A 57,671-nucleotide genomic window follows, 5' to 3' on the forward strand; every position below is an offset into this window, starting at 1 on the left:
CTTTACGCACCGCCTTGCCGCGGGATGGAGCAGCCCGGTAGCTCGTCAGGCTCATAACCTGAAGGTCGCAGGTTCAAATCCTGCTCCCGCACCCAAGCATCACTGAACCCCCGTAGCCTCGCTCCGGGGGTTTCTGCTTTTACGGTCAGCGCATACTGGCCGCGCTTCGGCAGCGGCGTCACCACCACAGTCTCGATCAAACGGCGCACCAGGTCCCGCGCTTCTGCGGCCGCCTCGCTGTCGATGCGATGCAGCGCCTGAGCCAGGTCGATCAACTCCACCGGGATCGCCCTGGGGCTTGGGCGAGGGCGGAACGGCGGAACCGACCTCTCATCAACGCCGCCGCCGTCTATGCGACGGCGGCGGCCTAAGGCGTCAGTCGGGACGTCAGTTGTGTGCCCGTCCTCTCGGCGTCATTCGCGGTCGTTGCGATAGTTCAACTGCGGAGGACCGTCGCCGACCAGCGGGCGATAGACGAAGTCGGCGCCACGACGTTGGTGGAGCTCGGTCGTCGCTGCGGCGATGGTTTCAGGGCTGACGAATAGTTCGGCAGCCGTCAGGGCCATGGTCTTGGCGGCGACGACCGCGCCCTTGACCCCAATGCTGGAGCCTGCGGCAGCGGTGTTCTGCCAGCTATGCCCCGCTGAACCCGGCACGAACGTAGCGGTCGCCAGGCCGACGGTGGGGACGACCCAACTGACATCCGACACATCGGTCGATCCGCCCGCTCCATCGAAGCTCAGTTTAGCGGGTTGAATTTCACTCACGCTCGACAGCGGCGGAGTTGTGACCAGGGTTTTCTGGAGTTCGGTCGCGAACGCCGTTTCCTCCGGCGTCCAGGAGATGCCGCCGACGCGATGCAGGTTGCGGTCCATGACGGCCATCAGCGCGCCGTTCGGCATCATGCTGTAGACACCGCCGATCTGCTGGAATTCGTAGCGGGTTTCCGTCCCGAGGGCAGCGCCTTCTGCGGCCTTTTTCAGCCGTTCCATAACGGACAGAACGACCTCAGGATCGCCGTGGCGGACATAGTAGTAGGATTCCGCATAGTTGGGCACCACGTTGGGCGCTTCGCCGCCATCGGTGATGACATAATGGATGCGGGTCCCATCAGGGATGTGCTCGCGCATCATATTGGCCATGGCGTTCATCGCCTCTACGGCGTCGAGGGCCGAGCGCCCGCGATCCGGCGCGCCGGAGGCGTGGGATGACGTGCCGTAGAATCGGAACTTGCCGCTGATATTGGCCTTAGTCGTTCCTTGGCTGGCGCTGTTGACCGTCGCGGGGTGCCAATGGAGCGCGACATCGACGTCGCGAAACAGGCCGTCGCGGACCATGAAGGCCTTGGCCGAGCCGCCTTCTTCGGCCGGCGTGCCATAGACGCGCAATTCGCCCTTGATGTTGTTGTCGACCATCCACTGGCGGACGGCGATGGCGGCATAGGAGGAGGCTGCGCCGAACAGATTGTGGCCGCAGCCATGGCCGGCGATCGCATGCAGGGACTGTTCGACCGGCGACACCGCTTGGGACAGGCCCGGCAGGGCGTCGAATTCAGCCAGAAGGGCGACTACCGGGCCATCGCCGTTCTTGAAGCTGGCGAGGAAGGCGGTCGGCTGGCCAGCTATTCCCTCGGTGATTGTGAAGCCAGCGGCAGTCAAATCCTGTTGCAGGCGGGCTGAACTCTGGATCTCCTGATAGCCGACCTCGGCGAAACCCCAGATAGCCAGGGCGGTTGCTCCGAGTTGCTCACGATCGCGTTCGACGGTTCCGATGATGGCGGACTGCTGTATCTCCGGCAGTTCAGCCGTCCAGCCCGTTGTGCCGGCAAAACACGAGAGTGCGAGGGTGAGGGCCGTAAGACTGGTGAATTTCATGTTCTGAATTCCGCTGTTCATGCGCGTATTGATAGGGGCGAAAGACCAAAGGCCGAACCGGCCAAGATGATCGTTCCGAATAATCAGTTCCCGCCTTTCGGTGATGGAAACTGAAGCTTTCAATTTGGGATGGACACAGGGGACGGGATGTGCGCAGGCGCTCATCAAAGCGGGCGCCGAGGAAGGAAGAGGCTTGACGCTTTCCTTCCCCGGCGTCCCAGCCGTTTAGAAGCTCTTGGTTACGGCGATTGAATAGTAACGGCCGAGCGTATCGTAGTTCTGGCCGTCGAAGCTGCCGGCGAAATTGCCGACCTGGGGCGGCTCTTTGTTGAACAGGTTGGCGACGCCCACCCGCACGCTGAGGTCGTGCGGCAGCGTGAAGCGCCCGTTCAGATCGAAGACGTCATAGGAATCGACGCCCCGCGTCGTGCTGGCCGCGTTGCGCACCTGTTCCGCGCTGATCATCGCGGCGGTATGACGCCACCGCAGGCTGACGTTCATCCAGTCCCTCGAGTAGGAGAGGGTCGTGTTCGCCTTCCAGTCGGGGTGAGCCACACCAGCGCCGTCCTCGACGGCGGTGCCGCGGCTGCCGGCGTAGTTGTAGGACGGGCCGCCCGGCAGGTTCTGGATTTCGAACTTGTCGACGTAGCTGACCACGGTGCCCAGGGACAGGCTGCCGGCCGAGGCGGGCAGGCCGATGTCGGCCAAATCGAACGTCCAGTCGATCTGCAGGTCCACGCCGCTGACCTTGAAGGCGCCCAGGTTCAGTGCGGGCTGCCCCGGCTCGAACAGGAAGCCCGTGGTCGGGTTACGCTTGCCCATGACCTGACAATAGTAGTTGTTCACATCATAGGTGGGGTTCGTGCCATTGAGATTGAAGCAATTCTCGATGGTCTGGATGATCGGCAGGTTGCCGACTGCGCCGGTGACTTCGATCGAATACCAGTCAATCGACGTCGAGATCCGTTCCAGAAGCGGCGTGGTGAACGGCGACTGTATGACGGCGCCGATCGAATAGGTGTCAGTGGTTTCTTCCTGCAGGTCGGGGTTGCCGCCGGTCAGGGCGAACACCTGGGTCGAGCCGAACTGATAGGTCGGAAGCACGCCCGCCGGCACGCCCATGGCCAGACACAGGGCCTCCACCTGGGCGGCGTTGGCGCCGCTCTGACCGAAGCCGCCACGATAGCCGGAACGGACATCGCAAGGGTCGCCGCCGAACGGCGTTGCTGCGCTGGGGCTGCCGATGCCGGTGCTGCCCGAGGATTCCGGAGCGTAGAGCTCGCCGACGCTGGGCGCGCGCACCGAGCGGTTGTAGCCCCCGCGCAGACGCAGAGCGTCGATGACGCTCCAGTCGACATCGACCTTATAGGCGCTGACGCCGCCGACGCTGCTGTAATCCGAATAACGATAGCCGAGGTTCATGTTGACCTCCTGAGCCATCGGCATGTCCTTCAGGATGGGAACCAGCGCTTCGAAGTAGATCTCGCTGACGCTGGTGTCGCCACCGGAAGGACGCAGTACGCTGTACCCCAGAATGTCGCTGCCGACGCCCGGGATGTTGTAAAGCTCGTCGGAGTTGTACTGGAAGGAATTGTAGCGATAGCCGAGGCCGGTCGCCACGCGGACCTCACCCGCCGGAAGGGTGAACAAGCCGCCCTGCAGGTTTATTTCGGCGACGCGCTGCTTCATCTCGTTGGTGTTCGACGTCCGGCGGCTCATGTAGTCCATACAGCTTTGAGAAAGCGCATGGTTGCCGAAGAAGTTGGCGCCGCCTTCGCAGAGCACAGGGTAGTCGACCATGCCCACGGAGGCGCCCGTCACAGGGTCGTACTCCATCCGAGAACCGCCCGCGCCGCCGAACGGATCGTACAGCAGGTTCATGACCGCGGATTTGCTGAGCGCGCCGTGCTGGACGTTGTTGGTCTTGGTCTGGCCCACGCTGGCGAAGGCGTCCCACGTCCAGTCGCGGTACGGCACGACGCCGTCGGCGCCTATGACGATCTGATAGACGTCATAGGTATTGGTCTGCAGTCGGTCGCCGGCGGCGGTGAAGGCCTTCTGGAAGGTGAAGTCCCCGTTGGGATCGGGGCGCGACGCCAGGACCAGCCGGGCGTCAGGCGTCAGGAACGGATTGGTCACCGGCGCGCTCAACGCATAGGCCGCGCCCGACGCTAGGGTCGGGTTGAAATAGGTCAGCGCGTCATAGCTCGTGAAGGTCGCCTGGGCGAAGACCGAGGTGTTGTCTGTGACGTCGTAATCAAGCTTGGAGAAGACCGTGATGCGTTCATTGGTGTTCACGACCTGACTGTTCGGCCAGCCGAAATTGAGCTGTTTGCGGCTGCCGGCGATGTATTGGGTGTCCGTCTCGGGGTCGCGGAAATTCTCGACAAAATAGTCGCCGACAGGCGTCACGTGGCTGAACAGGGTGCCGTCAAGGTTGAAGCCCAATTGGCCTGTGTAGGTCGCGGAGCCGGTGATGGGATTGGCGCCATAGACATTGGCGAACAGATTGTTGACCACGGCCGCGCTGGGCGCGTTTCCGGGGAAGAGCATGGCGCCGGAATCGAGCGTCGCCGTGCCGTTCTGGGGCGTGCGCATGATGTTGAACGACCGGTCACTCTGAAGCGCAGGCTCGCGCTGGGAGTAGTCGACCGAGATCATGGCGCGGCCGCGTCCATCGGCGAAACGCGAACCTGCTGTCGCGGTCGCACGGAACTGTTCGCCGTCGCCGTACTCGCTGACGCCGTATTGGCTGCTGAGGGTCAGGCCTTCGATGTTGCGCAGGCGGAAGTTGACCACGCCCGCCGTGGCGTCCGAACCATAGGCGGTGGAGGCGCCGCCGGTGATGACCTCGACATTGCCGATCAGGGCGTCAGGCAGGGTGTTCAGGTCGATCGAGCCGTCAGGAGACGATGGCTGCATCCGGCGCCCGTCCAGCAGGATCAGTGTCCGTTTGGGCCCCAGGCCTCTGAGGCTTGCGTTGGCCTGACCGGCGTTTAGGGTCGTGGAGCTGCTGCCCGTGCTGGCCTGACCGAAGGCGCCGGTGAACTGCGGCAGCTGCGTCAGGGCGCGTTCGACCGACACCTGGCCGGTGTCTTCGATGGCCTCGGTCGAGACCGATACGATCGGGCTATTGGCCACATAGTCCGGGCGCGCGACGCGCGAGCCGGTGACGATGATGTCGCTCACCTGGGTCGCGGACCCGGACTGATCTTCCTGAGCGTGGGCTGCGCCGGCCATCAGCGCGGCGTAGGCGCAAGCACTGGTTAGCAATACTCGTGAGGCGCTCGATTTGGATTGTGCGCGTCCTTGAGTGTTCATCACTTGGTCCCCGGATCTATTTGGTTCTTTTTTAGAGTAAGAATAAGCGAAGCGTTGTGTGAGCTGACTGCAAATCAAGGTATAATAATTTATGAGGTCTCCAATCTTGCTAAGCACCATTCTCTGAGAGGCGTGGGATGGAAGCCGGACCGTCGCAAGTATCGGCTTCCATCGTCGGCTGCCGGGTTCAGTCGGCAGCGACCGCCGGGCCGTAGAGCAGGCCGTTGAAGAACAGACGGAAAGTGCCGGCCGGCTGGGCGCGCTGCAGGACTTCGACGCCGTAGACGAAGAGCTTGCCCTTGCCGATGTCGACTTCGACCACGGCCGAGGTGTCCTTGAGCAACTCCTGATGGTGCGCCCAGCCGCTGCGCAGCGGGGCGTCGGTGTCGAACCAGGCCACGGACTTCGCGCCTTCGCCGGCGATGCGATAGGTCTGGCCGTTGGAGAAGAAGACGTCGGCTTGGGCCGGCATGCCGAAGGCCAACGGATCGGTGTTGTCCACCCTGGCGCTCAGGATTGAACCGGGCAGGAAGAACTCGGTCGTGGCCAGTGGCCGCTGCGTTCCGTTTTCTTCCTTGACCAGGGCCGGGGCGATGGGCGCGCCGAGCAGGTGCGCCAGGCGATTGGCGCCGCCGATCGTGATGACCGAACCACCGTTGCGGGCGAACTCGGCGATCTGGGGCACGGCGCCGTCGGCGGTCACTTCGCCCAGCCAGGCGCGATAGGCCTCGGGGATGTCCTCGGCTTGCGGTAGAGGCTGGTTGCGCTGAGGGCGATAGGCCGCGTGATTCAGCGCAGGCGTGGTTCCGTCGGTGAACACCAGGACGTCGAACCGTTCGTTCAGGTTCCCGGCTGTGAGGGTCTGGGGATAGACCACCTCGAACGGGAACTCGTACTGCTCCAGCAACCAGCGGGTCCAGCCCGCGCTCATGACCCCGCCATAACGGTCGACCAGGCCGACGCGAACGGGCTTCAAGGCGATGGCGCCGCCCGCCGGCTTGCGATCCACGGCATAGGCGTTGAAGCCCAGTTCGCCGACCGCCGCCCGCACTGCGGCGGTGCTTTCAGGCGAGGCCTGCACCCACAGGGCGCCCGGCTGCAACTGAGTGCGCCCGACCTTGGCTCCATTCTCCAGCCATTCGACGCTGGCCCCCGCCTTCAGCAGGCGGTTGGTCAAGATGAAGCTGTTGTTGACCTCATGCGGGATGACGAAGCCCGCGCGGCCCGAGCCTATGACGGCGCCCGGCGGCGTGGCCAGCAGGTTGTCCGCCCGGCTGAAGGGGCCGTCAAAGCCATCCAGCACGCGATCGAACGTGACCCCCATCTGATAGGCCAGGGTGTAGCCGGCCACGTCGTAAGGCAGCTTGGGCGGCCCGCCCGGATATTCGGTGTTGTGCGGATGGTCCTGCGGCTCGAACATGTCCAGCACGTGGGGTCGGAAGGCCTGGGCGGTCTTCACCACGTAGGAGCCCTGCGGATAGCGTTTGGCGCCAACGGTGAACGGGGCGCTGGCGACCTCGACGTCGACGCCGCTCTTCATCAGGGCGTTGAGGAAGGCCACCGTGGTGGGCAGGTCGCGCTGTTCTTCGGGGTTGATGATGAAGCCGCGCGGGTCGCGGTTCTCGGCCGTCTTCAGCACCGTATCAAACAGGCCCGCCTCAATGGCGCCGCGGTCGGCGGTGGCGGCCGCAGCCTTAAGCTCGTCGATCTTCTGCGGCGTGATGGTCCAACTGTCCTGGCTGCCGCGCTCGATGCTGTTGGCGCCCATCTGATAGATGCCCATCAGCAGGCGTTCGCGATTGCGCGAAGCGTAGTCGATGACGGCGCGGTTCATCGTCCACTGGTAGTCGATGCTGTCCTGGAGGCGCCACATTCGGGGGGCGATCGGCATGGGCTCGTCATTGCGCGCCAGCTGGGTTTCGGGGATCAGCGGAATGGCTTCCGGCGTCGGGCCGCCGATGATCTCGGTCAAGATGCCGACCATGTTGTGGAAATAGGGCGCCGACCGATACATGCCGTTGTGCCAGGTCGAGTAGGGGGCGACGCTGTTCATCCCTGATCCGGCCTTGCCTTCAGAGATCAGACGGCTGTGCATGATGGTGCCGACCTCGGTGGTCGTGGTCATCACCAGCGGGTCGAAGTTGTAGTTGAACGGGTCACGGAAGGGCGGAATGAACACCACCATGCCGCGCGGGCCGGTCTGATGTTGATTGAAAACGATCTGAGGGAACCACTCGCGATAGTGGACCCGGTTGATGTTTTCGGTCTCGGGCATCAGCGACATGTAGGAGTCGCGGTTGTTATCGTGGCCCACATACTTCTGATACAGGCGCGGGATCGAGTTAAACTCCCGCTTCAACGGGTCCTCGTTGCGCATATACCAGTCGGCCACCAGTTGCAGGCCGTCCGGGTTGGCGTGGCCGAACAGGATAATGACGTCGTCCAGGGTGCGCCGGGTTTCGGGATCGTTCTGGGTCAACAGCCGGTGGATGATCTGGATCTGGCCCTGGGTGGTGACGGTCTCGGTGGCGTGCAGGCCGGCGTCGATCCAGACGATGGCCTTGCCGTCACGGGCCAAGTCGGCCGCCTGTTCTGCCGTCAATCCCTCGGCCCGGGCCAGACGGCGAGAAATGTCGCGGTAGCGATCAAGTTGAGCCAGGTTTTCAGGCGAAGACACGATCGCCATCCACTGGGTGCGCCCTTCGGCCGAGGTTCCGAAGCTCTCCAGCTTCATCCGGTCCGATTCGCCGGCGACGCGCTTTAGGTAACGCTCATACTGATCGTAGTCGGCTAGGAAGTAGTCTGTGCCGGGCGCCTGGGGAAAGAAGCGTTCAGGCGCGGTCACTGTTGTCGAAGCCGGTGCGGCGACGGCTGGCGCCTGGGCCAAGGCTGCCGTAGCGGATCCCGCAGCGGTCAGCGCAGTGCTGGTCAAGAGCGCCGCGCAAAGCCGGCCGGCGAAGGTCGTCCGGAACATTGATTTTCCCCCGATGAACTCGCTCGAAAGCGCCTCGAGCGCAAAGGCAGGGTTGGTCAGAAAAATGCCTCGGGAAAGCCTTATTTTTAATTTCGGGACATTTTTTTGCTGAAATCCAAAAGAATGCAGAATTGTAAAATGATGAAATTGCGCAAAATCTGATATTCTTGCTAAAATCTTACGGCACGTATTTGTGGGCGTGCCGTTGCTTTGCGGCGAGCCCTCGATCTCCGAATTTCAAGCGTGGCGATTCCGTCGCCATGCGTTTCCGGCATTGTTCTGAGCACCGTACGGCGACAATCGTCAGGTCCCCGGCGAGCCGCCACTATGTACAGGCGCAAGTTAAAGGCGTCGGCGCAGGAGCTCTCATGTTCTCAACTGTCCGGTTCCCAACTGGTTCGCCTGCCGCTGGTTCGGCGGGGTTAAGCCGTGCAGCTTGCAGTGGTGTATGAAGTATCTTTGAGCCCAACTGAGCCGGAAAGACCGCTTCGCGAGGCGTTATTTATAATCGCGTCTTGGACAGCAAAGGCCCGCGGAGCGCCTCGGCGTGGCCCTTGCTGAGGTGACACAAGCTAGTCAGTCGTCGCGACGGGCGCTTGCGCCCCCCGAAACGTCGATGTCGGCGGAAGCGCCGCGGCGCCCGCCGGGGCGGGGTGGCATTGATCCCCAACGAGACCCGAACGGCCAGCAGCGCAAGTTGGATTTCGTAGCGCAAGCGCTGTCCTTGACGATCAACCCGCATCGGATTCAGACGCCAGCTTCGCCGTATCAGGTCATGGCCGACAGCGTCATCACGGCCAGCCTGATGACGGGGCTGCGCTTCCGATCTCCCCGGCTTGCCAACGACTCTCTGTGGCAGCTTAGCTGCCCGGCCATGCTCCCCAGGGCTGGTGGTAAGGGTGTCGTCCAGTCAGGGTCGATTTTTTGACTACGCAGATTTTGGAACGCTGCCGGCGGCTTTGGCCGCCGGCAATGGACCTTTTCGCGCGTCTTAGAACTTCACCGTGACGCCGAAATAGTAACGGCGACCGGCCGTATCATAGGCTCCGTTGTAGTTGGCCAAGCGGCCGCTGAAGACATCCCCCGTCGGCAGGAAAGGGCTGACCTCGTCGAGCAGGTTGTTGATCCCCGCGTACAGGCGGATGTCTCGTCCGCCCACGTCCAGATCATAGCCGGCGTAGAGATCGTGCTCCCAGACTTCGGGAATGCGCAGGAAAAGCGGATATTCGGCGTCCGGCAGGGTCTGCAGCAGCGCCTCGTACTGCTGCAGGCGGAAGCGGCTGTCGAGGGTGGGGCTCAGGTATTTGACGGTGTAGCGCAGGCGGAAGTCGTTCAGACGCCAGGACAGGGAGGCGCGGCCTCGATAGTCGAAGCTGCCCTGGGACAGGTCTCCGCGCTGGTCGGTGACGACCTCGCCTTCCAGGCCCTCGAACCGGTGCTTCTGCTTCAGGGCGTGCGAACCGTCGTAGCGGAGGTCCCAGCGCCCGGGGACGCCGATAGAATCCAGGTTGAAGCGGTATTGCAGGGCCACATCGATGCCAGAGGATTCCAGGCCCGCGACGTTGAACTGCCGTTGGGTCAGGGAGGAAATCTGGCCGTCGTTGGGGTTGCGGCTGACGTCGGCGCAGAAGGGATTGACGGCGATCGACAGGTCGCTGTCGTAGCACTGAATGAGAATGTCCTCGTTGGCATACTGGGTGATCGCGTCGCTGATATCGATGGCGTAGTAGTCGACGGACAGGGTCAGGCGGGGAATGAAACTGGGCGTGTAGACAGCCCCCAGGGTCAGGGTGTCCGCGGTCTCTTCCTTCAGGTCCAGATTGCCGCCGTTCGGGCTGTAGACCGACGAGCCCGACTGGCGATAGCGCACCGTATTGCCCTGGTTCTGCGCCTCGGCGAAGGCGGCCTGAATGCCGATTTCCTCGCGGCAGCGCTCGGCGATCCGGCCGGCCGTGGAGGGCGTGACATTGCTGCAGATGTCGCTGACGGTGTCGAAGTCCCCGCGCGGAGGCGAGAAGAGTTCGGCGATGTCGGGCGCGCGTTGCGAGCGGGCGGTCTGGGCGCGGAAGCGCAGTTCGGTGTTGGGCGCCCACTGCAGGCCGGCCCGATAACTGAACACCGTGCCGACATTGGCGATGTCGTAGTCGGCCAGACGTACCGAAGCGTCCAGGCTCAGCAGGCGGGCGAACGGCAGGTCGGCCAGGATCGGAACAGAGACTTCGGCGAAGCCTTCGATCGCTGAGATCTCGCCGTCGAAATCGGGCACAGGATTGCCCGAGGTCCCGCCCAGGTTCGACAGCAGGTCGCCGCGCAGGCTCTGGCTGTCCTTGCGGTAGTCGGCGCCGAAGGCGGCGCTCAAGGGCCCGGCGGGCAGTTGCAGCACGGAGCCGGCCATGAAGGCCTGCAGGGTGTGCTGTTCGATCGTCACCTGCTGGCGCAGATCGGCGCGGATATAGTCCGCGGCTTCCGGCGTAATGGCGCCTTCACCGAACAGGTCGACGGGCACGCAGCCGGCTGCACGCGCGGCCGCATCGGCGCAACGGATGGCGCCGTCGGGACCGAATTCCGCGTTGAGGCCGTGGCGCAGAGCCAGGCCGTTGATCTCGTTGCGGCGGTGCTGCTCTTGATCATAGCGGCCGTAGCCGGCCGTCGCCTCCCAGGTCCAGTCGCCCCAGGCGTCGCCGCGCAGGCCGACCCAGCTGCGCAGGGTGTCGCGTCGATTGCTGGTGTCGCGGTAGCCGATCTCGTTGAAGCGGCGCGCCCAGGCGATGCCCTGGGTGTTGGCGGACAGGTTGTTGGCGAACACCTCATAGGGCACCGTCGGGTTGCAGTCGCCCAGATCGGCGCGACGGCAGGGAATGCGGCCGAGCGTCTCGTCCGTCTGAAGGCCGGTATCGGGGTCGAACACGGACACGGTCGAGTTGAAGGTCAGGCCGACCGGCTCGCGACGCTCCTGGGTGTCGACCCGCGAATACTGAACCTGTCCGAACAGGTTGAGGTTGGGGCGAAGGTCGTAATCGGCCTTGGCGGCGAGCAGGTAGCGCTCGCGCGGCAGGATCAGCGAGCGATGCTCACGCTGATTATAGCCGTCGCGGTTGGCCAGGAAATAGCCGGTGTTGCCGTCATCCCGCTGGCCGGGCAGGACCGGCGCGCCGGTCTGGGTGTTGGGGCCGAGCGGAACCAGGCCGTCGCGGTCATAGAAGCGGCGCTGCGCGGAGTTGGCGCCGTAGAAGACGCCGCCGGGCGTATTGCCGCTGAGGTCGCGGTAGGCATTGGGTGGGAAGGTCGAGGCGGGCTGATAGTCGCTGATCAGCGTGCCGTTTGCGTCGGTGTAGAGCGTCTCGAACTCATTGCGCCCCAGTTCGGCGTTATAGGCGTAGCTGGCCTGGCGCGTGGCCCAGTCGCGATCGGCGGCGCGGATGCCGTGATCCCGGTCGTAGGTGCCGCTGAGGGCGAAATAGCCGCGCTTGTCGGCGAAGTTCTTGCCCCAGAGAATCTCATAGGTCTGCTCCTCGCCGTCGCCTTCCTCGGATACGCCGCCACGGGCGCGCACGGACAGGCCGGTGTCGCGCGTGGTGATGATGTTCACCACCCCGGCCACGGCGTCCGAGCCGTAGACGGAAGACGCCCCGCCGGTGATGATCTCGACCCGGTCGACGAAGCTGGAGGGGATGGTGCTGGTGCTGACCCGGTTGGCGTTGGCGCTGTTGGACACGGTGCGGCGGCCGTCGATCAGCACCAGGGTGCGGTTGTCGCCCAGGTTGCGCAACTGGATGGCGCTGAGGCCCGAGTTCTGGACGTTGCCGGCCACGGTGCTGTCGTTGAGGGTCGAGGTCGCCGCCGGCAGGTCCGCCAGCATTTCGCTGAGTTCTGTCGTACCCGATTCCTGCAGGTCGTCGGCGCTGACCCCCACAACCGGCGTCGGCGTGTCGAAGGTCGAGCGACGAATACGGCTGCCGGTGACGACGATGTCGCCTACGGCTGAGGCTTCAGACGAGAGGGCAGCGGCGTCGGGAAACGTTTCGGCTTGAGCCTGATCCTCCCGGAAGATGCGCACGGTGTTGGCGTTGACGAAGCGATGCTTGAAGCCCGAGCCCGCCAACAGCCGCGTCAGGGCTTCCTCCGGCGTCAGGCGGTCATTGATGGCCGGCGCGCGTTGTTGGCGCAGAGCCGGGTCGGTGTAGATCAGTTGAACCCCGGTCAGCCGGGGCAGTTGCTGCAGGCTGTCGTGCAGGCTTTGCGCCGGCAGCACGATCGAATGGCGCTCTTGCTCCAGCGCCAGAGCCGGCGTTGCGGCCATGGCGGCCAGCGACAGGGCGGACGCCAAGAGAATAGCTTTTCTGTTCAACATGTTTCGCTCCCCAAAGCTTCTATGACGCCGACCTCAGGAGGCGGCGGCATGAGCCGTTATGTTTCTTGGACGCGTGGCCCCGGGCGATGCGAACCTGGGGCCGCGGGTTTTATTTGGCCTGGCCCGCCAGGATCGGGGCGGCGAAGCTCGCCATCCCGCCGTTGTCATGGGCGATGCCCGGCGCGTAGGTCACGCGCCAGCCGAACCTGACGCCGCTGCGTTCCGCCTCGGCCTGACCGGCGGCATAGAAGGCCTGGCCTCGCGCCAGGCGATGCGGACCCTGAGCGTCGGCATTGCGGCCGTGCGGCAGGCTGGGATGGGCCGGATCCGTGTCGGCCGTGCCCAGCAACAGCACCAGGGGCTTCTGCAGGGCCGCCTCAAGCCCTGCTTCATCCGCTGGGGCGCCTTCCAGCCCGAAGGGATAGGCCTGGGTCAGGTCGGGAAAGGCATAGGAGCCTGCGTTGGCGGAGATCGCCACGCGATAGCGGGCCTCGGGGGTCAACAGGACGAAACGGTGCACGAACTGGGCGCCGGCCGAATGGCCATAAAGGCCGTAGCCTTCGACCTGACTGCCTGAGCGCCGCTTCAGATCGTCGAACAGCGGCTCGATCGCCGAAAAGCTCCACTGCGGGCGAGGGCGCAGCGCGCCCTGTTTGTCGCGGAAATAGCCGTGGTTGTAGGCGTTGGCGCCTGGGAAGCGTTCGGCGTCGAACTCCGGCACGGCCAGGATGAAGCCATGCTGTTCGGCCAGGTCGCGCCATTCGTCGCGATAGCGATCTGCGTCGCGGCCGCGCCCGTGCATGACGATCACGATCGGCGTGGCGGGGCCGACGTTTTCCGGCGTATGGGTCCAGATGCGCAGCGCCGGTCCCGCCCAGCCGTCGAACACGAACCGCCCGTCGCCGGGCGCCAGACGCTCCGAAGCCACATGTGTTTCACCTGCCTGAGCCTCGCCAGCCTGTGCTGCGCTCGTGGGCGTCATGGCCAGCGCCGCAATCCCGAGCGCCGCCGCCGCCACCCAGGTCGTCATCCCCTCAAGCTTCATTTCCGTGTCCCATCCAAATGATCGCCCCCTCAACCGGAGCCCTGTAGGGACTCGACGCTGAAGTGCGTCAAAGGCGAACCTGGCGCCGTTCGGTTCGCCTTCGTCGTCGGCGAGCGTCCCTGTCCCTACAAGCGTCACAAGGCCAGGGAGCTTCGCCGTCATCATGATCCACGCCACCGTCCGCCGCATCGACCACGATCCTCTGGGTCCGGTCGAACTGGACGCCGACTGCCTGCATGGGCCGCAAGCCGAACGGGCGCGCTCGAATTTCGATCTCAGCCGGACCCGGGTCTCGGATCTGCCGGAGCTGATCGTGGCTCTGGCCGAGGTGAAGAAGGCCGCCGCCCTGACTCACCGCGAGACCGGAGGCCTGTCGCCTGAAGTCGCCGGCGCCGTCGTTGGGGCCTGTGACGAACTGATCGGCGGGGCGCATCACGCCGCCTTCGATCTCGACGTCTGCCAGGGCGGGGCGGGGACATCCACCAATATGGCGGCCAATGAGATCATCGCCAACGTGGCGCTTCTGCGCCTGGGCCTGACGCCCGGCGCCTATGACGTCATCCATCCCAACGACCATGTGAACCGAGGCCAATCCACCAACGACGTCTACGCCACGGCGATCCGCCTGACCGCCTACCGTCAGGCGCAGGCGCTGGCCGCCGCGCTCGACCGTCTTGCTGAGGCCTTCGCCGCCAAGGGGGAAGCCTTCAGCCATGTGCCCAAGCTCGGCCGAACCCAGCTTCAGGACGCCGTGCCTATGATGCTGGGCCAGGAGTTCGCCGCCTTCGCCGCCGTTACGCGCGACGACGCGGCGCGCCTGCGCCAGATGTCGGCGGAACTGCTGATGGTCAATCTGGGCGGCACGGCGATCGGCACGGGCCTGGGAGCTGAGCCGGCCTATCGGGCGCGGGTCACGGCGCGCTTGGCGGAAGTGACCGGCCTGCCGGTTCGCGCTGCGGATGATCTGATCGCCGCCACCTCCGATACCGGCGTGTTCGTCCTCTACAGCGGCATGTTGAAGCGGGTCGCCGCCAAGATGTCGAAGATCGCCAGCGACCTGCGGCTGCTGTCCAGCGGGCCGCGTGGGGGGATGGGCGAGATCCATCTGCCCAAACGCCAGCCAGGTTCATCCATCATGCCGGGCAAGGTCAATCCGGTCATCCCCGAGGCGATCAACTGTCTGGCGTTTCGCGTCTTCGGCTGCGACGCCGCCGTGACCTTTGCGGCGGAGGCGGGGCAGCTCCAGCTCAACGCTTTCGAGCCGGTGATCATCTGGTCCCTGCACGAGGCCGCCACGCTGCTGACTCGAGGCGCCGACGCCCTGCGCCTGCACTGCGTCGACGGCATCGTCGCCGATTCTGTCCGCTGCGGCCGGAATCTGGCCCAAAGCACGGCCCTAGCGGCCGAGCTTGTTCCGCACCTCGGCTATGCTCGCGCCGCCGAGATCGCGCAGTATGCCCAGGAAAGCGGCGATCTGATCGCCTCCGTGCGGCTGCTGGCGCCCGAATGGAGCGAATTTATCGCCCAGAAGGCGTCTGCTGATTTCGCATTGGCCCATCCTTAGCGTCCCTATTGAAGAGACGGCCGGTCGAGGCGCGTCGAAGACGGAGCTGGAAATGAAGCCGAACAGGAGCGAGCCAGCGCGCGCATCTGATCCCGACGTCCTGGCGGCGTCGGGCCAGATCGACGCCAAACTCCTGCGTCGCTACGAAGGGGCGTTGCGCGATTTCTTCGGGCGTCGCGTCTATTCGCGCGATGAGGTCGACGATCTGGTCCAGGAGGCCTTCGCCCGGCTGATCGAGTCCGGCGGACGACGCGACGTGGAGTATCCGGCCGCCTACCTCTTCCGCATCGCCAGCAATCTGATCCATGACCGGGGGCGGCGCCGCGCCCGCAGCCCGGTTCAGGCCGAGCTTGACGTCGAGGACGCCGCCTTGGCGGTCGCACCCGAACAGGAAAACCGACGACGGCTCGAGGACCTGCAGATGACGCTGAACGCCGTGCTGGATCAGTTGCCGGCCAAATGCCGCGACGTCTTCGTCATGCGGCGGTTCAAGAACATGACCACGCCCGAGATCGCCGGAGCGCTCGGCATCAGTCATCGGATGGTTCAAAAGCATATGTCACGCGCGCTTCTCGCCCTGCATGAAGCGGTGAGCGAACAGGGGCGCGGCCGGGAGGGCTCGCTATGAGGCGCCGCATCGACTCCCGCCCGGACGCGGCCGAGGCCATGGTCGACCGCATCGTCGCGGCGGACTTCGGCGCAGGCTCGCCTGAAGACCGCCAGGCGCTGCAGCGCCTTCGCCGCGAAGGGCCGGACCAGGCCGCTTTGCATGACGAGGTCATGGATCTGTGGGACGACCTCGGCCAGTTGGAGCCGCCCCGCCTGTCGTCCAGACAGTCGGTGCGCGCGCCGCGAAACTGGCGGTTGATCGCTGCGTCCATTCTGCTGCCGCTGTTCGGAGCGATGGCGTTGTTCCTGACCCATGGCGTCTTCGGCGACCGCGGCGCGACCGTGTTGAGCACAGGGGCGGATGAGCGCCGCATCGTGACCCTGGCGGACGGGTCGACCGTCAGCCTGAGCCCCCACACCGTGGTGCGCGCCGCCTTGGGACGAGATCAACGCCTGCTGGAACTGGAGCAGGGCGAGGCCTTGTTCGATGTCGCCCATGACACCCGGCGGCCGTTCCTCGTCGATGTGGGCAGCGGCCAGGTGCGCGCCATCGGCACGCGCTTCAACATCCGCAAGGGGGAGGACGTGGTGGTCACTGTGGTCGAGGGCGTCGTCCGCGTGACGGCCGGCGATCAGGACGGCGACGCCAAGCTGCAGCTGTCCCAGGTCGCCAGCGCCGGTCATCAGGTGCACCTCGGCAAGCGTCGGAACGCGGGCGCTGCCGAAGCGGGCGGCGCCTACCTTTCACCTGCGCGAAAGGTCGATGCTGAACGCTACGCCAGCTGGGTCAACGGCATGCTGCAGTTCGAGGGCGAACCGCTGTCGCAGGTGATCGACGAACTGAACCGCTATTCGTCGCACAAGATCCGCCTGCCGGATTCATCCATGGCCGACATTCCCATCTACGGCATGTTGCACATCGGCGACGCCGAAGGCCTGCAGGCCCTGGTGCAAGATCTGGAGCGCGGTGACCGGCGACGACCTAGACCGGCGTCGTCAGTTCCCTAGGGTTCCACGACGCGTCGCCTGATCGCGCGCCTTTCCCAGATCGTCCGTCTCATCGAACCGCGCGCCGGCTGAGCCTTGCCGCTCGCCGACCCATCGTGCCTGGAGTTTCTCGTCATGCCCCGCAATCTTACCTTCGCCATCCTGATCGGGATGCTGCTCGGTGTCGCCGCCGGCTTCTTCTGTCATCAGGCCTTGGGCGACGCCGGCGAGGCCGAGCGGGTCGCCGGCTACTTCTCGATCGTGTCCGACATCTTCCTGAAGATGATCAAGATGATCATCGCCCCGCTCGTGTTTGCGACTCTCGTGGCGGGGGTGGCCCGCATGGGCGACGGGCGCGCCATCGGACGTATCGGCGCCAAGACACTCGGCTGGTTCATGGGCGCCAGCCTGGCCTCGCTTGCTCTCGGCATGGCGCTGGTCAATCTGTTGCAGCCCGGCCGGGGCCTGGACCTGCCGCTGCCGACCGAAGACGCAGCCGCCGTGACCGCCAAGACGCCGGATCTCGCCGCCTTCCTGGTGGACATCGTGCCGGCCTCGGTGGTGGAGGCGATGGCCACCAACGCCATCCTGCAGATTGTCGTCTTCGCCCTGTTCTTCGGCGTCGGCTTGGCCGCCATCGGGGAGGTCGGCCGGCCGCTGGTTCGTGCGGTGGAGGCGCTCGCCGAGGTCATGCTCAAGATCACCGGCTACGTCATGGTGACGGCTCCGTTCGCCGTCTTCGCCGCTATCGCCGCGGTGATCACGACCGAGGGTCTGGGCGTGCTGCTCGTGTTCGGCAAATTCATCGGCCAGTTCTATCTCGGCCTGGGCCTGTTGTGGGCGCTGCTGATCCTGGCGGGCTTCCTGGTCTTGGGGCGGGGGATCGCGCCCCTGATGCGCGCCATTCGCAGCCCGCTGATGCTGGCCTTTTCGACGGCGTCCTCGGAAGCAGCCTATCCCCGGACCCTGGAGCGACTGGTTGAGACGGGCGTGCCGCGTCGCATCGCCGGCTTCGTCCTGCCTTTGGGGTACAGCTTCAACCTCGACGGGTCGATGATGTACGCGACCTTCGCAATCCTGTTCATCGCCCAGGCCTACGGCATTGATCTGTCGATCGGCGAACAGGTCGCCATGCTGCTGGTGCTGATGGTGACGAGCAAGGGGGTGGCCGGGGTACCGCGCGCGTCTCTGGTCGTCGTGGCCGCCACTCTGGTCCAGTTCGGCCTGCCCGAGGCCGGGCTCCTGCTGGTGTTGGGGATCGACCAGTTCCTCGACATGGGGCGCAGCGCCACCAACGTGGTGGGCAACGCCGTAGCCGCCGGCGTCATCGCCAAATGGGAGCAAGCTCACACCGACGTCGCCGGCCAGCCAGCGGTCGTGGATGATTCAGCATCGAACGGCGACGCGACGCCGGGGCCGGAGGCGGCTGTCTCTACGAGCTCTTCCTCATAGGCTTGCCAGCCTTCCGATGTCCGTCCTGCCTACCGCAGCGGCGCGACAAGCGACTCGGCCGATCTCTGGGCGCAACCTGGCCGAGTCGCTCCCTGATCCTAGACGATGGATAACCTGCACGCCGTGGTATGATTTGAGCCAGCGGGGCTCTCCGGGGGGCACGTCTTTTGGTCTGCGCGAGGCGCGGCGAGGCCAGATCATTGCGAAGGCGGAAACCGAGAAAGTCGATCTGGTGTATATGGTGATCGCATTCAGCCGCCTCGTGCTGGAAACCTGATATCAGGCGGCCACTTATTGACCGTTTCTCTTCCGTACGCCGGTGACGCCGTGGGCGAGATAGCCGGCCAGCTCCGCCTCATTGAGATGGATGTGCGCGTCGATCAGACCGGGAATGAGGGTGAGGCCCCGGCCATCCACTATCCGGACGCGGGTCGTCGCGAGCACCATTCCCGCCGCGCCCACCTCGGCGATGCGATCGCCCATGACGAGGACTGCGCGCGCGTCCTCGGCCTTGGGCGCCCCGGCCAGCATCGAGGCCAGACGCACATTATCGATAAGCACGCCTGGCATTGACGTCGCCTCAGGTTTCAGGGCGCTCGGCATGTCGTTGAAGGGGCATGCCAAAGCCAAGCCGCCGCAACAGCGACCACGATAAGCAACCCTATGCCGATGCGGCCCAGAAGACTGATTTTCATGAGTATTGACGACCCCAATGGACGGCATTGAGTCGCGGCGCGGACTGAAGCGAGCCTGAAGGGACTTTCATAGACGGCAAAAGCCCTAACAGCCAAGCTGTCCGTAATCCGCCATTGCGGCGGGGTTGTCTTCGCATCCAGCCCGCCGTCGGCGAACTATTGGATGCGTTCGACCGTCAGGCCACGGTTTTCCAGTATTCTCTGGACGCTGTCTTCGCGAGCCAGGTGAAGGGTCGGCATCGACTACCGTCCGATGAACCTCAGTTCGACCTTGTTCGAGAGTCTGAGCACGGGCGTGAACGTCAACCTTCCTCGTTCGGCGGGCGAGACCGGGCAGGGCGCGACAGTCGTGCGGGTCGCGCTCAACCACACCGTGCAACTATCGAGTCTCGTCCGGCTAAGCGAGGGCCTGCCGGAACTTGATCGTCTGAAAGGGGACGGCGGCGGGCTGTCTCGGCAGAACGTCCAAGTAATGATCGATGCGCAACGTGCGCGAACGCCTCAGCAGGACGGCTACAGGTCGCGTCGGGTCGGGGGGGCGCGATGGACCCAATGATCTGATAATCGCGCCCTTCACGAGGGGTGACTTCCGATTGACTTTTCAGGTGATGCCGGGCGGGTCTAGAATCGACTCTAGCGACGCCCCGCAAGGCCCAGCCGGCGGCCTACAGGTGAATTTCGACATTGATAATCTCTTTGACGCTCGTCGGGAGGCGCGCCTAGGCGACGGCACCCCAACTCCGGGATACGGTCGTGACGTTCAGGATCCCTTCGGGCGATCCGTGCGGCTGACTTTGCAGCGTCGCTTCTAGTTCATGCCTGGGTTGACGTTCTCGTCAACATTGAACCAGAGTGACTTCGAGCGAACGATGGTCCGGGGAGGGGCTGGTGAAGCCGCCGTCACGAATCTCGACCCGTCAGGACTTAGACGTAGCGTTTCGCTCGGGCGCCGAAGGCCTGCGCGCCATCACGCGTCGCGTCGAGGACGAAGAGGCGGATCTGGCGCAAGAGGCGTGCCTCAAGCTCGTCGAGTTCGCGAGTCGCGAGCCCGTCGCGACGCCGACGCATCTTCTGTATCGCATGGCGCGGAATCTGGTGATCGATCGGTTGCGCTCTCGGGCCTTGGCGACACGGTTCTTCCGGTCAGACGAGGGGGACGACCATCATGCCTGCCCTGAGGCTGACCCTGAGCGTGCGCTGTTGGCGAATGAACGCCTCCGGCGGGCGCTGGAGGTGATTGACGCGATGCCCAGCCGGCGTCGCCAAGCCTTCCTGTTGCACCGCATCGACGGACTGACCTACCTTGAGATTGCGCGCCTGATGGGCGTCAGCGTCAAGGCGGTCGAGAAACATCTCGCGACGGCGATGTTTGAGCTGACCCGAAAAATGCGGTCCGATGAACTCGACAGGTAGGGAATAACTCTGCTCGTTCGTCTATAGGGTATCCTCCGGTCTCCTTGGCCGACAGCTCCGCTCATGATCTTGGACGACGACATTCACGAAGAAGCGGCCCGATGGTTCGCCGCTCAGCGACGAGGCCCGATGTCGTTGGAGGAACGTCAGGCTTTCGACGCCTGGCGGGCCGATCCACTGCATCAGGCCGCCCTGAACCGGATGCACGAGGTTTGGGGGGAGCTCGCCGCCGTGGGCAGAGTGATCCCGCGGGCGCGGCAGCGGACGATCCTGCGTCGCCGAACGGCTTTCGCCGCCGTTATGGCGCTCGGCCTGCTCGGCGGATTGACCGTAAGCGCCGTATGGAAGTTTCATCAGCCGTCGGCGGTGACGGGCATCGGCGAGCAGCGCAGCCAGGAGTTGCCGGACGGCAGCATCGTCGCTCTGAACGTCGTGACGCGAGCGCGCTACGACATCAACGCCCGCGAACGTCTCGTACACCTCAACGAGGGGGAGGCGACCTTCGTGGTGCACAAGGACCCGGAGCGGCCCTTCCTGGTCCGAGCCGCCGGCTATGAGGTGCGGGCCGTCGGCACGGCGTTCAACGTGCGTAGCCGCGATCACAGCCTGGACGTGGCCGTGAAGGAGGGCATGGTGCAGGTTCGGCGCCTGGCGGGCGACGACAAGCCGGTCCTGCTCAGGGCCGGACAACGGATTCGGGTGCGCGACACCGCCCAACCGGCGCAAACGCCGCTGAAGGTCACGGAAATTGCGACGGGCGCGGTCGACGAATGGCGTCAGCGCGTCCTGACCTATGAGGACGCGCCCGTCGATCAGATCGTGCAGGACGTCAATCGTTTCTACGAACGGCCCATCGCCGTCGATCCGGGCCTCGGCCGTCGGCATGTCACCCTCAGGCTGGTGATCGACGACCGCGCCGACACGGTGAAGCGACTGGCGTCGCTTCTGAACGCCGATGTCCGCAGCGATGGCCGGGAGGACCAGCTCAAACCCCTCGCCTGAAGCATTCTTTGCGAGTTTGAAAAAATTTCGCGGCGGAAGGTAGGGTTTTTCCCGCCTGAATCGTCAATCCCTTCAAACAACGATCTCTTGGGAGGGAGAGGCCTATGGCGTTGCGATCTTCGCATGTCCGTTTTTCGCGTCTGCGCATGTTGGCGGGGGTCGGCTGCGCGGCCTTGCTGATCGCGGCGCCGCTGGGAGTTGCAGCCCAGTCGACGGTGGCGTCGTTCAACATCCGGCCCGCGCCTCTGTCGCAGAGCTTGCTCGAGTTCGGACGTCAGGCCGGAATTTCCATCGCCGCCGATCAATCCCTCACTTCCGGCCTGCGCGGCCGCGCCGTATCGGGCGAACTGCCGGTCGGCGAGGCGCTGAACCAACTCCTGGCCGGGACCGACCTCAGCGCCGAATTCGCCGGCCCCAACGCCGTGCGCCTGGTCCGGGCCGGTCAGGGGGACGCGGGGGGAAACGACCTGCAGCCGGGCGGACAAGACCTTTTCGTCCAGGAGCCGACGATCGTCGAGGACATCGTCGTCACCGCCCAGAAACGTGAAGAGTCGATCCAGGACGTGCCGATCGCCGTCTCGGCCTTCTCGGCCGAGGACCTGGATGCGATGAAGATCGAGGGCGGCTCCGAGCTGTTCCGCGCCGTGCCGAACGTGACCTTCTCCAAGGGCAATTTCAGCATGTACAACTTCTCGATCCGTGGAATCGGGACCAAGGCGGTGTCAGCCTCTTCCGACCCGGCGGTGGCGGTCAGCTTCAACAACACGCCCCTGATCCGCAACCGGCTGTTCGAGCAGGAATACTTGGATGTGAACCGCGTCGAGGTGCTGCGCGGCCCGCAGGGCACCCTCTACGGCCGCAACGCCACGGCCGGCGTGGTCAACATGTTCCCCAATCTGCCGGGACCGGACTTCGACGCCATGCTGAAAGCGGAGGCGGGTAACTACGGCTCGGTTCGCGGTCAGATGATGCTCAACATCCCGCTGACCGACTCCTTCTGGGTCCGAGCGGCTGCCGGTCTGACCAAGCGCGACGGCTTCGACTACAACAGCTTCAATGAAACCCATGTCAATGGCCGGGATTTGCACACGATCCGTTTGTCTGCGGCCTGGGAGCCGACCGACAGGTTCCGCGCCAATCTGATCTGGGAGCATTTCGGCGAGGACGACAATCGTTCACGCACCGGCAAGCAACTGTGTACGACCGACCCTGGGCCGACCCAGGTGGGAAGCTATACCCTTACCAGCGCCTACCTGCGGGGTGTCTTGAGCCAGGGCTGCCTGCCCGGAAGTCTGTTTGACGACGCGGCCTATGGTACGCCTAACGGCGTCGGCATGGCCCAGATATGGGCCGCAGGGAACGTGTCATATGGCAGGAGCCTCAGTGCGGGACGGATATCCGGCATCTCCCCTGGCGTCGATCCCTATGCCGGCGTCACCCAGTCGAGGGACCTTCGCGAGATCGCCACGAGCTACGACCCGAAGTTCCGCGCCAACAATGACGTTTATCAGCTTAATCTCGAACTCGACCTGTCGCCGTCTTTAACGTTCGTCTCACAGACAACCTATGCAAAGGACTATTTCTGGTCGTCTCAGGACTATATGCGATACGTATCCAACGATGTGTTCAATCGTAGCGATTACGATGATTATGTTGACATTTGGGGGGCTGTTGTTGGAATTCACGAAACAAGGAATGCGGCCCCTGGAGGAATATATACAGATCCTCAGCTTGGCCCATCGTCGAGAATGCTTGCGGTTGATCTAAGTAAGTCGAAGAACGAGCAATTTTTCCAAGAATTCCGCTTTCAATCAAATTTTGACGGCCCTTTCAACTTTAATCTTGGTGCCAACTATCTGAAATTCGACACTAAAGACGACTACTACGTCTTCAACAATGTTTTCACGCTCATCGCAGAGCAGTGGTATAATGTGATAAACGGGCCTGACGGCAGGAGCATGTCCATTCCTTGCGTGGATGGAAGTGAGGCTGAGTGCGTCTATGTCGATCGGTCTTCGATCGAAAATATCGCCGGCGACGGCCACAACTATTTCCGAAGCAAAAACGAGGTGACGACGGAATCCTTCGGGATCTTCGGTGAAGCCTATGTCGATCTTTCAGATGCTTTCCGGTTGACGGCTGGTCTTCGCTATACCGACGACACCAAGACGACGACGCCCTATCCGACCCAACTGCTGCTGGGCACCCGGGATAGCCTTGGTTACGGCCATCTGACCGGCGGTTCGTACTCCAGAGGATTCGAACCCCTGCCGGACATTGAGCAGAACTGGGGGGAGATGACGGGGCGGCTGGTGTTGGACTGGAAGCCGTCCGACAATCTGATGGCCTATGCGTCCTACGCTCGGGGCTACAAGGGCGGGGGGACCAATCCTCCCCGTGCGGGCATCAATCCGATCGTGGTGCAATACCTGCCCCAGTCGAGCACGTTTGAGCCAGAATTTCTCAACGCTTACGAGGTCGGGATCAAGAGCAACCTGCTGGATCGGCGTCTGCGGTTAAATGCGACGGCCTTCTATTACGACTATACAGACTACCAGGTCTCACAGATTGTCGACCGCATCTCACTGAATGAGAACTTCGACGCGGAAAGCATGGGACTGGAACTGGAGGTCGCCTATCAGGTCACGCCCCGATTCCGTGTCGATGGCAACTTCGGCTATCTGAAGACGCGCATCGCCGACGGCGAAGGCTCCATCGATGTCATGAATCGCACCCAGGGCGATCCGGATTGGATGCTGCTGCGTCCTTGGGTCCAGGTGCCGTCGAACTGCGTGGCGCCGACCGCTATCGTCGAAAAAATTCTCAGCTCCGCTTATCCGGACAATCTGAAGCAACTCTCATTGCAGGTGCTGTGCGGCGGTTCGAAGAACTACGGGTCGTTCGATCCGAGCTTCTCTGGAGGAACGCCCTTCTGGGCCTTGTACGGCATCAGCTATAATCCATTGACCGATGCGCCGAACAACGGACGCGGCTTTATGGCCGACCTCGGCGGAAACGAGCTTCCGAACTCACCGCGATGGACCGCCAGCATTGGCGCCGAGTATGTCTGGAACATCGGCAATACGAACATCACCTTGAGGGGTGATTATTACAGGCAGGCCGAAAGTTATTTCCGCGTTTACAACACGGAATATGATCACCTGAAGGGTTGGGGGAATGCGAACCTATCGCTCGTGGTTGAAAACCTGTCGAGCGGCCTGGCGGTCAGTGCGTATGTAAAGAACGTCTTTGATGATACTCCAATAGTCGACGCTTTCACAAACAGCGACGATACAATGTTAACTACGAATGTATTCACGCTAGATCCGAGAATTGTTGGGGTATCAATCTCAAAAGTTTTCTAAAATAAATATTGACTCGCGGAGATTGTATAATAAAGTAACATCGCCCTAGAGTGAAATTGTTCTAGGTAAATTCTGACAATAAGGAGTGTGGATTATGAAGAAGTTGCTTTCTGCAGTCTCATCCATTGCTGTCATGTCTTTGTTTGGTGTCGCCTCTGTGAATGCGCAGGACTTTGCGTCTAACCCAGGCACTTATCGTGCTGAAGGCGATCTTTCTCTATTCCAAACCATCCCAGATGTCGTGTGTCATGTTGTGATGGATGTTTCTGTTAATTCGGCCGGAAGCGCGAGCACGACGAATGTTGTGTTTAGTCCGGGGGCGACCGGTCATGCGCTGTGCGGGTCGCTAATACTTCCCCTGACGACGAATTGGAATTTCGTAAAGATTTCCAAAGGGGTGAACACTGGTCAGTTTCAACTTCAGAACGTCAATGTCCAAGCTGGGGCGGGAACTTGCTCCGGTACGTTGACGCCGCTGACGTTGAACTGGGGCGGTTCGAACCAAATCGTGGCCACCACGGCCCTTGTCCCCGGCTCGCCGACCGTTTGCCAAGTGTCCGGTTTCCTCAATGTCACTCAGACCAGCGGCGCGGCCGGTCCCTTCCGGATGCCCTGACGTACGGAACTTCTAATAAGCGCGATCCCCTGCGCTTAACATCGGCCGGACATTTACCGTCCGGCCGATGGCTCCCCGCCTAACTCATGGTTCCTGTAGAACTCGGCCGAGCGTTCAATCGCTCGGTCATTCTTTTAGATCGATCTGAGTGCAGCGACGGACAAATGAGTGGACGTCGATCCCTACAAGGACATCGATGCAGTCATTGGGGCTAGACCGACCTGATTGAGGTGGTTCTCACCCTGCGTCAGGTAATGTGCGTGAAAGTGTGATGGGAACCGGTCATGCAACTATGCGCGGCCAGATTCCTCGTCCAGCAATGTCTGGATTTTGGCCGGGGTGTGAATGTCCGGTACTGGCGCTCAGAGCAGTGTTGAATAGTCGAACCCGCGGGCGATAATCTATCGGTGGGTCGGGGCGCGCCGGGCTGAGATACGGCGAAGGGGGCTTTGCAAAACTGGTGCGATGATGTGGGCGATCTGTCGCAAATCCCGGGCAAGTTAGCAGTGGGGATGAAATTGCGGCAAGTCTATGGGAACCCAAGGCGGGGCAAGCGGCGGGCGTGACGGTCGGTCATTGAACTATCTGCTGGCTCGTTACGGGGTGGAGATCCGCACCGCACTGGTCCGGCGCTATGGTCCTCAGCAAGATGGAGTGGACGACGCCCTTCAGCAGGCTTTCCTGCGGTTCAGCACGCTGGAAAACCGGGAGGGTGTGGCGGATCCTCGGGCTTTTCTGTTCGTCATGGCGCGCAACGCCTTGAAGGACGCCATCCGCCGCGCCGACAGCCAGAAGAGGCGCTGGAAGGCGATGGCCGATACTGCGCCGCCGCCACATGAACTCAGTCCCGAGGAGGTCCTGTTGAGGCGCGAGGAACAGGAGGCGCTGGATCGCGGCATCCAGGCGCTGGATTCCGATGCCCGGGACCTTTTGCGGATGAGCCGGATTGAGGGGCTGACCTATGCGGAGATCTCGCGGTTGACGGGACGCTCTCCGGCGGACATCAGTCGCACGATCGCGCGGACGCTGATCGAGTTGCGTCGCGCTGTTCAGACGCGTGGGGCGGAGGCGGCATGACGGCGCGGAATGATGCGCCGCCCATCGAACAGGCGTTGGAATGGTTGGCGCTGCGTTGCGGCGGCCCCGTCAGCGCGACGGATCGGCGGGCGTTTGAGGCGTGGCGGGCGGCCTCGCCGGATCATGCTGCGGCCTATGCCGAAGCCGAGGCCCTGTGGGCGCGGCTCGATTGGTCAGAAGCGTTGAACCAGCAGAGTTTGGGCGACGCGCAAACCGTCTCGGTCGTCCCCGCGCGCGCGCCGTCGCGTCTCTGGACGGCGCCGTCGCGCCGGGGGCTGATGGCCATGGCGGCGGGGGTAGGGGCGTTGGCGATGACGCCTCTGGCGCTGCAACTGGCCAGTGGCGAGCGACGCCGGTTTGCGACCGAGGTGGGTGAAATCCGTCATCTGTCGCTGGAGGACGGCTCGCGCGTGTCGCTGGGCGGGCACTCGATTCTGGCGACCCGTGTCGACGAGGGGGTGAGGCATATGCGGCTGGATGCGGGCGAAGCCTTCTTTGATGTCGCGCGCGACGAGACGCGGGTCTTCACTGTCGTTGGAGCAGGGCTGAAGGCCGAGGCGCTGGGCACGGCGTTCGAGGTCCGTCTGGGCGAACTGGGACCGGAGGTTTTCGTCGAAGAGGGACGGGTGCGGGTGACCGCCATAGCCGCTGGCGAGCAGACCGTCATCGGGGCGGGAGAGCGCGCGGCCCTGCGCGGCGGGGTGCTGACACGGGCGGCGATCAATCCGGCAGGCGTCGCGCCGTGGCGGCGTCAGCGCTTCAGCTTCATTGATCAGCCGCTGTCGGAAGTGGTGGCTGAGGTGAACCGCTATTATCGGCCCGGCGTGACGATCGTCTCGCCTCAGTTGGGTGCGCGCAAGGTGACGGCGGCCTTCACTATTGAGCAGATTCCGCAAGCGCTGGAGAGCCTGGCGCAGGAACTGAACGGCCATCTGGTGCGACGCCGCAACGCCGACGGCGAAATCCAAATGATGCTGAAAAGCTGAGTTATCTTGAAGCTTTAATGAAATCGGGGTGCGGGCTGGAAGGGCGAGCGTCGGCTTGCGTCTAGGCGGTGTTGAAGCTGTTGGGGGCCATGTCGGCTGCAGGCTTCACGCAACGTCTAGGGGATAGAGTTTGACCGTTCATCGTTCGAGGCTGAAGGCCGTCGCCACGTCTTCCGCCGCCGTTTTCGTGCTTGCCGCCGCCGCCATGCCCGCCATGGCTCAGGCCCCATCCCGCCCGGCCGCCGCCGCCCAGGTTCACACCATCCGCATCGAGGCCCAGTCTCTGGACCGGGCGGTGGTCGCACTGGCTGAACAGACGGGGACGGTGATCGTCGCAGCGGGCGTGACGCTGGATAATCGTCGTTCGAGCGTGCTGACCGGCTCGATGACGGCGGCTGAGGCGCTGGCGCGCCTGCTGGAAGGCGCCAATCTGACGTTCCGGCGCGACCCGAACGGCGCCTTCGTCATCGTTTCGGCCGCCGAGGCGCGGGCCGAAACGACCCAGATCGGGGACGTGGTCGTCACCGCCCGCTTCGATCCGCTGAGCCGCCTTCAAAAGAGTGCGACCGACAGCTTCACCGGCCTGGACCGTTCGCTGCTGGAGACGCCGCGTTCGGCTTCGCGCGTCAGCTCGGACACCATCGCCCGCTATGGGATGGAGAACGTCGACGATCTGGTCGCCGCCGTGCCGGGCGCCTATACGGCCAGCTTTTTCGGCGTCCCGGGTAATCTGAACGTGCGTGGCACCCTGGCCGACACCTATTTTCAGGGCTTCAAGCGGATCGAGAACCGGGGCAGCTTTTCGTCCAACCTGGGCGCCGCCGCCTATGTCGAGGTGCTGCGCGGGCCGTCCTCGCCCATCTATGGTCCCGGCAAGGTCGGCGGTCTGCTGAACTTCGTGCCCAAGTCGGCGCGCGGCGTTGATGCACGCTATGCCGATGAGATGAGCGGCGGCGTCAATGTCACCGTCGGCTCCTATGGACGGCGCAATGCGGCGGCGGACATCGTCGTGCCGGTGGGCGAGGGCGGCTTCGCCTTCTATGTCGAGCGCGAGGATTCCGACTCCTATTACCGCAACGTCCATCCTGAACACCTGAACCTTCAGGCCACCTATGTCGGCGATTTCGGCAACGGCTGGTCGGGCGAAGTCAATCTGATGCACTTCAAGGAGTCGGGTCGCATCCAGTCGCCGGGTTGGAACCGGGTCACGCAGAACCTGATCGACAACGGCGTCTACATCACCGGGCGCGATACCGATCTGGTCGATCTGGATGGCTCGGGCATGATCGAATACGGCGAGATCGACGCCGCCTTCGGCGCCTGGGGCGGCACCTCCAACATCCGCCAGATTCTGGAATACGGCGGCAAGAACAATCCGAAATTCGCTCTTGATGAAGGCGTCGGCACGACCGAGCTGAGCCGTCGTAACGTCATGGCCGACGATGCCGACTATAACGACAGCCGCACCTTCACCGCCTATGCGGGCCTGCAGAAGGAGATGGCGAACGGTTCAGTGCTGGCGTTCAAGGCCTTCATGGACGACATCGAGAACCAGCGTTTCAACAGCTTCGGTTTCGCCGCCGACTATGACGCTCGCGCTCTCGAAGGCCGCGTGACCTACAGCTTCCCGTCGCGTTTCGGCCGGCATGTCAGCGCCGACACCGTCGTCGGCGCCGGTTATCGCGACCATACGGCCAAGCAGTATGAAAGCTTCCTGTCCGGCTATATCGCCCTGAATCGTCGCGACCTGTCACATGGCTCGACGGCGGGTGATCGCATCGCCGCGCCGTTGATGAAGGACGGGGTGCAGATGTGGGACTCGCGGCACGAGATGGAGTGGAACAGCCGCTCGGTCTTCGCCATGAGCGATATCACCATCTTCGACCGTTTCAGCATCCTGGCCGGGCTGCGCTGGGACGATTACGACGTGAAGGCGATCAACAAGGGCGAGACGGTCTTCGGCCTGAAGGATACCTGGGTCGAGAACAGCAAGGACGCCGTCACCTGGTCGCTGTCGGCCCGCTATGAGACGCCGTGGGGCCTGACCCCCTATGTCACCGTGGCCGAGCCGCGCTCGCTGGAATCGACCCAGGCCGGCGGCGTGTCGGTCGGCACGGTGACCAGCAATCTGTTCATCTCGCCGTCGGAACTGAAGGAAGTCGGCGTCAAATTCTCTCTGTTTGACGGCGCTCTGTTCGGCGGCGCAGCCTATTATGAGCAGTTCCGCCGCCAGACCGACATCATGGGCAATGTCAGCGGCACCACCTCGGACGGTTTCGAACTGGAAGCCCACTGGCTGGCCAGCGACAAGCTCAGCTTCACCACGGCGCTGACGTTGCAGGAAACCCGCGTGGATGCGCCGGGCAAGGGCAAGGGCGAGTATCTGGAACTGCGGCCCGAACAACTGGGCTTTGATCCGGTTCTGGCCTACGGCGGCACCTTTGCGGTGAACAATGCGGGCAGCTTCCCGGAGCTGGCTGACGGCTATGTCGTGCGCACCATGCCCGACACCGTGTTCAGCCTGTTCGGCGCCTACACCACCGAGCCGTTCAACCTGATGGGCGCCGAGGCCAGCGCTGGCTTCACCGCCGGGGCCACCTATGTCTCGGAAACGGGCGGCATTCTGGAAAGCAGCCTGCGTCTGCCTGGCTATACGCTGGCCAAGGCGGCGGCCTATGTGAAGGTGCGCAACGTCACCGTCTCAGCCAACATCGATAACCTGTTCGACGAGGAATATTTCACCCCCTCGGCCGAGGTCTACAAGGAAGTCGCCGTCATGCCCGGCCTGCCGCGCATGTTCCGGGTGAACCTGGCCTATCGCTTCTAAGGTCCGATGATCTGTCCGGCGGCCGGAACGACCGGCCGCCGGAATGCTGTATTCCGCGCCGCCCGCACGGCGCATCTCGAACGAAAAGAGTATGTTCGATGACGCAGACCCTTCGTCTGTCGCGCCGCGGCGCCTTGGCCCTGATGAGTGGAGGCGCGGCGCTGGCCGGCCCCGCAGCCGCGATTGCGGCGCTTGATCCGGCGGTCTTCACCCACGGTATCGCCGCCGGTGATCCGACGCAGGGCGGGTTTGTCATCTGGACCCGCGCGATGGGGCAGGGCTGCGTGGCCAAGCTGCGTTGGGAAGTCGCCGAGGACGAAGGTTTCACTCGCATCGTCCAGTTCGGCGTGGTGCAGACGACGGCCGCGCGCGACCACACCGCCAAGGTCGATGTGACGGGTTTGCGCGCCGGGCGTGAATACTTCTATCGCTTCCACAGCGACGACGCCGTCTCGCCCGTCGGGCGCGCCCGCACCTTGCCGGGCGGGGAGGCGGAGCGGGTGCGGCTGGCGGTGGTGTCCTGCTCTCACTACGGCTTCGGCTATTTCAACGCCTATCGCGCCATCGCCGAGCTGGAAGAGCCGGTGGACGCGGTGGTCCACCTGGGCGACTACATCTATGAATACGGCGTCGACGGCTATGGCGGGCCGGAGAGCCGCGCTCTGGGCCGTGAACATGATCCGGCGCATGAGATCGTCACCTTGGACGACTATCGCCGCCGCTTCGCCCAGTATCGCACCGACCCCGACCTGCAGGCCGCCCACGCCCGCGCCGCCTTCATCACCGTCTGGGACGACCATGAAACGGCGAACAACAGCTGGATGGGCGGAGCATCGGCTCATGATGAAGATACGGAAGGGCCCTGGGACCAGCGTCGCGACGCCGCGATCCAGGCCTATTTCGAATGGCTGCCTATGCGTGATCCGGCGCCGGGGCGCCCGGCCCATGTCCTGAACCGCGTCTATGACTTCGGTGATCTGCTGTCGCTGATCGCGGTCGAGACGCGCCTGACCGGCCGCACTCAGGCGCCCAGCGCCTCACGCGAGATGATCTTCGATGCTGAGGGCCGCCCCGATGCGGCCCGTTTCGAGGCCGAGGTGCTGAACCGCCCTGAACGCTCCATGATGGGCGCGGCGCAGGAAGCCTGGCTGGAAGACGCCCTGACCGCCTCGGTCCAGCGCGGAACGACGTGGCAGATGCTGGCCAATCAGGTCGTCGTGGCCCGGATGCGGGCTCCGGACTTCATGTCGGTCATGCCCGAGGACCTGCTGGAAGAAGCGATGTCGCGGCCCGGTTCGCGCCGCTGGCTGGAAAGCACGCGTCTGGGTCTGCCCATCAATCTCGATGCCTGGGACGGCTATCCGGCGGCGCGCCTGCGCCTGTATGACGCCGCCCGCCGCAGCAGGTCCAATCTGGCTGTCCTCAGCGGCGACACCCACATGTTCTGGGGCAACCGCCTGCACGATCCGCGCGACGAAAGCTTCGTCGGCGTCGAGTTCGGAACCGGCAGCGTCACCTCGCCCGGCGGCTATGAAACCATCAGCCCGGACGCCCGCATCTATGAGGTCGCGGAAAAGGCTTTGGTCGCAAAAAATCCCGACGTCCGCTTCGCCCACGTTCGCGACCATGGCTTCCTGATCGTCGGGATCACCCGTGAGGCCCTGACCTGCGACTACCACCTCGTGGCGGACATCAAGGCGCGCGATAGCCGGGTACGCCGTTTCGCTCGCATCACGACCGACCGCGCGGGCGGTTTTCAGGTGACGGAGGACTGAGATGCGCATGCGGATTTTGGGCGTCGCCGCGCTCGGTCTGGTGCTGTCGGCCTGCGTATCCGGTCATGAGGCGTCGCTGTGGCAAGGCTATGCCGACCATCCCGAAGGATAGAGGCGCTCTCCTTTCTGCCGCCGCCGCTTCAGCGAGGCGCTCGGGGCTCCTTTTGATCCCAGCCGGACGCCGACGCTGGCGCTGCTGCTGGGCCGGATGCACGTCGAGGTGATCCAGGCCTCGGCCAAGGCGCGTCATGCCCGGCCGCGTCCCTTCGTGTCCGAACCGGCGGACATCTGCGTCGAGGCCACTCCGTGGTTGGCCGAGAGCGGTTCCTATCCCTCAGGTCATGCGGCGATGGGCTGGGCGTGGGCGTTGATCCTGGAGGAACTTACGCCGGACCGCGCTGAAGCGATCCTGACGCGTGGTCTGGCGTACGGCGCCAGTCGAACGATCTGTGGCGTCTACTATGTCAGCGAAGTTTCACTCGTTGCCGCTGTTGAAGCTGCCCATGTTTCACGGCAGCAGGACGTGAAGGGGGAAGAGGCTTCGAAGGTGTAGGGCCTCGACATACGTAAGCGAGTTGGAGCTCTCCGCGCAAAATTATAGGAGATTCAAGGCAGGGCCGCCCTGCTTTGAGTTGATGGGGGGGACGATCCGGGCTTTCCTATCAGAGACCTTCCTGGTTCAAGATCGCCTGAAGCTGATGCCGTTTCCGGGTTATTTTTTATCAAGTAAGGCGTGAAGAATATGTAGCTTTGCCATGAATTCAGCCGATCTATCAAATCGTACGGGCGAATGGATAGAGGAGCAAAGGCGGCGACCATGCTAAAAACAACGCGACATTACTCCGGCCACAGCTCTCGCATCCGCTGCACCAGATCGTGAGAGGGCGGGCGGCCGCCCTGGGCGCCGGGGGGAGGCCATCGTCCGGCGAGAACGGCGGCGCGGACCGCCTGCGCTGAGGGCGGAGGAAAGCGCCAGCCGGCGGCGGTCAGGCGGGCTTTGACCCGAGATTCGGCTTGGGATTCGATGGGTTCAGCGGGGCGGATGGGAGCGTTCAGGGCGGAGGCGATGGTGTCGCCGTTGACGCCGACCGCCCAGGGGTCGGCTCCGCGCTCCAGCAGCAGTTCGGCGATCCGGTAATTCCGCATGGCCACGGCGGCTTCCAGCGGCGTGCCCCCGGTGCGGTCGGCGCGGTTCACATCGGCGCCGCGATCCAGCAGGAGCCTCACCGCGCCCAGGGAGTTCAGCGCGATGGCTTCGTCCAGCGGCCAGAAGGCGTCGGGTGCGATCGGGTCAGGCGATGCGCCTGCCTGAAGCAGGGCCTGGGCGTGCCAGGGTTCGCGGGCGCGCAGGGCCAGGCTGAGCGGGGTCTCGCCGTTCGGGCCGTCGGGCGGGGCGCCCTTTTCCAGCAGCAGGCTGACCATGGCCCGGTCGTCGCGTGCGACGGCCAGGGTCAGCAGATCCAGGTTCTTGCCGTCGCCGATGCGGGCCAGGGCAGGATCGGCGTCCAACAGACGGCGGGCCTTCGCCAGATCGCTGTCGCGGACCGCCTCGACCATGTCGCGGGTGGAGTGACCGTCTCGGCCCAACGCGGCCACGCTGGCCGGGGAGGGCAGGACGGTGCCGACGACAAAACCGTCGGCGCGGGCGTCGCAACCGCTCATCAGAACTCCAGCGAGAAGGATCGGCGTGAAGAGGCGCATCTTGGCGTTGAACGGCCTGCGGGTCGAGGCCGTTCCGCCGCCTTATCGCATGGCGTCCAGGCTGGACTGGAACCATTCGACGCCGTGTAGGGCGCCGGGCGTCCAGTTCCACCAGGACTTGTCCTCGGGCGGGGTCGGGGATACGGCGATGCGGTCGCCTACGGCCCCGGGCGCGTCGCCCGCCCATCCGCCGACCACGCCGCCGAGCGGGCCGAGCAGAGCGGCCCCCAGACCGCCCAGGATGATCCGATCGCCGCCGTCCTGCAGCAGGCTGAGCGGATCGCCCTTGAGATAGAAGGCGTCGATGTCGGGCGCCGGGCGTCCGCCCGCCTGCGCGCTCTCGATCGTCGAGGCGTGCAGGCCGGAGGCGTTGAAGGTGTCCGCGTCGTGGCCCGACGCCAGGGACGCCGCCGAGGCCATGCCTCCGCCGAGCGAGTGACCGGTCAGGGTGACGTCCGCCTCGACGGCGGCCAGCCTCTGGCCGATGCGCAGGGCCTTGTCGTAGTGCTCTGAGGACAGGCCCAGCGCCTGCTGGCCGTTGTTGACCCAGTCTTCGCCCGCTTGGGAGCCGCGGAAGGCGACGACGTAGCGGGCCTGGCCGCCCTCATCGCTGACGTAGACGCGGGCGCGGAATTCGGAATCGGCGCGCTCCAGCATGTCGGGCGTCAGGCGCAGCCGGTCTAGGTCGTCAGGTCCGGCCATGCGCCAGCCGTCGGGCGGCGAGGGGGTGTCGTTATAGACGTCGGCTGACAGCGCCAGATGCGTCCGCGCGGCGTCCAGGTCGACGACATTGTCCGAACGGGCGGGGGCGACGACGGCCTGGGCCTGCACCGGCATGGCGGGCGGCGGCGCCCAGTCCAGGGCGACGCGCGGATCATCGTCGAAGTGCGCCGTCGCGGGCGTCGTCTGAGGTTGGAACGATGTCGCGCCGATCCGGTCGATCTGCATGGTCGCCTCCCGATCCTATGCAGTCATCCTATCGTTGCTCGCCGAACCGCGCTGCTAGGGTCTTCCCTAGAGGTCTTCCCTAGACTGGGGCTTTAACGCACCGCGCCTGCGTGCAGGGCCTGGTCGAAGGCGGCGCGCGCGGGGCGAGGCAAGGCGTCGATGCGCGCTGACAGCCATTCGGAGACGTCCTGGCCGGGAGCGGGCGGGGCGACGCCTGCGCCTTGAGCGAAGTCGGGCAGGGTCCTGGGGGTGTGCGACAGCGCGGCGGCGATCCCGCCTGTGAAGAAGCCTGCGTCCTCGGCGCGAGGATGCCAGACGCCTCCGTCCTTCTGTTCTGAGGCGGACAGGGCGGGGACATCGGCCGTCAGCGCCGCCCATTGCCGCCCCAGACGCTCGCCTTCGCCGTTCTCCAGCATGGCGGCGGCGTAGGCCTGCAAGGCGTGGCGACCGCCCAGGCTGCTCTGAAGCTGGTTCGCCACGCCCGAAGGGTCGGCATCCACGGCGGCGGCCAGGGCGGGCAGGGATGTCGCGTCGATCCGTGCGGCGGCTGCGATGAAACTCTCGCTCGTGATGACGGCCGAGGGCGTGGTTTCAGGCGTCTCGGGCGAGGAGTCGCAGGCGGTCAGCATGGTCAGGGTCGCCAGGATCGGAAGCCAACGGGGGGCAGGCAAGGCCGCGTCCTTTCCGTCCGGGCGCGGCCAGACTCTGAGGATCAGTTCAGCGGGATCCGCGTCACGGACTCCCAGCCCTCGTTGTAGCTGACTTCAGCCGGGCCGTCATAGGGGCGGCGGCCGTCCGCGCCGGTCGGGGTCGTCAGGGCCACGATGCTCTCGAACAGATCGGCCTGGCCGCTCTGATACTGGCTCAGGGCCGTGTCGAAGACCTGGTCGCTCAGCCAGCCGGTCGCATCGCTGACGCCGGGCCCCGGCAGCTTGCCGGTGGCGAAGCCGAAGATGGTCTTCAGAGTCTCGACGTTTTCGGCCGCGCCCTTGTTCACGCCCTCGAAGGCTTCATGCAGGGCGCCGGAGAAGTAGCCCATGCGCTCGGCGGCCGGATAGAAGACGCCGCCGTCCTGCTGCGTCGGGGCGGTGAAGCGTTGCAGCATGTCGCCCTTCAGATCATTGCCGCGCGCCAGTTGGTCGACCAGCCCGCGGATCGTGTCGGCGCCGCCGTCCTGGCCCAGAGTCTCCTGCAGGAAGGCGGTCATGCCCTTGCCGGCCTGATAGTCCTGCTCCAGCGCCTCGACCACGCCGTTGACGTCGGATTTCAGCAGGCCCTCCATGCTGGCGCGAATTTCGTCGGCGGCGTCGCCGGTTCCGATGGACGGCGTCAGCACGCCGTTGGCGGCCGAGACGCTGGCCATCTGGCGGCCCGCCAGTTCGAACACCCGCGCCTTCAGCTCGGCGTCGGGACTGGTGGCGGCGGCGTCGACGGCGGCGGCCAGCGGTCCGGCGTCATAGCTGTAGGTCGGCACGCCTCCCTGCATGTTCGTGTACATGGTCTGCTGGGTCCCGGCCTCGAAGACGGCCGACAGCTGGGTGTCGCTCAACGATCCATAAGCGGTGCTAAGCGCCGAGGCGTTGCCGCCCAGGCTGCCCAGCACATTGGCCACGGCCAGGCCTTCGGTGTCGCCTTGATCAGAGATCATCACGCCGCCCATGCCGTCGGCCTCGGTCGTCTGGGGCGCTAGGGCGGCGATAAAGCCGGTCTTCACGTCGGACGTCGCGTGGGCGGCGACGCCTTGGGCCAACTCAAGCTTCTGCTCGCGGTTGTCATAGGCGTTGTAGACGCGCTCCAGCTGGGTGGCGTCCAGCGAGCCGCCCAGCGTCGTGTGCAGGTCGCGGCGCTCGTCCACATTCAGCCCGCCGCCCATGCCGAGGAAGCCGGAGTTGTCGAGCTCGTCAGTCCACTTGTTCAGCTCGTCGTCGGACAGTTCGGAGACGACGGCGTTGCGCTCTTCCGCCGTCAGGCCGCTCAGCGTGGCGTTGATGTCTCGTAGGTCGCCCTGGGAGACGTCGTTGAAGAAGCCTTCGTCCAGGCGGTCGCGGAGCGTGTCCAGCGCCTGATCGACCCGGCTGGTCGAGGGCGATCCAGCGACGGGGCCGCTGACGGGCGAAGCCAGGACGCGGGTGTCGACGGACGGCGAAAGAGGCGTGACGGTCATGACCGGCTCCTGCACGATACGGGCGAAATACTGGGGCGAGCGAATACTGGGGCGAGCCTATGGCCGGGACGGCGGCGGCATAAGCTGGGGGCGTCCTTAGCTAGGGACATCCCCTATGCCGGGCCGCCTGCGAACGGCGCCGCTAGGGAAAGCCCCCAGATTTCAGGCGCGCGGACAGACAGCAGAATGGCTGCACGGATCACCGCGTCTTCTGGAGCCGACTCATGTCTCTCGCCGCTTCTTCCGCCGCCAGTCAGTCAGCCGCCGCCGGCGCCCAAGGCTCAGCGCCCGCCCACACCGTCCGCTCGGGCGAGACCCTGTCCGCCATTGCTGAACGCTATGGCGTCAGCGTGGGCGACCTCTTGGCGGCGAACCGCCAGATCACCAATCCGAACCTGATCCATCCCGGCCAGACCGTCACCCTGCCGGCCGGCGCGACGGAGGGCCGGGGCGCCGTGCAGGCCGAGGCGGCCGCCTTCCATACGGTGCGCGGCGGGGACACCCTGTCGGGCATAGCCCAGCAATACGGGATGAGCTGGCGCGAGCTGGCGGCGGACAACGGCATCGCCAATCCGTCGCTGATCCAGGTCGGCCAGCAGATCCGTCTGAACGGCGCGGGTCCTGAACAGGCGACGCCTGTTTCGGAGCCTGCTGCTGAAGCGACCCCCGCAGCGGGGCAGGAAGGCGTCAATCCGAACCTGGGCGCCCTGTCGGCGCGCTATGAGACCGGCGGGCGGGGGCCCGGCACGGTGTCTTCCGGCTCGGGCGATCCGGGCGGGGTGTCCTACGGCTCCTATCAGCTGGCGGTGAACCGCAACCGGCCGCAGGAGTTCCTGGCCGCCGACGGCGCGCGCTGGGCCGATGAGTTCGGCGGGGCGGCGGCGGGCACGCGCGCCTTCTCCGACACCTGGCGCGCCATCGCCGCACGCGAACCGGAAGCCTTCCAGGCCGCCCAGCACGCCTTCATCGAACGCACCCACTATGACGTGCAGTCCGCCCGGATCGAGAATGCGGGCCTCGACATCTCCAACCGCTCGCACGCGCTTCAGGACGTGGTGTGGTCGACCTCGGTGCATCACGGCCCGAACACGGCGGTCGTCACCCGCGCCATGGCGGCGGTTGAGCGTCAGGGGATCGACGCCTCCAGTCCTGACTACGATCGCGCGCTGATCAACGCCGTCTATGACGAGCGCGGCCGTCGCGACGGCAACGGCGAACTGGCCTATTTCTCCAGCTCGCGCGCCGATGTTCAGGCGGGGGTCGCTCAGCGGTTCGAGGACGAGCGCCGCGACGCCCTGAACATGCTGGACGGCCGCTGATCGCATGACTGAATCCAGCGCCATCTCTGGCGCGTCCGGCGCCTCGGCGGCCTCCGCCGGGGCGTCTTCTGCCGACAGCCGCTCATTGGCGGTCGGCGCCGCCGTTCAGGCCATGGCCGAACTGGCCGGCGCGCTCCTGCCCGATCCGGCGGACAGTCTGGATCGCGGCGTGGCCCTGTCTCAGGTCTGGGCCGAGCAGGGGCAGCAGGGCGGGGCGGTGGTCGGCGGCGACATGCGCGTGCTGGCCGCCCAGACCGGCCAGGCGGTCGCGGCGCGGCTGAGCGCCGTCTCCCCGATCGAAACGGGGCGGATCGACCGCGCCCTGACCGATTTCGTCCGCGCGGTTCAGGATCACGCCCGCGCGACTCCGCACCTGACCGCGCCCTCCGTGGTCGAGCCGATGCTGCGCGCCCTGGCGGCGGGTCTGGCGCGTGAAGAAGGCCCTGCCGCCGCCCGCGACAGCGCCGTCGAGCAGTTCGCCCGCATGGTGGACGCTACGACCGCTTCACTGGAGCGGCGCTGAGCCAGATCCCTTGCTGTGACGCAAAGCAAACCCCGCGGACCGAAGTCCGCGGGGTTTCGCGCTGAACCGCAGGTGAAGTTCAGCGCGTCGGCGTTGGGCCGAGGGCGATGCGCGGGCTGCCGGGCTCGCTGGTTTCAGAGGCGCCGCCCAGGGCTTCGGCCAATCCGCTCAACACGCCGGTCAGCAGCCAGGCGCCCAGGACGCCGCGCAGGGCGTCGCTGAAGGCCTGAAGCGCCTCGGGCAGGCCGGCGTTGCCGATCTTGGTCAGGTTGAAGTCTTCCTGGCTGACGGCGTCGCCGGTGATGCCGCTGGTCCAGCCCGATCCGGCGGCGTCGTCCTCGCGGATGGTCAGGCCGTCGCGATAGGCGGCGTCGATGGCGTAGCCGTTGTTGCTCATGCTGATGTTCAGGTCGCCAAGCTGGTTCTGGCTGACGCCGTCGATGATCATGGCCTGGTCGCCGCGCGTGATGACCAGCTGGCTGGTGACGGTGGCGTTGGGATTGTTGCCGAAGGGCTCGGTGTTGACGGTGATCTTGGTCCCGTTCTCGAGCTCCAGGGTCATGGTGTCCCAGAAGTCGCCGACGTGCTGGCCGTTGTAGTTGAAGTGCGGGTCGCCCCAGATCTGGGTGACGTTGCCGTCGGCGTCGCGCACCACGAACTCGGAGTTGGCCTCGTTGATCTCCAGCGTATAGCCGTCGCCCAGGTCCACCGTGGCCTTGCCGTCCTGGGGCATGGAGGCCGCGAAGGCGGGGGCGGCGGGCTGGAAGGCGCCGTTGAGCATCACGCCCAACTGGAAGCCCATCTGGGCGAAGTTGGCCGCCGTGGCCATACGGTCGGCCACCGCGCCGAGCGCGAGCGTCCCGACGGCGGTGGAGAAGGCGGTGTTGATGTTGGTCATCGCGTGCAGCCCCAAGTTGATCGTGCTGATCGGCATCGGACCACGCGGGGGCGGGACTTCACAGTCGGGACGGTCCCCATCAGGGACGACCCTAGCTTCCTAGCTCGAGCGCCGCCCCATCGCCTTCAACACCTCCAGAACCGTGTCGTGGCGGCCCATGATCTCGTTCAGCAGGGTCTGCACCAGGCCGGTCATCATGATCAGGATGATCAGGGTCGCCAGCCACGCCTTGATCGACAGCGACAGGGAGAAGACGTTCAGCTGCGGCGCATAGCGGTTGACCAGGCCCAGGGCGCCGTCGGTGACGAACAGCACCACCAGAACCGGCGAGGCGAACAGCACGGCCAGGGTCATCAGCCGCGTGAACTCGCCCTCGAACAGGCTGAGGCTGCTCATGGTCAGCACCGGCGTCAGGCTGCCGATGGGCCAGATGACGAAGCTGTCCAGTATGGTGCCGACCAGCAGCAGCAGGCCGCCCGAGAACATGAAGACGAAGTTGGCCAGCCGCCCCAGGAACTCGCCGTTCAGCGAGGTCTGATGCCCGCTGAGCGGGTCCACCACCTGGGCCATGGTGGCGCCGACCTTGGTGTCGATGATCTGGCCGGCGGCCTCGAACGCCCACAGCATGGTGGCGAAGAAGAAGCCGATGACCACCCCGACCAGAGCCTCCTTGCCGAACAGAAGAATCCATTGAACCGTCGGCAGGGTCATCTGGGTCACCTGCGGCTGCATGGTCAGCACCGCCAGGCCGAACACCAGGAAGATGGAGTTGCGGACCATCGCCGGCACCGTCTGCGGCGACAGCAGCGGCATCAGCAGGAAGGTCGTCGCCACCCGCGTGGTCGACACCGCCACCAGGATGGCGTTGTCGAACAGACTGTCCAGACCCTCGAACACCTAGCGGCGCACCAGGGCCGGGAACTCGGTGAAGATGCGGTCGCTGAACTGATACAGCGAGCCGCCGATCAGCGCCGCCGTGGCGAACAGGGTCAGCACGATCGCGAAGAATTTGGCCGTATACTGCAGGGTCTGTTCCTGAAGCTGCGTCGCCGACTGGATCACCGCCACGATCAGGCCGACGATGGAGGCGGCGATGATCGGCGGGGCCGACAGGAACAGGACGAGCCAGAGCGCCTGATTGACGAGCTCGATGGCCTGGGCGTTCATCATGGGGCGCTCTCCTAGACGTAACTGAGCACAAGTCCGTGGGACAGCTTCACCCACCCGTCGATCAGCACGAACAACAGCAGTTTGAACGGCAGGGAGACTGTGGTCGGCGACAGCATCATCATCCCCATCGCCAGCAATATGTTGGACACCACCAGGTCTATGATCAGGAAGGGCAGGAAGATCAGGAAGCCGATCTGGAAGGCCGTCGCCAGCTCCGACACGGTGAAGGCGGGCACGACGACCAGGAAGTCGCGCGCGGTGATCTCGGCGCGCTTTTCAGGCGTCGAGATGCGCTGGGCGGTGCGCAGGAAGAAGGCGCGCTCGCGCTCGGACGAGTGCTTGATCAGGAACTCGCGCAAGGGCTCCTTGGCGCTGTCGGCATAGGCGAACAATTGCTGGGTGTCGCTGAGAGCGGCGGTGGGCGGCATGTGGTTGGTGGCCTCGGCCATGCGCTGGCCGACCGGAAACATGACGTAGAGCGTCAGGATCAGCGCCATGCCGTTCAGCACGATGTTCGGCGGCACCTGCTGCAGGCCCAGGGCGTTGCGCAGCAGGGACAGCACCACCACGATCTTGGTGAAGGACGTCACCATCACCGCCACGAAGGGCGCGAGCGCCAGCAGGATGACGGTGACGAGCGCCGAACCCGGCGAGAACTGGGACAGGTCCATGTCAGACGGCCTCCTTCGGGTCGGCGACGGCGTCGATCAGCACGGCGTAGGCCTCGCCCATGGAGACCAGGCGGCCGCGCGCGAAGGCCTGGCCGGCGCTACGCAGGGTGACGCGCATCTCGGCGTCCAGCCCGGTCAGGGGCAGGACCGCGCCGGGGCGCAGCTCGGCCAGCGTCTTCAGCGGCACGACGGTCTCGCCCAGATCGATGCTCACGGCGATCGGCGTGTCGGCCCCCGGCGTCAGTCCGTGCTCGTCTTCGGCAGGCGGGGCGGCGGCCTCGGTCATGCGGCTTTCCTTGCGTTGATGAGTGAAGTTTCGGGAGGCGGGGGCGAACAGGCCGACGGCCGTCCTGCCGGGAACCGACAGGCGCGCGGCCCAGGCTTCGGCCAGAGCAGGGATCAGCAGCAGGTCGCCCGTGCGCAGGCTCGACAGATCGTCGGGCGACAGTCGCGGCCCCTCGATGAGCAGGCGGGCCGGCATGGGCAGGTTCAGCCCTGGCGGCTGATCGCCGACACGGCGCAGGCGCAAGGCCACGCCGGGCGGCAGGGACAGGCGCGCCTCGTGCAATGTGCGCTCGCCGTCGCTGAGGCGGACCTCGATGTGCGCCGCTTCGAACGTGTCGGAACGCACGCCAACGGGCGTCAGCGCCTCGGCGCCTGCGTCTTCCAGCGCCGCCAGCAGCGGCTCCAGCGTCGAGACGGCGGCCAGCAGGGCGGCGTGGTCGCCGTTCGCGAAGGTCGCGCCGTCGATCGTCAGGGGCGCGACGCGGACGGGGCCGTGCGGTGTGGCGAAGACGGCCTGTTCGCCGACGAAGGTCTCGTCCTGATCGGGGATCAGAACGCTGACGCGCAGTTCATCCAGCGTCAGGCCGTCCAGGGCGGCGACGACGGCCGCGCGGGCGCGCACGGTCGGCTCGTCCAGCCGAAGCGGGCGCGCGGGCGCGAGCGAGGAGGGCAGGGCGTCCAGGGCCAAGCTCACGCCTCCTCGACCTGGCCGGACACGGCCATGCGGACCAGATGGGTCAGGGTCGGCGCCTCCATCTTGGTCATGATGCGGGCGCGGTGCAGCTCGACCGTCTTGGGGCTGATGCCCAGGTCATAGGCGATGACCTTGTTGTAGGAACCGGCGACGACCAGATTCATGACCTCGCGCTCGCGCGCGGTCAGGCGCGACAACCTTTCCTGATAGGCGAGGGATAGCGGAGAAGCGGTTGTTTCATCTTCTATTTCTGATGGCGTGGTGCGGAAGGCCAGGGCGATGGCCTCTTCCAGCGCCTTCTCCTGAAAGGGCTTCTCCAGGAAGGTGACGGCGCCGCGCCGCATGGCCTCGACCGCCAGGGGCACGTCGCCGTGGCCGGTCATGAAGATCACCGGCTGATCCAGCCCGCGCTCGCGCGCCGCCTCCATCAGCTCCAGCCCCGACATGCCCGGCATTCGCACGTCCAACAGGAAGCAGGCGGGTTCGGCCGGGCGCTCGACCATGGCCTCCAGGAAGGCGGAGGGTTCTTCCCAGCACTCGACCTCATAGCCTAGGCTTTCCAGCCACCAGGCGGCGGACTGGCGGAACTCGGCGTGGTCGTCGACCAGGCAGATGCGGCCGGACGGCCCGTCAGCCGGCGTTGCGACGGCGCTCATGGGTGGGCCTCCTCGGTCGGGGTTTCGGCCGCGGCCAGCGGCAGGGCGACGTGAAAGACGCTGCCGCCCGTCTCGCCGGGCGTGAACCACAGGCGACCGCGATGCAGTTCGATGATCGAGCGGCAGATGCCCAGGCCGACGCCCATGCCGCCGCTGCGTGTGCTGAAGAAGGGCGAGAAGACGCGGGCGCTCGCTTCTTCCGGCACGCCCGGCCCGGTGTCGGTCAGGGTCAGCTCGATCTGGCGCGCGTCCAGGCTGTGACGCGCCTCTATGGTCAGTTCGCGCCGGGGCAGGTCGACGCCGCGCATGGCGTCCAGGGCGTTGCGCGCCAGGTTGACCAGCACCTGCTGGATCATGACCGGGTCGCCCAGGACGGCGGGCAGGTCCGGCGGCGTGGCGGCGCGCGCCGTCACCCGGTCGCGGGTGATCTCCCAGTCCAGCAGGTCCAGGGTGTTGCGGGCCAGGCGGGCCAGGTCCAGCCGCTGCACCTGGGGTTGGCGTTGATCGACGAAGGTGCGGACGCGCTGAATCACGCCCGAGGCGTAGAGGGCCTGCTCGGTTGCGCGGTCCAGGGCCTCGGCGCCGGTCTCGAGCGTCAGGGCTCCGCGTTGCAGCCGCGCCTTCAGCCCGCGCAGGATGTTGGCGATGGAGCCGATCGGCTGGTTCAGCTCATGGGCGATCATGGTGGCCATCTCGCCAACCGACAGCACGCGCGAGGTGGTCAGCAGCTCCTCGCGGTCGGCCAGGTGGCGCTGCTGGGCCTCCTGACGCTCGGCGGCGTCGGACAACTCCAGGAAGACCAGGCCGTCGGACAGGGCCAGACGCGCGTCATGCACCCGGCGGCCGCCCGGCTGGACGATCAGAGCGTCCGAGGCGCCCTCGCGCCGCGCCGCCGCGATCGCCTCGGACAGGCCGGGCAGGCGGGTTTCTACGACCGGCAGGGCCTCGCCCTCGCGCCACTCGGGGAAGGCGGCGGCGAAGGCGGGGGAATGCCACGTCAGGCCGCGCGCGTCGAAGGCGGCGGCGCAGATGTTCAGCGCCGACAGGGCGGCGTCGGTCCATTGCGGCGCGTCGAGCGGGCGAACGGCGGCGGTCATCGGCGCGCCTCCGGGCCGCAGGCGGCTAGGGAAGTCCCGCATGGCGAGGGCGCGCGGATGCGCCTAGATTGGCGGCCTAGCGTGGACCCTTCCACGTCGAGGAGACCGCCATGACCACGATCCGCACCGACAACGCGCCCCTGTCCGGCGTCTGGTCGCGCGATCTGTCGGCCTCGACGCCGCTGGGCGCAGAGGCGCGGGCTCACGGTCGCGGCGGCCAGGCCTTCGGCGACTTCACCGCCTTCGCGGGCGACGACGTGCGCGTTCTGGTGTCGGATCGGCTGGATATGGACGCGGCCGCCCGCGCCATCGCCGATCATTTGACCGAAACCCGCGACAAGGGCTTCGGCTGAGGTTATGCCTCGGTCATCGTGACCGATCTCGTTCTCAAGGCTGAACCCGACTGGGCCGCCGCGGCCCAGGCTCTGATCGACGGGCTGAATGGCCAGTCGACGCCCGATGCGCGCGTCACCGTGTTGCAGCGCGTCTGCGACGGACTGGGCGAGGCGCTCTATCCCGGCTTTGTCAAACTGCTGGCCGCCGTGGCGCGCTTCGGCGACGAGGAGGCGCGGCGTCTGGCCGCCGACGCTCTGGCCCGCGCCCTGACGACCGATCGCCTGCCCGCCACGCGCCTGCCGGCCTGGGGCGCGGCGGCCTTTTCGAGCCTGTCCGGTCCCGGCGGGGGGCTGATGACCAACGCCCGCAGCGTGGGGCCGCTGGAATTCCTGTGCGTCTGGCTGACCCGCGACGTGGTGGGCCAGCCGCTGGAGAACGAGGCGTTCGAACGCGCGGCCGCCCTGGTGCTGACCCTGATCCAGACCTCGCCCGAGGCGGCGCGTCTCTATGCCGGAAAGCTGGCGGCGGACGCCGACAGTCCGACCGAGGGACTGCACAATCGCCAGAGCCGCCGCCTGGTGCGGTTGACCGCTGAAGGCTTGGCGGCGGGCCGCGCTCCGGCCGAGACGGCGCGCGCCGTGCTGGACGCCGCCCGCGCCGATCGCGACCAGGGCCGCTGGGATTTCACGCCGCGCTGAGATCATGGCTCACCGCACCCCGTCCGGCGGGCGATGCTCGCTGTCGGGATCGGCGGGGGCGACGCGCACCTCGGACACGGCCACGCCGCGCGCCTCCAGCCGACGGCGCATCAGCTCCAGCGCGCGCTCCAGCTCGGGCGTCGGCCGCTGGTGGGCGGCCAGTTGCAGCGTCAGGCCGCCGTCGGCCAACCGCATCACCCCGAACCCGGCCAGGGCCAGGGTTCGGTCGGTGAACTGCACCTGCATGCCCTTGGCGGCGTCGGCCTGGGCCGCCAGCCAGGCCTTCTCCATCATCGACGCCATGGCTTCGACATCGCCGGTGAAGCCCGCCGCTGCGACGGGACCGCCCTGGACGGCGTTCAGGCCGGTCGCCCCTGCAATGTTCAACTGGCCCTCGGCCTTGTCCGCCTTGTCGTCGGCCTTGGTCTCTTCGCGTCGTGCGTCGTCGGGACGGTCGCGGACGGGTTCGGCGTCTTCGTCGCGGCGGGCGAAGCGGGGCTGGCGCTCTCCCGTTTCGAGCGCATGGCGGCGCGCGGCGGCCTGATCCAGGGCGGCCTCGAAGGCGCCGCCGCTCCAGGCCGAGGGGGCGGGGCTGGCGGACCGTGCGGCGGGCGCGGACCGGGCGGGGGCGGAGTTGTTCACGGCGTCGGCCATCAGGCGCGGCCTCCCATAAGCAGTTGCAGGCGCGGGCGGCCCCGTTCCTCGAAATCGAGCTGTTCCTGGTCCTCGCGACGTCCGGCGCGCAGGGCCACGGCGCGGCGTAGTTGGCCGTCGACGGCGTCGTGGCGGGCCGTGGCGCGCATCAGGGCGCGCAGGGCCTGATCCCGCTCGGCCTGAGCGGCCTCGACCGCCCGCTGATCCTCAAGGCGCGCCTCTGTTTCGGCCTCGCGACGGTCGGCGATCAGGCCGCGTCGCGACAAGGCGCCTTCGATCAGGCGCGCGTCGCCGCCCGCGCCCGAGGCGAACCATTCGTCCAGGGTCTCGATATGGCGGCCCAGGGCGGCGATGGATTCCTCGCGCGCCTGCAACGCCGCCTGCGCCCGCGCCAGGGCGTCCTGGGCGACGGCGACCAGGCGGCGCGCGGCCTCGACCCTCTGCGCCCGCAGCCGGGCCAGGCGCCGCAGCAGGGTGATGCGGTCGCGCCCGCTCATGACGCGGCCTCGGCCAGCTGGGCCAGGGCCGCCTCGGCCGCGACGCCTTCATGCGCGCCTTGCTGCAATAGGGCGCGAAGGGCGGACATCCGTTGCACGGCCTCGTCGGCCAGGGGATCGCCGCCGGGCTTGTACTCGCCGATCTGCAGCAGGAACTCGATCTCGGCGTATTTGGCCAGCCAGGCGCGCACCTTGCCCGCCGCCGCCTGATGCTCGGGCGAGGTCACGCGCGGGAAGACGCGGCTTAGGCTCGTCAGCGGGTCGATGGCCGGATAGTGGTTCGCCTGCGCCAGCTTGCGCGACAGATAGACGTGGCCGTCCAGGATGGAGCGGACCTCCTCGCCGATCGGGTCGCCGCCTTCCTCGTCCTCGATCAGCACGGTGTAGAAGGCGGTGATGGAGCCGCCCTCGATCGCGCCCGCCCGTTCGAACAGTCGGGGCAGTTCGGCGAAGACCGACGGCGGAAAGCCGCGCCGCACGGCCGGTTCGCCGACCGACAGGCCGATCTCGCGCAGCGCGCGGGCGAAGCGGGTGACGGAGTCCATCTGCAGCATGACGCGCAGGCCCTGGGCGCGGAAGCCCTCGGCGATGGCGGTGGCGGCGTGGGCGGCGCGGACGCGCTCCATCGCCGGGCGGTCTGAGGTGGCGACCACCACGACCGAGCGGGCTAGGCCTTCCGGCCCCAGGCTGTCGTCGAGGAACTCGCGCACCTCGCGTCCGCGCTCGCCGATCAGGGCGATGACGTTGACGTCGGCGGCGCAGTGACGGGCGAACATCCCCATCAAGGTCGACTTGCCGCCGCCCGCCATGGCGAAGACGCCGACCCGCTGGCCCACGCCGACGCTCAGCAGCGTATCGACCGCGCGCACGCCGGTCGGGAACAGGGCGTTGATCGGCGGTCGGGCCAGCGGATTGGGCGCGTCGGCATAGACGTCGCGCAGGGCGACCGGCCCGGCGATGGGGCCCAGGCCGTCCAGCGGGCGGCCGAAGGCGTCGATGACCCGGCCCAGCAGGCCGGGGCCGCTGGGGACTTCGGTCCGGTCGTCGGCGGCGATGACCTCGGCTTCGGGGCCGAGGCCGTTCAGGCTGGTCAGGGGCGTCAGTATGGCCGCGCCGTCGCTCAGGCCCACGACCTCGGCCTTGACCACGGGGCCGCCGGCGGGGTCGCGGATCTCGACCTGCTGGCCGATGCGGGCGTTCAGGCCGGTGGCGCGCACCGTGGTGCCGAAGGCCTGAACGACCCGCCCGCGCCGGTCCAGGGTGCGGGCGCGGCGCAAGGCGTCGTGCAGGCGCAGTTCGACGGCGTCGTGGCTCATGCAGCGCGCCCCCGCTCAAAGGCGCGCTCAAGGGCGGCGAGCTGGACTTCAAGCCCGGCGTGGCTGCGCCCGGCGGCGGTTTCGATGACGCAGTCGCCGGGGGGCAGGGCGTCATCGGGCCGCACCTCGATCGCTGCGCCGATGGGCCACAGACGGGTCGCGACGGCGCCGACGCCGTCGGGGGCGACATGAACCACGACCGGCGCCTCGGGCAGGACGTCCTTCACCGCCCGCTCGGCCAGGGCCGCCAGCACGGCCTCTGGCGCTAATTCGGCTGCGATGCGGCGCACCACATCCAGCGCCAGGCGCCCCGCGGATTCGCGCAGGCGCTCGCGTTCGGCCTCCATTTCGCGGTGCAGGCGGGCGGCGCGTTCGGCGACGTCGCGGGCGGCGGCGGTCAGCCCGGCCTCATAGCCGGCGGCGTAGCCGTCGGCGCGACCCGCCTCGCCCTCGGCGGCGCGATGGGCTTCGACCTCGGCCAGCCGCGCCTGGGCCTGGGCCAGAAGTTCGACCGCCGCCTCGACGACGGCGCGCTCCTCGCGGCGGATGACGGGGCGGTCGGTCAGCAGGGCCGCGTCGGGCGCGGCGGCGATCAGGTGAAAGCTCATGCGGCGATCCCGCAGATTGTCAGGGCCAGACGGCGCGCGGCCTGGGCCTGATCGGCGTCGAGGCGCAGCAGGGGCGGGGCCAGGCCGTCGGCCAGCCGCCGGGCCGTTTCGCCCGACAGATCGGCCAGCAGGGCGGCGGCGCCCAGGCCTTCCAGCGCCTCGGCGTCCAGCGCGCCGACCGGCGGCGTCTCGGGCCGTTGAGCGGGGGGCAGGGCCAGGACGGCGTCCAGCGCGCTCTCGCCGATGCTGCGCCCGACGACGCCGAGCATCCGCCCGTCGATGCTGGCCGCCAGCCGCTCGGCCAGCAGGACGGCGCCGCAGGTCGCGGCCAGACGGCGGCGCGCGTTCAGGGGCAGGGCGGACCAGGCGGGCGCCTTCAGGATGGCGGCATAGTCCACCGGCGCGCGCGGCGGCGTCAGGCGGCGGGCCAGGGCGCGGGCGCGCGGCGAGCGCGTGGCGTCATCCGCGCCGTCCAGGGCGCGGGCCCGGCGCCACAGGGCGGCGCGTTCGGTCCTGGCGGCGCCCGGCGTCAAGCTTCGCCTCGCTTGGCGTCTGACTTGGCGCGCGGCTTGGGCCGCCGATAGAGGCCGTAGATGCCCAGTCCCGCCGCGCCCAGGATCAGCACGCCCAGCGGCAGGCTGAGCTGGGTGACGGCCGGGGCCTGCGGCTGGGTCAGGACTTCGGACGCCGGGAAGGCGACGACCGTGACCTTGTCGTAGGGCAGGCCCTCGATCGAGTTGACCACCAGGGCCTTGATCGAACCTGTCTGGGCCGAGATGTCGTAGTCGGGCCGATGCTTGATGAAGACCGAGGCGGAGGAGGGCGGCTTCTCCTGCGCCAGGGGATCGCTTTCCGGCACGGCGATGTGGACGCGCGCCTGCACCACCCCGTCGATGGAAGAGATGGTCTGGCCCAGCTCCTGCTGCAGCGCGTACATCATGCGCATACGCTGCTCCATCGGCGAGGAGACGAAGCCCTCCTTCTGGAAGACCTCGCCCATGCTGGCGAAGTTCTGGCGCGGATAGCCCCGGTCGTGCAGCAGGGCGACCGCGCGAGAGAAGTCGCCGCGATCCGCCTTCAGCACCCAATTGTCGCCGTCGCGGGTCTTGGAAGCGTCCAGCCCCTGAGCCTTGAGCACGGCGACCATTTCATTGGCGTCGCGTTCCGTCAGGCCGCCGTAAAGCTCCTGCTGGCCGCAGGCGGCAAGCAGGAGGGCTGCGCCCGCGAGGGCGGCGAGCGATCGGATTCGCATGACCGCCTCCCTCAGGACTGTTGCCGGAACAGCTGCTGCAGGCCGTCCGACGTGCGGTTGGCCATGTTGGAGGTGAGCTGGCAGTTGAACATGAACTCGTGCGCGCGGACGGTCATCATGACCATCTCGCCCGGCGTCATGCCGCCGGCCTTGCCCTCGGCGGCCTGGGCCAGGGCGGCCAGGTCCGAGGCCTGACCGTTCACCTGCTCCAGGGCGCCCATCATGGTCTTCATGACGCCGTTGGGCTCGGTCGGGGCAGCCGGAGCCGACAGGGGCGTGACGTGCAGCAGGTTCTGGAATTGCACCGCCTGACTGAGGGTGGCGTTGTAGGCGACGTCGATCTGCTGCGTCTGGGGTTGCAGCATCTCGGGCGGCATGGCCGCTGCGGCGGCCGAGGCTTCGAAGGACATGAGCCCCTCCTGTTGAAATGAAGGGCTCAGTTCTTGCGAGCCATGGTCTCCAGCGCCTTGCCGACGGAGTCGGTCGAGGTGGAGGAGGAGTTGGCCATGAAGTTCATGCGCATCGACTCGGCGGTCAGCATGGCCATGGTCGAGGGCTTGTCCTCGCCGCCCGGTCCGATCTGTTCGGACAGCTCGACGATACGGCCGGCCTGGGCGTCCAGGGTCTGGCCCCAGGAATGGGCCATGGCCTCGAACCAGGAGCCGGGGCGGGCCTTGTCGCGCTCGCTGTTCAGGCCGGGCGAGACGGCCAGCATTCCGAGGCCGTTCAGACTTTGGGATGACATGGGAATTCTCCTTTTGGGCTGGGGTCAGAAGTTGAGTTCGGAACGGGAGCCGTTGCGCTCGACCAGGACGCGGGTGTCCTCGATCGAGACGATGCGGTGGCCGGTCGGCAGGACGGCGCCGGGGAAGTAGCGGGCGCCGTCGGCGGTGGTGACGTGGCCGCGCTCACCGCCGATCACCGACACCACCCGCTTGCCGCCGCCCTGCTGAATGTCTTCGAAGCGGCCGCCCTCGTCGGCGCCGGGAAGCAGGCTGACGTCGATGCGGCGCAGGCCCTTGACCTCGCCCATGGCCAGACGCTCCAGGCGGGCGGCTTCGTCAGGGTCGCTGCCGGTGACGTCCAGACGCACCATGCCCGCGCCGACCGAGCGCGCGGCCGCCTTCACCCCGTTGGCGAGGTAAAGCTCCTCGACCTGGCGGGCGATGCCGTCGTGAGTCTGAAGCTCCAGGCGGGGGCGCCATTCGCGGGCCGCCAGGACGCGCTGCAGGCGCACGCGCTCGGCGTCCGAGGTCAGCATTCCTTCGATGCGCAGGTCGCCGGCCTCAGTCTTGATGACGACCAGCTTGTCGAAGCCCTCCTCCGACAGGACGGCCTGGACCTTGGCGGGCTTGGGCTGCGACTTGGGCCAGGCGGGGATGCCCGAGCTGATGGCGAAAAGGGCCGAGATGGTGACGACGGCGATCAGCAGCACCGGAACGAACTTGGCCGAGCGCGACACCAGGGCGTTGGTGTTGTTAAGCAGATATTGCCAGTTGCGGCCGTCGCCAGCCGGGGCGTCGTCCTCATCGCCGTCATCGTCCGGCAAGGGACGGGCGGCGGCCAGGATGCGCTCGGCCTCGCTCCAGCGCGGGCTTTCTGCCTCGCCGATGGCGACGGCGTTGTCGCCGATCAGCAGCGGCAGATAGAGGGGCAGGATAGCCTGGGCCGGGGCGGTCAGCTCATGCCCCAGCAAGGTCACGGCGCCGGACGTTAGCTCCAGGTCGGCGGCGTCCGCCCGCGCCTTCAGCGTCAGCCGCACTCCCTCGGCGCTGGCGTCGCGCAGCACGATGTCGGCGTCCAGGTCATGGCCCACGGCGATGACGCGGCCACGTTCCAGAGGCGCCGAGGCGCCGCGCACGCGCCCGGCCAGGACGCGAAGGACCAGGCTTTCGATCTCGGGTGCGGCGACGGCGTCGGCGGGCATGGCGGATCAGTCCTTGGCCGGTTCATAGGGGGTGAAGCCGGGCGGCGGCGCTTCGCGCACGGCGACGGCGGGCGTGGCGGCCGGGGCGGGCAGGGGGTCGTTCGGCGCCGAACCCTGGTTGAAGCCCATGCGCGATCCGCCCTTGGGCAGGGCCGGGGCGGCGGGCAGGGGCTGGGTTTCGGGCGAGCCGGGAATGGCGCCGAAGTCCAGACGCGGCGCAGGCGCTTCCTCGCCGATGGAGGCCAGGCGCGGCGTGATCAGGAACAGGCGCTCGATCCGGCCCGTCGAACGCTCCGAGCGACGGAACAGCAGGCCCACCGCCGGGATGTCTCCCAGCACCGGCACCTTGGTCACGGCGTTGACGTCCTGCTGCACCACCATGCCGCCCAGCAGCAGGCTCTGGCCTTCCAGGATCATGGCCTGGGTGTTCAGGGCCGCGCGTTGCACGACCGGGATGTCGTCGACGTCGGCGTCGGTCAGGGAGCCGTCCTCGATCTGGATCTGCATCCGGATGCGGGTCTGGTTCTGGTCGCGCAGGACGTGGGGCGTGACCTTCAGCGTGGTCCCGGCGGTGACGTTGTAGAGATCGACGTCCCGCTCGCCTTCCAGGCCGACGTAGAAGCTGCGGGTGTTCTCGAACAGGGCCTGGACGTTCGACAGGGTGACGATCTGCGGCCGCGAGACGATGCGGGCGACGCCTTCATCCTCCATCGCCGTGATGCGCGAGACGAAGTAATCGCCGTTGCCGATGATGGTCGAGATGGCCAGGCCGTTGTTGCGCGGGGTGATGTCCTGGCCCCGACGCAGGCGGTCGTCGTTGCGTGTGCCGTCGCCGAACAGCACTCCGCCGCGCCCGTCGTCGAAGCGCCAGCTGATGCCCAGCTGACGGGCGCGGGTGGTGTCGATGTCGATGATGGTGGCCTGGATCTCGAGAAGCTGCGGCTCCTTGTCCAGGGCGGCGATCAGCGCCTCATAGGCGCCCATGCGGTCGGCCGTGTCGCGCACGATGACGGCGTTCAGGCGCGTGTCGGCCTGGATGCGCGCATGCTGGACCGGCGCGCCGCCCGCCATCTGCTCATCCGCCAGCGCCAGACCGAGCGTGTCCGGCGTGGGGGTGAAGCCGCCATCGACATAGCTGGCGTCCATCAGGCCGTTCTGCGCCGCGCCCTGCGACGCCAGGCCCTGACCGCGCAGGCCCCCGACGCGCGGCGAGCGTCGCGTCTCGATGCGGCGGGCGACGGCGCCGTTCGGGTCATTGCTGACCATGGCGCGCAGGATGGAGGCGACGCCTGGAATGGTGACTTCGCTCTGGGCCGTCTCGAAGGTCACGTCATCGGCCCAGGCGTAGCGCAGAGTGAAGACGCGGTATTCGTAGGTCGGCTGGGCGGCTTCGGCGCGGGCGCCGGGGCCGGCCCGGGCGATCTCGTCGATCTGCTGGATGAAGCGGCGGGTGCCGTTGGCGACCAGCATCTGCCCGGCGGGCTGCAGGGTGTTGCGGCTGTCCAGCAGGCCCATTTCCTGCGCCGTGGCGCGCACGCGGCGCAGCATTTGCGGCGAGGCGGGGATCGACTGACTGGTCAGTTCGGAGGTCTGATAGATGTAGACCGCCCCGCCGTCGTAATAGGCCACCAGGTCGAAGGCGTCCGCCACCTGGCTGAAGATGGTCGAGGCCGGGCCGCTGAAGGCGCCGTTCACCGTCCCTCGCAGGTTGGGGCTGATGATCACCGGCACGCCCAGCTGGCCGAAGAAGCTTTGCAGGAACTGACCCACCGGCTGTTCGCGCGGGGCGATCTGCAGGGTCTGGTTGCCGATCGGCGGGTCGCCCGCCGCAGCGGGCGCGGACAGGCCGAGCAGGGCGGCCACGGTCAGGAGGGCGGTCTTGAGGCCCTTGCGGGCGGTCGGCGTCTTGATCGTCATGCAGGGTCCGTCGTTTCAGGCCGCAGCGGCCGTGGAGGCGGGGGGATTGGAGGGGGCGGGAACAGCCGCCGGCGTCGCCGCGTCGAGGTCGGGCAGGGCGACCCGGCCGACGATCTCGAGCTTCAGGCTGGGCAGGAGCTCATGGAAGGACAGGGCGGGGGTGTCGAACAGCTCCGGCTCGACCAGCTTGCGGATGTGACGGCGCAGGTCGATGGCGGCCAGCACGGCGTCGGCGTTCGTGTCGCGCACTGTCTTCTGCACGGCCTCGATGATCTGACGGGCCATGTCCGGCTCCAGCGCCAGTTGCTGTCCGGCGCCGCCGACGCGGATGGATTCGCGCAGGTGCTTCTCCAGCGCGGGCTCCAGCACGGCGGCCTTCAGCACGCCGTCGGGGGCGTAGCGGTGGCTGATCTGGCGACGCAGGGCCACGCGGGCGAACTCGGTCAGGGCCAGCGGATCCTTCTCGCGCTGACCGGCGTCGGCCAGGGATTCCAGGATGTCGCGCAGGTTTCGCAGCGGCACCTCTTCCTCGGCCAGGCGGCGCATGATCTCGGCGATGCGGGCCAGAGGCAGGGCGCGCGCGACCTCCTTGACCACCTCGGGATAGCTCTCGCCGGCGCGGTTCAGCAGGGTCGAGGCCTCCTGGATGCCGATGAACATCCCCGCGTTGCGGCGCAGCAGGCCGCGCACGCCGGCCAGCGTCGTATCCAGCGCATCCGGCGCCGGGCCGGGATCGCCCGCGCCCAAAGGGGCCTCGAACGCCATGAGCCGCCAGCGGTCCGCCGCCTCGGCCGGGCCGTAGCGCACCGTCACGCGCGGCAGGGCCACGCCCAGCGAGGCCTCGAACTCGTCCAGCAGGGTCTCCAGGGCGGCGGTCAGGCGCTCCGGATCGGTCGCGCGCAGGGCGCGGCCGTCGATCTCGAGCATCAGGGGCGTCATGGCGGCGCCTTCTGTCGGGCGTGTCTGGGTCGAGGCGATGGGACCGTCGGCTTCGGCGGCGGCGCGGCCGGTCAGGGCCTTGACCCTGCGCCCGGCCGACTTGCGCCAACGCGGCTCGATCATGACCGAGGCGGTCATGGCGACCGCGCCCAGCAGCAGGAAGACCACGGTCGGAAAACCGGGCACCAGGGCCAGCAGCCAGCACATGCCGCCCGCGACCAGGAAGACCTTAGGCTGGGCCGATAACTGGCGGTGCATCGAAGCGCCCAGGTGGGCGTCGGTCTCGGAATCGCCGCCGCGCGTCACCAGCAGGCCCGCCGACATGGCCGCCAGCAGGGCCGGGATCTGCATCACCATGCCGTCGCCGATGGTCAGGATGGAGTATTTCTGGACCGCCGCGCCGAAATCCATGCCGTTCTGCAACATCCCCACGGCCAGGCCGCCCAGCAGGTTGATCACCACGATGATGATCCCGGCGATGGCGTCGCCCTTCACGAACTTCATCGCGCCGTCGAGATTGCCGTTCAGCTTGCTCTCCATCTCGAGCAGGCGACGGCGGCGCTTGGCCTCGTCCTTGTCGATCAGGCCCGAGCGCAGATCGGAATCGATCGACAGTTGCTTGCCCGGCATGGCGTCCAGGCTGAAGCGGGCGGCGACCTCGGCCACCCGTTCGGCTCCCTTGGCGATGACGATGAACTGCACGACGGTGATGATCAGGAAGACCACCAGGCCGACGACCAAATTGCCGCCCGCCACCATGTTGCCGAAGGTGTTGATGATCGCCCCGGCGTGGCCTTCCAGCAGGATCATCCGCGTCGTCGCGATCGACAGCGCCAGCCGGAACAGGGTCGTGATCAGCAGCAGGCTGGGGAAGACCGAAATGTCGACGATCGAGGCGATGTAGATCGACACCAGCAGCATCACCACGCCCGCGCTGATGTTGATCGCCACCAGGGCGTCGATCGCCAGCGACGGCAGGGGCAAGATCATCATGGCGATGATCGCCGCCACCCCCGCCACCAGGAACAGGTCCGAATAGCGGCCGACGCCTCCGCCGTTATGGCGCAGGCCCAGCAGTTTCAGCGGGCTGGCGAAGGACATGGACGCGCCTTGTGGCTGCCGGCGGATCAGGCCGAACGGGAGATCGGTGAGAACTATCGGAAGGAGGAACGGCGGGCGGTGAGGAGCTGGTCGTAGCGAGCCATGACCTTGCGGACATAGTCCTGGGTCTCGCGGTAGGGCGGGATGTTGCGGCCGTAACGCTGCACGGCGCCTTCGCCGGCGTTGTAGGCGGCCAGCACCAGGCGCAGGTCGTTGCCGAACAGGCCCTGCAACGTCTTCAGGTAGCGCGAGGCGGCGCGAATGTTGGTTTCCGGTTCGTGCAGCCGCATCTCGTCGGCGACGCCGAAGCGACGGCCGGTGGCGGGCATCACCTGCATCAGGCCGCGAGCGCCGACGGGCGAGCGGGCGTTCGTGTCGTCAGCGGATTCCACGCTGATAATCGCCTGCAGGAGGGCCGGGTCGATGTCGTGTTCGCGCGCCGCCGCTGTGATCAGATCGCCGTGCGGAGTCCTGTTGCGATGCGGTCCCGCGCCGGTCGTGACACTTTCCGACCTGTAAAAAGCAACGGTTTCTGAGGAACCGATCACCTCGGTCGGCGACTCATTGTCGTAGATCAGCAGTTGCTGCGCCGCCTGAACCTCTCGCGGGGCGTGTGCAGAGCAAGGCGTTGATTCGACCGCTCCGCTTCCCAGCGCCAGGGAAAACTGGCTGACGGAAGCGGCTGAAGCGACCAGCTGCGGCGAGGCGATGCTACAGTCTTCCGCAATTGCGGAATGATTCCATGCAGTAATAACAAGTATTACTGTACCGGTTACCGAGCAAAATTGTCTCACTTCGTATTTCGCCCGAAGCTATGTGAATTTCGATCTTGTGTGACAGCGATATTATTGCTCATGAATGTTGTCAACGAGATCGGTAATGAAAATTTTTGCCAGTAGGGTTAACCCTAGCTTGCTTTTTTTCTGAAGCGGTCAGGGTTCGGATAAAGTGTAAGCTTGACCATAAGCTTTGCCGTTTCTGTATTCGGCAAAGCTCGTTTTTGATGTTTTTCATCCCTGTTCGATGAAGCGGAGCGCGCGTGGCGGAGAAGAACGACGGCGGCGACAAGACAGAGCGGCCGACACCGAAACGGCTTCAGGACGCGCGCAAGAAGGGCGACGTCGCCAAGAGCAAGGACGTCGGCTCCACCGCCGTGCTGCTGGCCTGGCTGCTGGTCGGCCTGATGCTGGCGGGGGCGGTGTTCGCGAATTTCGCCGCCCTGTTCGACGATGTATTCCGCGTGATGGACCAGCCGTTCGGCGACGCCTTCGAACAGGTCGCCTGGTCGGCGGCGCGGCGGTTCGTCTATCTGACGGCGCTGTTGCTGCTGCCGGTGGCCCTGTTCGCGTCGCTGATGGAGTTCCTGCAGACCGGGCCGGTCTTCACCCTCGAGAAGATGACGCCCAAGCTGGATCATCTGAATCCCGGCGAGGGGCTGAAGCGGATGTTCAACACCGACAACCTGTTCGAGGTGGTGAAGTCGCTGGTGAAGACGGCCTTGCTGCTGGGGCTGGCGGGGCTGATCCTGTTCGGCCAGTTCGATCGCATCCTGCGCCTGCCGGCGGCCCAGCCGGGCGAGGTGCTGGGCGCGTTCGGCGCGGCGGGCTTTCACCTGCTGGGCTGGACCCTGGTCGTGTTCGTCTTTGTCGCCATCCTGGATTCGGCCTACCAGCGCTTCAGCTTCATGAAACGGCTGCGGATGAGCCGACGCGATATCCGTCAGGAGGCGAAGGACATGGAGGGGGATCCCACGGTCAAGGCGCGCCGCCGCGAACTGGCTCAGGAGTGGGCTCAATCCAGCGCCGTCGGGTCCGTGCGCGGCGCGGCGGCCCTGGTGGTCAATCCGACCCATATCGCCGTGTCCCTGGCCTATGATCCCGGCGAGCACGTCGTGCCCGTGGTGGCGGGCAAGGGCGACGGCCTGATCGCCCGCGCCATGCGCGGCATGGCCGAGCGCGAAGGGGTGCCGATCATCCGCAACGTTCCCCTGGCCCGCGCCCTGCACGAACAGGTGCCGGTCGAGGCCGTGGTGCCCGAGGACATGTTCGCCGCCGTCGCCGAGGTGATCCTGACGGCGCGCCGCCTGCGCGATGAAGCGGCGCGCGGCGAGACGCTCGACCCAGTCGATCTGACCGACGAGGTCGAAGGTCAGGGCGCAGATCCGGGCGAGGGCGCTGCGGTTGAAGCCGCTCCTGTCCGCAGCGGTCCTCTCTTTCCCGCCATGCCCGACGACGGCGTGGCTTCCTCTCCGGAGACGCAATGACGCCGTTCGCCTTGTTGATGGACTTTCTGACCGTCCTGGTCGCGCTCGCCCTGGTGCTGGGGTTGGCCTTCTTCTCGATCCGCATGTTGAAGAAGGTCCAGAGC

At 66.4% G+C, this 57,671-nt stretch carries 48 protein-coding genes and 1 tRNA gene (1 of these 49 running past the window's edge); 20 read left to right on the top strand and 29 right to left on the bottom strand.

Going from position 1 to position 57,671, the window contains the following annotated elements; genetic code table 11:
* The first annotated feature begins 18 nt into the window (after window positions 1–18).
* Window positions 19–95 (top strand) — tRNA-Met (locus ACWIDZ_RS11060).
* 318 nt (window positions 96–413) lie between these two features.
* Here ACWIDZ_RS11060 and ACWIDZ_RS11065 read toward each other — a convergent pair.
* From ACWIDZ_RS11065 to ACWIDZ_RS11085, 5 genes are all read right to left on the bottom strand, one after another.
* Complete coding sequence (locus ACWIDZ_RS11065) at window positions 414–2,039, bottom strand: amidohydrolase (RefSeq protein ID WP_453989152.1); 1,626 nt, start codon at window positions 2,037–2,039, stop codon at window positions 414–416.
* A 60-nt stretch (window positions 2,040–2,099) separates the two neighbouring features.
* Entirely contained in the window at window positions 2,100–5,114 is a 3,015-nt protein-coding gene (locus ACWIDZ_RS11070) for a TonB-dependent receptor domain-containing protein (protein ID WP_312217821.1), read from the bottom strand.
* A 268-nt stretch (window positions 5,115–5,382) separates the two neighbouring features.
* Window positions 5,383–8,040, bottom strand: a complete 2,658-nt coding sequence (locus ACWIDZ_RS11075; protein WP_453989156.1) for a M14 family metallopeptidase — start codon at window positions 8,038–8,040, stop codon at window positions 5,383–5,385.
* Between the two features lie 1,120 nt (window positions 8,041–9,160).
* Window positions 9,161–12,520 carry a TonB-dependent receptor domain-containing protein gene (locus ACWIDZ_RS11080; protein ID WP_453989157.1) on the bottom strand — a complete coding sequence of 1,120 codons (3,360 nt, stop codon included), beginning with the start codon at window positions 12,518–12,520 and terminating at the stop codon, window positions 9,161–9,163.
* A 109-nt stretch (window positions 12,521–12,629) separates the two neighbouring features.
* Window positions 12,630–13,550, bottom strand: a complete 921-nt coding sequence (locus tag ACWIDZ_RS11085; protein ID WP_453989158.1) for a hypothetical protein — start codon at window positions 13,548–13,550, stop codon at window positions 12,630–12,632.
* A gap of 178 nt (window positions 13,551–13,728) precedes the next feature.
* Here ACWIDZ_RS11085 and ACWIDZ_RS11090 point away from each other — a divergent pair, with 178 nt between their 5' ends.
* The 4 genes from ACWIDZ_RS11090 to ACWIDZ_RS11105 all read left to right on the top strand — a co-directional run bounded on the left by ACWIDZ_RS11090 (window position 13,729) and on the right by ACWIDZ_RS11105 (window position 18,177).
* A complete protein-coding gene (locus ACWIDZ_RS11090; RefSeq protein WP_453989160.1) occupies window positions 13,729–15,129 on the top strand; it encodes an aspartate ammonia-lyase in 1,401 nt (466 codons plus the stop codon).
* A gap of 52 nt (window positions 15,130–15,181) precedes the next feature.
* Entirely contained in the window at window positions 15,182–15,757 is a 576-nt protein-coding gene (locus tag ACWIDZ_RS11095) for an RNA polymerase sigma factor (RefSeq protein ID WP_427303793.1), read from the top strand.
* On the top strand, window positions 15,754–16,746 hold the full coding sequence (locus ACWIDZ_RS11100) for a FecR family protein (protein ID WP_453989161.1): 993 nt from the start codon (window positions 15,754–15,756) through the stop codon (window positions 16,744–16,746). Before ACWIDZ_RS11095 ends, ACWIDZ_RS11100 begins: the two co-directional genes overlap by 4 nt.
* Before the next feature lie 114 nt (window positions 16,747–16,860).
* Window positions 16,861–18,177: a dicarboxylate/amino acid:cation symporter gene (locus tag ACWIDZ_RS11105; protein WP_453989162.1), complete on the top strand. Its 1,317-nt coding sequence runs from the start codon at window positions 16,861–16,863 to the stop codon at window positions 18,175–18,177.
* 291 nt (window positions 18,178–18,468) lie between these two features.
* Here the strand turns inward: ACWIDZ_RS11105 and ACWIDZ_RS11110 are convergent, their stop codons facing one another.
* Window positions 18,469–18,747, bottom strand: coding sequence for a hypothetical protein (locus ACWIDZ_RS11110; protein WP_453989163.1), 279 nt, complete (start codon window positions 18,745–18,747; stop codon window positions 18,469–18,471).
* Between the two features lie 1,013 nt (window positions 18,748–19,760).
* On the opposite strand from ACWIDZ_RS11110, the gene ACWIDZ_RS11115 reads away from it, so the two are divergent.
* The 9 genes from ACWIDZ_RS11115 (at window position 19,761) to ACWIDZ_RS11155 (ending at window position 32,486) form a co-directional block, all read left to right on the top strand.
* Window positions 19,761–20,285: an RNA polymerase sigma factor gene (locus tag ACWIDZ_RS11115; RefSeq protein ID WP_453989165.1), complete on the top strand. Its 525-nt coding sequence runs from the start codon at window positions 19,761–19,763 to the stop codon at window positions 20,283–20,285.
* 63 nt (window positions 20,286–20,348) lie between these two features.
* Complete coding sequence (locus tag ACWIDZ_RS11120; RefSeq protein ID WP_453989167.1) at window positions 20,349–21,287, top strand: FecR family protein; 939 nt, start codon at window positions 20,349–20,351, stop codon at window positions 21,285–21,287.
* Between the two features lie 104 nt (window positions 21,288–21,391).
* On the top strand, window positions 21,392–24,652 hold the full coding sequence (locus tag ACWIDZ_RS11125) for a TonB-dependent receptor domain-containing protein (RefSeq protein WP_453989168.1): 3,261 nt from the start codon (window positions 21,392–21,394) through the stop codon (window positions 24,650–24,652).
* A gap of 94 nt (window positions 24,653–24,746) precedes the next feature.
* Entirely contained in the window at window positions 24,747–25,268 is a 522-nt protein-coding gene (locus ACWIDZ_RS11130) for a hypothetical protein (protein ID WP_453989169.1), read from the top strand.
* Window positions 25,269–25,844: 576 nt separating this feature from the next.
* Window positions 25,845–26,345 (top strand): RNA polymerase sigma factor, encoded by a 501-nt coding sequence (locus tag ACWIDZ_RS11135; RefSeq protein WP_453989170.1) that lies wholly within the window; start codon window positions 25,845–25,847, stop codon window positions 26,343–26,345.
* Window positions 26,342–27,331: a FecR family protein gene (locus tag ACWIDZ_RS11140; protein WP_453989171.1), complete on the top strand. Its 990-nt coding sequence runs from the start codon at window positions 26,342–26,344 to the stop codon at window positions 27,329–27,331. The genes ACWIDZ_RS11135 and ACWIDZ_RS11140 overlap by 4 nt, the downstream gene beginning before the upstream one ends.
* A 130-nt stretch (window positions 27,332–27,461) precedes the next feature.
* On the top strand, window positions 27,462–30,158 hold the full coding sequence (locus tag ACWIDZ_RS11145) for a TonB-dependent siderophore receptor (RefSeq protein ID WP_453989172.1): 2,697 nt from the start codon (window positions 27,462–27,464) through the stop codon (window positions 30,156–30,158).
* 98 nt (window positions 30,159–30,256) lie between these two features.
* On the top strand, window positions 30,257–31,933 hold the full coding sequence (locus tag ACWIDZ_RS11150) for an alkaline phosphatase D family protein (RefSeq protein ID WP_453989173.1): 1,677 nt from the start codon (window positions 30,257–30,259) through the stop codon (window positions 31,931–31,933).
* A gap of 199 nt (window positions 31,934–32,132) precedes the next feature.
* Window positions 32,133–32,486, top strand: coding sequence for a phosphatase PAP2 family protein (locus ACWIDZ_RS11155; RefSeq protein WP_453989472.1), 354 nt, complete (start codon window positions 32,133–32,135; stop codon window positions 32,484–32,486).
* Between the two features lie 284 nt (window positions 32,487–32,770).
* Here the strand turns inward: ACWIDZ_RS11155 and ACWIDZ_RS11160 are convergent, their stop codons facing one another.
* The 4 genes from ACWIDZ_RS11160 to ACWIDZ_RS11175 form a co-directional block, all read right to left on the bottom strand.
* Window positions 32,771–33,595 carry an ankyrin repeat domain-containing protein gene (locus tag ACWIDZ_RS11160; protein ID WP_453989175.1) on the bottom strand — a complete coding sequence of 275 codons (825 nt, stop codon included), beginning with the start codon at window positions 33,593–33,595 and terminating at the stop codon, window positions 32,771–32,773.
* An 81-nt stretch (window positions 33,596–33,676) separates the two neighbouring features.
* On the bottom strand, window positions 33,677–34,582 hold the full coding sequence (locus ACWIDZ_RS11165; RefSeq protein WP_453989177.1) for a hypothetical protein: 906 nt from the start codon (window positions 34,580–34,582) through the stop codon (window positions 33,677–33,679).
* A gap of 92 nt (window positions 34,583–34,674) precedes the next feature.
* Window positions 34,675–35,253, bottom strand: coding sequence for a hypothetical protein (locus ACWIDZ_RS11170; RefSeq protein WP_453989178.1), 579 nt, complete (start codon window positions 35,251–35,253; stop codon window positions 34,675–34,677).
* Between the two features lie 41 nt (window positions 35,254–35,294).
* Window positions 35,295–36,746, bottom strand: coding sequence for a hypothetical protein (locus tag ACWIDZ_RS11175; RefSeq protein WP_453989180.1), 1,452 nt, complete (start codon window positions 36,744–36,746; stop codon window positions 35,295–35,297).
* Between the two features lie 224 nt (window positions 36,747–36,970).
* Here ACWIDZ_RS11175 and ACWIDZ_RS11180 point away from each other — a divergent pair, with 224 nt between their 5' ends.
* Both ACWIDZ_RS11180 and ACWIDZ_RS11185 read left to right on the top strand, forming a co-directional pair.
* The gene (locus tag ACWIDZ_RS11180; RefSeq protein WP_453989181.1) at window positions 36,971–38,065 is read left to right on the top strand and encodes a LysM peptidoglycan-binding domain-containing protein; all 1,095 of its coding nucleotides are present in this window, start codon (window positions 36,971–36,973) and stop codon (window positions 38,063–38,065) included.
* Window positions 38,066–38,069: 4 nt separating this feature from the next.
* On the top strand, window positions 38,070–38,588 hold the full coding sequence (locus ACWIDZ_RS11185; RefSeq protein WP_453989182.1) for a hypothetical protein: 519 nt from the start codon (window positions 38,070–38,072) through the stop codon (window positions 38,586–38,588).
* A gap of 79 nt (window positions 38,589–38,667) precedes the next feature.
* On the opposite strand, the gene ACWIDZ_RS11190 is transcribed toward ACWIDZ_RS11185, so the two are convergent.
* The 7 genes from ACWIDZ_RS11190 to ACWIDZ_RS11220 form a co-directional block, all read right to left on the bottom strand.
* A complete protein-coding gene (locus tag ACWIDZ_RS11190) occupies window positions 38,668–39,522 on the bottom strand; it encodes a DUF1521 domain-containing protein (RefSeq protein ID WP_453989183.1) in 855 nt (284 codons plus the stop codon).
* 63 nt (window positions 39,523–39,585) lie between these two features.
* A complete protein-coding gene (gene sctT, locus ACWIDZ_RS11195; protein ID WP_128116310.1) occupies window positions 39,586–40,383 on the bottom strand; it encodes a type III secretion system export apparatus subunit SctT in 798 nt (265 codons plus the stop codon).
* A complete protein-coding gene (gene sctS, locus ACWIDZ_RS11200; RefSeq protein ID WP_003164547.1) occupies window positions 40,384–40,656 on the bottom strand; it encodes a type III secretion system export apparatus subunit SctS in 273 nt (90 codons plus the stop codon). It lies immediately after the preceding gene.
* 11 nt (window positions 40,657–40,667) lie between these two features.
* The gene (gene sctR / locus ACWIDZ_RS11205) at window positions 40,668–41,327 is read right to left on the bottom strand and encodes a type III secretion system export apparatus subunit SctR (RefSeq protein ID WP_087139973.1); all 660 of its coding nucleotides are present in this window, start codon (window positions 41,325–41,327) and stop codon (window positions 40,668–40,670) included.
* Between the two features lies 1 nt (window position 41,328).
* Window positions 41,329–42,306 carry a FliM/FliN family flagellar motor switch protein gene (locus tag ACWIDZ_RS11210; protein ID WP_453989184.1) on the bottom strand — a complete coding sequence of 326 codons (978 nt, stop codon included), beginning with the start codon at window positions 42,304–42,306 and terminating at the stop codon, window positions 41,329–41,331.
* Complete coding sequence (locus ACWIDZ_RS11215; RefSeq protein WP_453989185.1) at window positions 42,303–42,962, bottom strand: response regulator transcription factor; 660 nt, start codon at window positions 42,960–42,962, stop codon at window positions 42,303–42,305. The genes ACWIDZ_RS11210 and ACWIDZ_RS11215 overlap by 4 nt, the downstream gene beginning before the upstream one ends.
* A complete protein-coding gene (locus ACWIDZ_RS11220) occupies window positions 42,959–44,059 on the bottom strand; it encodes a sensor histidine kinase (RefSeq protein WP_453989186.1) in 1,101 nt (366 codons plus the stop codon). Before ACWIDZ_RS11220 ends, ACWIDZ_RS11215 begins: the two co-directional genes overlap by 4 nt.
* Window positions 44,060–44,169: 110 nt before the next feature.
* Here ACWIDZ_RS11220 and ACWIDZ_RS11225 point away from each other — a divergent pair, with 110 nt between their 5' ends.
* Together ACWIDZ_RS11225 and ACWIDZ_RS11230 are read left to right on the top strand one after the other, a co-directional pair.
* Entirely contained in the window at window positions 44,170–44,412 is a 243-nt protein-coding gene (locus ACWIDZ_RS11225) for a hypothetical protein (protein WP_453989187.1), read from the top strand.
* 18 nt (window positions 44,413–44,430) lie between these two features.
* Window positions 44,431–45,093: a hypothetical protein gene (locus ACWIDZ_RS11230; RefSeq protein WP_453989188.1), complete on the top strand. Its 663-nt coding sequence runs from the start codon at window positions 44,431–44,433 to the stop codon at window positions 45,091–45,093.
* 9 nt (window positions 45,094–45,102) lie between these two features.
* Here the strand turns inward: ACWIDZ_RS11230 and ACWIDZ_RS11235 are convergent, their stop codons facing one another.
* From ACWIDZ_RS11235 to ACWIDZ_RS11290, 12 genes are read right to left on the bottom strand one after another with little or no spacing between them, the layout of a single operon-like run.
* Window positions 45,103–45,747, bottom strand: coding sequence for a hypothetical protein (locus ACWIDZ_RS11235; RefSeq protein WP_453989189.1), 645 nt, complete (start codon window positions 45,745–45,747; stop codon window positions 45,103–45,105).
* Window positions 45,747–46,244: a hypothetical protein gene (locus tag ACWIDZ_RS11240; RefSeq protein WP_312052372.1), complete on the bottom strand. Its 498-nt coding sequence runs from the start codon at window positions 46,242–46,244 to the stop codon at window positions 45,747–45,749. Before ACWIDZ_RS11240 ends, ACWIDZ_RS11235 begins: the two co-directional genes overlap by 1 nt.
* Complete coding sequence (locus ACWIDZ_RS11245) at window positions 46,241–47,560, bottom strand: FliI/YscN family ATPase (protein WP_453989190.1); 1,320 nt, start codon at window positions 47,558–47,560, stop codon at window positions 46,241–46,243. Before ACWIDZ_RS11245 ends, ACWIDZ_RS11240 begins: the two co-directional genes overlap by 4 nt.
* Complete coding sequence (locus ACWIDZ_RS11250) at window positions 47,557–48,168, bottom strand: FliH/SctL family protein (protein ID WP_453989191.1); 612 nt, start codon at window positions 48,166–48,168, stop codon at window positions 47,557–47,559. The genes ACWIDZ_RS11245 and ACWIDZ_RS11250 overlap by 4 nt, the downstream gene beginning before the upstream one ends.
* The gene (locus ACWIDZ_RS11255; RefSeq protein ID WP_453989192.1) at window positions 48,165–48,701 is read right to left on the bottom strand and encodes a hypothetical protein; all 537 of its coding nucleotides are present in this window, start codon (window positions 48,699–48,701) and stop codon (window positions 48,165–48,167) included. Before ACWIDZ_RS11255 ends, ACWIDZ_RS11250 begins: the two co-directional genes overlap by 4 nt.
* Window positions 48,698–49,420, bottom strand: coding sequence for a type III secretion system inner membrane ring lipoprotein SctJ (sctJ, locus tag ACWIDZ_RS11260; RefSeq protein ID WP_313039480.1), 723 nt, complete (start codon window positions 49,418–49,420; stop codon window positions 48,698–48,700). Before sctJ ends, ACWIDZ_RS11255 begins: the two co-directional genes overlap by 4 nt.
* Window positions 49,421–49,431: 11 nt before the next feature.
* Complete coding sequence (locus ACWIDZ_RS11265) at window positions 49,432–49,830, bottom strand: hypothetical protein (protein WP_088411497.1); 399 nt, start codon at window positions 49,828–49,830, stop codon at window positions 49,432–49,434.
* 26 nt (window positions 49,831–49,856) lie between these two features.
* On the bottom strand, window positions 49,857–50,165 hold the full coding sequence (locus tag ACWIDZ_RS11270; RefSeq protein WP_112999251.1) for a hypothetical protein: 309 nt from the start codon (window positions 50,163–50,165) through the stop codon (window positions 49,857–49,859).
* A gap of 24 nt (window positions 50,166–50,189) precedes the next feature.
* A complete protein-coding gene (locus ACWIDZ_RS11275; protein ID WP_453989194.1) occupies window positions 50,190–51,347 on the bottom strand; it encodes a SctD/MshK family protein in 1,158 nt (385 codons plus the stop codon).
* 6 nt (window positions 51,348–51,353) lie between these two features.
* A complete protein-coding gene (sctC, locus tag ACWIDZ_RS11280) occupies window positions 51,354–53,264 on the bottom strand; it encodes a type III secretion system outer membrane ring subunit SctC (RefSeq protein WP_453989195.1) in 1,911 nt (636 codons plus the stop codon).
* Window positions 53,265–53,279: 15 nt separating this feature from the next.
* Window positions 53,280–55,304, bottom strand: coding sequence for an FHIPEP family type III secretion protein (locus ACWIDZ_RS11285; RefSeq protein WP_453989196.1), 2,025 nt, complete (start codon window positions 55,302–55,304; stop codon window positions 53,280–53,282).
* A 53-nt stretch (window positions 55,305–55,357) separates the two neighbouring features.
* Window positions 55,358–56,098: a lytic transglycosylase domain-containing protein gene (locus ACWIDZ_RS11290; protein WP_453989197.1), complete on the bottom strand. Its 741-nt coding sequence runs from the start codon at window positions 56,096–56,098 to the stop codon at window positions 55,358–55,360.
* A 245-nt stretch (window positions 56,099–56,343) separates the two neighbouring features.
* Here ACWIDZ_RS11290 and ACWIDZ_RS11295 point away from each other — a divergent pair, with 245 nt between their 5' ends.
* The gene (locus tag ACWIDZ_RS11295) at window positions 56,344–57,567 is read left to right on the top strand and encodes an EscU/YscU/HrcU family type III secretion system export apparatus switch protein (RefSeq protein WP_291775195.1); all 1,224 of its coding nucleotides are present in this window, start codon (window positions 56,344–56,346) and stop codon (window positions 57,565–57,567) included.
* A protein-coding gene (locus ACWIDZ_RS11300) for a flagellar biosynthetic protein FliO (RefSeq protein ID WP_453989199.1) crosses the window boundary here: on the top strand, window positions 57,564–57,671 show its 5' portion. It continues 291 nt past the right edge of the window; 108 of the gene's 399 nt are visible here — the first part of the coding sequence; its start codon is at window positions 57,564–57,566; its stop codon lies beyond the right edge, outside the window. Before ACWIDZ_RS11295 ends, ACWIDZ_RS11300 begins: the two co-directional genes overlap by 4 nt.

Source organism: Brevundimonas sp. NPDC055311 (assembly GCF_053645695.1).

Coding starts and splice junctions, on each gene's coding strand:
- ACWIDZ_RS11180 (WP_453989181.1), top strand. CDS start 36,971: ATGTCTCTCGCCGCTTCTTCCGCCGCCAGTCAGTCAGCCGCCGCCGGC.
- ACWIDZ_RS11265 (WP_088411497.1), bottom strand. CDS start 49,830: ATGTCCTTCGAAGCCTCGGCCGCCGCAGCGGCCATGCCGCCCGAGATG.
- ACWIDZ_RS11215 (WP_453989185.1), bottom strand. CDS start 42,962: ATGAGCGCCGTCGCAACGCCGGCTGACGGGCCGTCCGGCCGCATCTGC.
- ACWIDZ_RS11150 (WP_453989173.1), top strand. CDS start 30,257: ATGACGCAGACCCTTCGTCTGTCGCGCCGCGGCGCCTTGGCCCTGATG.
- ACWIDZ_RS11130 (WP_453989169.1), top strand. CDS start 24,747: ATGAAGAAGTTGCTTTCTGCAGTCTCATCCATTGCTGTCATGTCTTTG.
- ACWIDZ_RS11080 (WP_453989157.1), bottom strand. CDS start 12,520: ATGTTGAACAGAAAAGCTATTCTCTTGGCGTCCGCCCTGTCGCTGGCC.
- ACWIDZ_RS11160 (WP_453989175.1), bottom strand. CDS start 33,595: ATGAGCGGTTGCGACGCCCGCGCCGACGGTTTTGTCGTCGGCACCGTC.
- ACWIDZ_RS11070 (WP_312217821.1), bottom strand. CDS start 5,114: ATGGCCGGCGCAGCCCACGCTCAGGAAGATCAGTCCGGGTCCGCGACC.
- ACWIDZ_RS11105 (WP_453989162.1), top strand. CDS start 16,861: ATGCCCCGCAATCTTACCTTCGCCATCCTGATCGGGATGCTGCTCGGT.
- ACWIDZ_RS11190 (WP_453989183.1), bottom strand. CDS start 39,522: ATGCCGATCAGCACGATCAACTTGGGGCTGCACGCGATGACCAACATC.
- ACWIDZ_RS11270 (WP_112999251.1), bottom strand. CDS start 50,165: ATGTCATCCCAAAGTCTGAACGGCCTCGGAATGCTGGCCGTCTCGCCC.
- ACWIDZ_RS11100 (WP_453989161.1), top strand. CDS start 15,754: ATGAGGCGCCGCATCGACTCCCGCCCGGACGCGGCCGAGGCCATGGTC.
- ACWIDZ_RS11140 (WP_453989171.1), top strand. CDS start 26,342: ATGACGGCGCGGAATGATGCGCCGCCCATCGAACAGGCGTTGGAATGG.
- ACWIDZ_RS11285 (WP_453989196.1), bottom strand. CDS start 55,304: ATGTCCTTCGCCAGCCCGCTGAAACTGCTGGGCCTGCGCCATAACGGC.
- ACWIDZ_RS11125 (WP_453989168.1), top strand. CDS start 21,392: ATGGCGTTGCGATCTTCGCATGTCCGTTTTTCGCGTCTGCGCATGTTG.
- ACWIDZ_RS11175 (WP_453989180.1), bottom strand. CDS start 36,746: ATGACCGTCACGCCTCTTTCGCCGTCCGTCGACACCCGCGTCCTGGCT.
- ACWIDZ_RS11235 (WP_453989189.1), bottom strand. CDS start 45,747: ATGGCCGACGCCGTGAACAACTCCGCCCCCGCCCGGTCCGCGCCCGCC.
- ACWIDZ_RS11095 (WP_427303793.1), top strand. CDS start 15,182: ATGAAGCCGAACAGGAGCGAGCCAGCGCGCGCATCTGATCCCGACGTC.
- sctC (WP_453989195.1), bottom strand. CDS start 53,264: ATGACGATCAAGACGCCGACCGCCCGCAAGGGCCTCAAGACCGCCCTC.
- ACWIDZ_RS11225 (WP_453989187.1), top strand. CDS start 44,170: ATGACCACGATCCGCACCGACAACGCGCCCCTGTCCGGCGTCTGGTCG.
- sctR (WP_087139973.1), bottom strand. CDS start 41,327: ATGGACCTGTCCCAGTTCTCGCCGGGTTCGGCGCTCGTCACCGTCATC.
- ACWIDZ_RS11220 (WP_453989186.1), bottom strand. CDS start 44,059: ATGACCGCCGCCGTTCGCCCGCTCGACGCGCCGCAATGGACCGACGCC.
- ACWIDZ_RS11185 (WP_453989182.1), top strand. CDS start 38,070: ATGACTGAATCCAGCGCCATCTCTGGCGCGTCCGGCGCCTCGGCGGCC.
- sctS (WP_003164547.1), bottom strand. CDS start 40,656: ATGATGAACGCCCAGGCCATCGAGCTCGTCAATCAGGCGCTCTGGCTC.
- ACWIDZ_RS11110 (WP_453989163.1), bottom strand. CDS start 18,747: ATGCCAGGCGTGCTTATCGATAATGTGCGTCTGGCCTCGATGCTGGCC.
- sctJ (WP_313039480.1), bottom strand. CDS start 49,420: ATGCGAATCCGATCGCTCGCCGCCCTCGCGGGCGCAGCCCTCCTGCTT.
- ACWIDZ_RS11250 (WP_453989191.1), bottom strand. CDS start 48,168: ATGAGCTTTCACCTGATCGCCGCCGCGCCCGACGCGGCCCTGCTGACC.
- ACWIDZ_RS11090 (WP_453989160.1), top strand. CDS start 13,729: ATGATCCACGCCACCGTCCGCCGCATCGACCACGATCCTCTGGGTCCG.
- ACWIDZ_RS11120 (WP_453989167.1), top strand. CDS start 20,349: ATGATCTTGGACGACGACATTCACGAAGAAGCGGCCCGATGGTTCGCC.
- ACWIDZ_RS11065 (WP_453989152.1), bottom strand. CDS start 2,039: ATGAGCGCCTGCGCACATCCCGTCCCCTGTGTCCATCCCAAATTGAAA.
- ACWIDZ_RS11165 (WP_453989177.1), bottom strand. CDS start 34,582: ATGCAGATCGACCGGATCGGCGCGACATCGTTCCAACCTCAGACGACG.
- ACWIDZ_RS11275 (WP_453989194.1), bottom strand. CDS start 51,347: ATGCCCGCCGACGCCGTCGCCGCACCCGAGATCGAAAGCCTGGTCCTT.
- ACWIDZ_RS11240 (WP_312052372.1), bottom strand. CDS start 46,244: ATGAGCGGGCGCGACCGCATCACCCTGCTGCGGCGCCTGGCCCGGCTG.
- ACWIDZ_RS11245 (WP_453989190.1), bottom strand. CDS start 47,560: ATGAGCCACGACGCCGTCGAACTGCGCCTGCACGACGCCTTGCGCCGC.
- ACWIDZ_RS11085 (WP_453989158.1), bottom strand. CDS start 13,550: ATGACGACCTGGGTGGCGGCGGCGGCGCTCGGGATTGCGGCGCTGGCC.